General features: G+C 59.0%; 62 protein-coding genes and 3 pseudogenes (1 of these 65 running past the window's edge). 40 read left to right on the forward strand and 25 right to left on the reverse strand.

The annotated features are described in order from the left end of the window. The 5 genes in view from JT360_RS19690 to JT360_RS19710 are tightly spaced (at most 50 nt apart) and all read left to right on the forward strand, a layout consistent with a single transcriptional unit that may run on beyond the window. Window positions 1-246: the 3' portion of a hypothetical protein gene (locus JT360_RS19690; protein ID WP_214473397.1), read on the forward strand. 33 nt of this gene lie to the left of the window's left edge; 246 of the gene's 279 nt are visible here — the last part of the coding sequence; the start codon falls outside the window, past its left edge; the stop codon is at window positions 244-246. Window positions 247-296: 50 nt separating this feature from the next. After that, window positions 297-626 (forward strand): hypothetical protein, encoded by a 330-nt coding sequence (locus JT360_RS19695; RefSeq protein ID WP_214473398.1) that lies wholly within the window; start codon window positions 297-299, stop codon window positions 624-626. Window positions 627-636: 10 nt separating this feature from the next. Beyond that, complete coding sequence (locus tag JT360_RS19700; RefSeq protein ID WP_214473399.1) at window positions 637-1329, forward strand: SOS response-associated peptidase; 693 nt, start codon at window positions 637-639, stop codon at window positions 1327-1329. A 29-nt stretch (window positions 1330-1358) separates the two neighbouring features. Beyond that, the gene (locus tag JT360_RS19705; RefSeq protein ID WP_352127875.1) at window positions 1359-1505 is read left to right on the forward strand and encodes a hypothetical protein; all 147 of its coding nucleotides are present in this window, start codon (window positions 1359-1361) and stop codon (window positions 1503-1505) included. Beyond that, a complete protein-coding gene (locus JT360_RS19710; RefSeq protein WP_214473401.1) occupies window positions 1502-1741 on the forward strand; it encodes a hypothetical protein in 240 nt (79 codons plus the stop codon). The genes JT360_RS19705 and JT360_RS19710 overlap by 4 nt, the downstream gene beginning before the upstream one ends. Here the strand turns inward: JT360_RS19710 and JT360_RS19715 are convergent. Beyond that, window positions 1738-2616: an ATP-dependent DNA ligase gene (locus JT360_RS19715; RefSeq protein ID WP_214473402.1), complete on the reverse strand. Its 879-nt coding sequence runs from the start codon at window positions 2614-2616 to the stop codon at window positions 1738-1740. The two genes, JT360_RS19710 and JT360_RS19715, sit on opposite strands and share 4 nt — an antisense overlap. Window positions 2617-2744: 128 nt before the next feature. Between JT360_RS19715 and JT360_RS19720 the strand changes: the two genes are divergently transcribed. Beyond that, window positions 2745-2930 (forward strand): DUF3606 domain-containing protein, encoded by a 186-nt coding sequence (locus JT360_RS19720; protein ID WP_214473403.1) that lies wholly within the window; start codon window positions 2745-2747, stop codon window positions 2928-2930. 5 nt (window positions 2931-2935) lie between these two features. On the opposite strand, the gene JT360_RS19725 is transcribed toward JT360_RS19720, so the two are convergent. Then, window positions 2936-3082 (reverse strand): hypothetical protein, encoded by a 147-nt coding sequence (locus JT360_RS19725; protein ID WP_214473404.1) that lies wholly within the window; start codon window positions 3080-3082, stop codon window positions 2936-2938. 89 nt (window positions 3083-3171) lie between these two features. On the opposite strand from JT360_RS19725, the gene JT360_RS19730 reads away from it, so the two are divergent. Further along, window positions 3172-3468 (forward strand): hypothetical protein, encoded by a 297-nt coding sequence (locus JT360_RS19730; protein ID WP_214473405.1) that lies wholly within the window; start codon window positions 3172-3174, stop codon window positions 3466-3468. A 372-nt stretch (window positions 3469-3840) separates the two neighbouring features. Here the strand turns inward: JT360_RS19730 and JT360_RS19735 are convergent. Then, window positions 3841-4032 (reverse strand): annotated as a pseudogene (locus tag JT360_RS19735) (ATP-binding protein); the annotation flags it as partial. A gap of 71 nt (window positions 4033-4103) precedes the next feature. Next, window positions 4104-4577: a nuclear transport factor 2 family protein gene (locus JT360_RS19740; protein ID WP_214473406.1), complete on the reverse strand. Its 474-nt coding sequence runs from the start codon at window positions 4575-4577 to the stop codon at window positions 4104-4106. 986 nt (window positions 4578-5563) lie between these two features. Here JT360_RS19740 and JT360_RS19745 point away from each other — a divergent pair. The 16 genes from JT360_RS19745 (at window position 5564) to JT360_RS19820 (ending at window position 22887) form a co-directional block, all read left to right on the forward strand. Then, the gene (locus JT360_RS19745; RefSeq protein WP_214473407.1) at window positions 5564-6385 is read left to right on the forward strand and encodes an alpha/beta fold hydrolase; all 822 of its coding nucleotides are present in this window, start codon (window positions 5564-5566) and stop codon (window positions 6383-6385) included. 75 nt (window positions 6386-6460) lie between these two features. After that, a complete protein-coding gene (locus JT360_RS19750; RefSeq protein ID WP_214473408.1) occupies window positions 6461-7450 on the forward strand; it encodes an alpha/beta fold hydrolase in 990 nt (329 codons plus the stop codon). A 175-nt stretch (window positions 7451-7625) separates the two neighbouring features. Beyond that, window positions 7626-8540, forward strand: coding sequence for an alpha/beta fold hydrolase (locus tag JT360_RS19755; RefSeq protein ID WP_250888930.1), 915 nt, complete (start codon window positions 7626-7628; stop codon window positions 8538-8540). 62 nt (window positions 8541-8602) lie between these two features. Continuing rightward, a complete protein-coding gene (locus tag JT360_RS19760; protein WP_250888921.1) occupies window positions 8603-9574 on the forward strand; it encodes an MBL fold metallo-hydrolase in 972 nt (323 codons plus the stop codon). A 27-nt stretch (window positions 9575-9601) separates the two neighbouring features. Further along, entirely contained in the window at window positions 9602-10351 is a 750-nt protein-coding gene (locus tag JT360_RS19765; protein WP_214473411.1) for an SDR family NAD(P)-dependent oxidoreductase, read from the forward strand. Between the two features lie 29 nt (window positions 10352-10380). Beyond that, the gene (locus tag JT360_RS19770; protein WP_352127880.1) at window positions 10381-10830 is read left to right on the forward strand and encodes a DUF6130 family protein; all 450 of its coding nucleotides are present in this window, start codon (window positions 10381-10383) and stop codon (window positions 10828-10830) included. Window positions 10831-10873: 43 nt separating this feature from the next. Beyond that, complete coding sequence (locus JT360_RS19775) at window positions 10874-11800, forward strand: MBL fold metallo-hydrolase (RefSeq protein WP_214473412.1); 927 nt, start codon at window positions 10874-10876, stop codon at window positions 11798-11800. A gap of 28 nt (window positions 11801-11828) precedes the next feature. Beyond that, complete coding sequence (locus JT360_RS19780; RefSeq protein WP_250888922.1) at window positions 11829-12170, forward strand: SH3-like domain-containing protein; 342 nt, start codon at window positions 11829-11831, stop codon at window positions 12168-12170. Between the two features lie 2 nt (window positions 12171-12172). Continuing rightward, window positions 12173-12829 (forward strand): nitrile hydratase subunit alpha, encoded by a 657-nt coding sequence (locus tag JT360_RS19785; protein WP_214473413.1) that lies wholly within the window; start codon window positions 12173-12175, stop codon window positions 12827-12829. Between the two features lie 2 nt (window positions 12830-12831). Beyond that, the gene (locus JT360_RS19790; RefSeq protein WP_214473414.1) at window positions 12832-13173 is read left to right on the forward strand and encodes an SH3-like domain-containing protein; all 342 of its coding nucleotides are present in this window, start codon (window positions 12832-12834) and stop codon (window positions 13171-13173) included. Between the two features lie 10 nt (window positions 13174-13183). Then, entirely contained in the window at window positions 13184-13597 is a 414-nt protein-coding gene (locus tag JT360_RS19795) for a DUF302 domain-containing protein (protein WP_214473415.1), read from the forward strand. A gap of 420 nt (window positions 13598-14017) precedes the next feature. After that, window positions 14018-19528, forward strand: coding sequence for an ATP-binding sensor histidine kinase (locus JT360_RS19800; RefSeq protein WP_352127883.1), 5511 nt, complete (start codon window positions 14018-14020; stop codon window positions 19526-19528). Beyond that, the gene (locus JT360_RS19805; RefSeq protein ID WP_214473416.1) at window positions 19512-20153 is read left to right on the forward strand and encodes a response regulator transcription factor; all 642 of its coding nucleotides are present in this window, start codon (window positions 19512-19514) and stop codon (window positions 20151-20153) included. Before JT360_RS19800 ends, JT360_RS19805 begins: the two co-directional genes overlap by 17 nt. A 120-nt stretch (window positions 20154-20273) precedes the next feature. After that, the gene (locus JT360_RS19810; RefSeq protein WP_214473417.1) at window positions 20274-20666 is read left to right on the forward strand and encodes a response regulator transcription factor; all 393 of its coding nucleotides are present in this window, start codon (window positions 20274-20276) and stop codon (window positions 20664-20666) included. 68 nt (window positions 20667-20734) lie between these two features. Further along, the gene (locus tag JT360_RS19815; protein ID WP_214473418.1) at window positions 20735-21607 is read left to right on the forward strand and encodes a response regulator; all 873 of its coding nucleotides are present in this window, start codon (window positions 20735-20737) and stop codon (window positions 21605-21607) included. Window positions 21608-21876: 269 nt separating this feature from the next. Further along, entirely contained in the window at window positions 21877-22887 is a 1011-nt protein-coding gene (locus JT360_RS19820; protein ID WP_214473419.1) for an alpha/beta fold hydrolase, read from the forward strand. A 316-nt stretch (window positions 22888-23203) separates the two neighbouring features. On the opposite strand, the pseudogene istB reads toward JT360_RS19820, so the two are convergent. After that, window positions 23204-23789, reverse strand: a pseudogene (gene istB, locus JT360_RS19825) (IS21-like element helper ATPase IstB). After that, window positions 23746-24568: pseudogene (gene istA / locus JT360_RS19830) on the reverse strand (IS21 family transposase); the annotation flags it as partial. The pseudogenes istB and istA, both read right to left, overlap by 44 nt. A gap of 287 nt (window positions 24569-24855) precedes the next feature. Between istA and JT360_RS19835 the strand changes: the two are divergent. Then, window positions 24856-25359: a hypothetical protein gene (locus JT360_RS19835; protein ID WP_214473420.1), complete on the forward strand. Its 504-nt coding sequence runs from the start codon at window positions 24856-24858 to the stop codon at window positions 25357-25359. A 20-nt stretch (window positions 25360-25379) separates the two neighbouring features. Here JT360_RS19835 and JT360_RS19840 read toward each other — a convergent pair whose 3' ends face one another. Both JT360_RS19840 and JT360_RS19845 read right to left on the reverse strand, forming a co-directional pair. Beyond that, window positions 25380-26282 (reverse strand): nucleotidyltransferase domain-containing protein, encoded by a 903-nt coding sequence (locus JT360_RS19840; protein WP_214473421.1) that lies wholly within the window; start codon window positions 26280-26282, stop codon window positions 25380-25382. Next, window positions 26275-27498, reverse strand: a complete 1224-nt coding sequence (locus JT360_RS19845) for an HNH endonuclease (protein WP_214473422.1) — start codon at window positions 27496-27498, stop codon at window positions 26275-26277. The genes JT360_RS19840 and JT360_RS19845 overlap by 8 nt, the downstream gene beginning before the upstream one ends. A gap of 152 nt (window positions 27499-27650) precedes the next feature. Here JT360_RS19845 and JT360_RS19850 point away from each other — a divergent pair, with 152 nt between their 5' ends. Both JT360_RS19850 and JT360_RS19855 read left to right on the forward strand, forming a co-directional pair. Beyond that, the gene (locus JT360_RS19850) at window positions 27651-27989 is read left to right on the forward strand and encodes a helix-turn-helix domain-containing protein (protein ID WP_214473423.1); all 339 of its coding nucleotides are present in this window, start codon (window positions 27651-27653) and stop codon (window positions 27987-27989) included. Further along, a complete protein-coding gene (locus JT360_RS19855; protein ID WP_214473424.1) occupies window positions 27982-28866 on the forward strand; it encodes an ImmA/IrrE family metallo-endopeptidase in 885 nt (294 codons plus the stop codon). Before JT360_RS19850 ends, JT360_RS19855 begins: the two co-directional genes overlap by 8 nt. Before the next feature lie 259 nt (window positions 28867-29125). Here the strand turns inward: JT360_RS19855 and JT360_RS19860 are convergent, their stop codons facing one another. The 13 genes from JT360_RS19860 to JT360_RS19920 are packed head-to-tail and all read right to left on the reverse strand — an operon-like array spanning window position 29126 to window position 42092. Beyond that, window positions 29126-31252, reverse strand: a complete 2127-nt coding sequence (locus JT360_RS19860; protein WP_214473425.1) for a type IV secretory system conjugative DNA transfer family protein — start codon at window positions 31250-31252, stop codon at window positions 29126-29128. Beyond that, window positions 31249-32265, reverse strand: a complete 1017-nt coding sequence (gene virB11, locus JT360_RS19865) for a P-type DNA transfer ATPase VirB11 (protein ID WP_214473426.1) — start codon at window positions 32263-32265, stop codon at window positions 31249-31251. Before virB11 ends, JT360_RS19860 begins: the two co-directional genes overlap by 4 nt. Beyond that, window positions 32246-33472: a type IV secretion system protein VirB10 gene (gene virB10, locus JT360_RS19870; RefSeq protein ID WP_214473427.1), complete on the reverse strand. Its 1227-nt coding sequence runs from the start codon at window positions 33470-33472 to the stop codon at window positions 32246-32248. Before virB10 ends, virB11 begins: the two co-directional genes overlap by 20 nt. Further along, complete coding sequence (virB9, locus tag JT360_RS19875; RefSeq protein ID WP_214473428.1) at window positions 33472-34281, reverse strand: P-type conjugative transfer protein VirB9; 810 nt, start codon at window positions 34279-34281, stop codon at window positions 33472-33474. Before virB9 ends, virB10 begins: the two co-directional genes overlap by 1 nt. Continuing rightward, window positions 34278-34970 (reverse strand): VirB8 family type IV secretion system protein, encoded by a 693-nt coding sequence (locus tag JT360_RS19880; protein WP_214473429.1) that lies wholly within the window; start codon window positions 34968-34970, stop codon window positions 34278-34280. Before JT360_RS19880 ends, virB9 begins: the two co-directional genes overlap by 4 nt. A 38-nt stretch (window positions 34971-35008) precedes the next feature. Next, entirely contained in the window at window positions 35009-36040 is a 1032-nt protein-coding gene (locus tag JT360_RS19885; RefSeq protein WP_214473430.1) for a TrbL/VirB6 family protein, read from the reverse strand. Window positions 36041-36055: 15 nt separating this feature from the next. Continuing rightward, entirely contained in the window at window positions 36056-36247 is a 192-nt protein-coding gene (locus tag JT360_RS19890) for a hypothetical protein (protein ID WP_250888923.1), read from the reverse strand. 22 nt (window positions 36248-36269) lie between these two features. Further along, entirely contained in the window at window positions 36270-36974 is a 705-nt protein-coding gene (locus tag JT360_RS19895) for a type IV secretion system protein (protein WP_127242229.1), read from the reverse strand. 11 nt (window positions 36975-36985) lie between these two features. Then, window positions 36986-38086: a lytic transglycosylase domain-containing protein gene (locus JT360_RS19900; protein WP_502845478.1), complete on the reverse strand. Its 1101-nt coding sequence runs from the start codon at window positions 38084-38086 to the stop codon at window positions 36986-36988. Then, window positions 38068-40479, reverse strand: coding sequence for a VirB4 family type IV secretion/conjugal transfer ATPase (locus tag JT360_RS19905; RefSeq protein WP_214473431.1), 2412 nt, complete (start codon window positions 40477-40479; stop codon window positions 38068-38070). The genes JT360_RS19900 and JT360_RS19905 overlap by 19 nt, the downstream gene beginning before the upstream one ends. Window positions 40480-40482: 3 nt before the next feature. Continuing rightward, window positions 40483-40782 carry a VirB3 family type IV secretion system protein gene (locus JT360_RS19910; protein ID WP_214473432.1) on the reverse strand — a complete coding sequence of 100 codons (300 nt, stop codon included), beginning with the start codon at window positions 40780-40782 and terminating at the stop codon, window positions 40483-40485. Window positions 40783-40784: 2 nt separating this feature from the next. After that, complete coding sequence (locus tag JT360_RS19915; RefSeq protein ID WP_214473433.1) at window positions 40785-41132, reverse strand: TrbC/VirB2 family type IV secretion system protein; 348 nt, start codon at window positions 41130-41132, stop codon at window positions 40785-40787. 12 nt (window positions 41133-41144) lie between these two features. After that, window positions 41145-42092: a lytic transglycosylase domain-containing protein gene (locus tag JT360_RS19920; protein WP_214473434.1), complete on the reverse strand. Its 948-nt coding sequence runs from the start codon at window positions 42090-42092 to the stop codon at window positions 41145-41147. 155 nt (window positions 42093-42247) lie between these two features. Between JT360_RS19920 and JT360_RS19925 the strand changes: the two genes are divergently transcribed. The 6 genes from JT360_RS19925 to JT360_RS19950 all read left to right on the forward strand — a co-directional run bounded on the left by JT360_RS19925 (window position 42248) and on the right by JT360_RS19950 (window position 45383). Continuing rightward, window positions 42248-42856, forward strand: a complete 609-nt coding sequence (locus tag JT360_RS19925) for a hypothetical protein (RefSeq protein ID WP_214473466.1) — start codon at window positions 42248-42250, stop codon at window positions 42854-42856. Further along, complete coding sequence (locus tag JT360_RS19930) at window positions 42853-43395, forward strand: thermonuclease family protein (RefSeq protein ID WP_182574569.1); 543 nt, start codon at window positions 42853-42855, stop codon at window positions 43393-43395. Before JT360_RS19925 ends, JT360_RS19930 begins: the two co-directional genes overlap by 4 nt. Then, window positions 43392-44105: a thermonuclease family protein gene (locus tag JT360_RS19935; protein WP_214473435.1), complete on the forward strand. Its 714-nt coding sequence runs from the start codon at window positions 43392-43394 to the stop codon at window positions 44103-44105. The genes JT360_RS19930 and JT360_RS19935 overlap by 4 nt, the downstream gene beginning before the upstream one ends. Window positions 44106-44217: 112 nt before the next feature. Then, on the forward strand, window positions 44218-44757 hold the full coding sequence (locus tag JT360_RS19940) for a hypothetical protein (RefSeq protein WP_214473436.1): 540 nt from the start codon (window positions 44218-44220) through the stop codon (window positions 44755-44757). A 12-nt stretch (window positions 44758-44769) separates the two neighbouring features. Then, on the forward strand, window positions 44770-45186 hold the full coding sequence (locus tag JT360_RS19945; protein WP_214473437.1) for a hypothetical protein: 417 nt from the start codon (window positions 44770-44772) through the stop codon (window positions 45184-45186). A 23-nt stretch (window positions 45187-45209) separates the two neighbouring features. Beyond that, window positions 45210-45383 (forward strand): hypothetical protein, encoded by a 174-nt coding sequence (locus JT360_RS19950; RefSeq protein WP_214473438.1) that lies wholly within the window; start codon window positions 45210-45212, stop codon window positions 45381-45383. Between the two features lie 259 nt (window positions 45384-45642). Here the strand turns inward: JT360_RS19950 and JT360_RS19955 are convergent, their stop codons facing one another. Continuing rightward, window positions 45643-46290, reverse strand: coding sequence for a hypothetical protein (locus JT360_RS19955; protein ID WP_214473439.1), 648 nt, complete (start codon window positions 46288-46290; stop codon window positions 45643-45645). Between the two features lie 13 nt (window positions 46291-46303). Then, window positions 46304-47482, reverse strand: a complete 1179-nt coding sequence (locus JT360_RS19960; RefSeq protein ID WP_214473440.1) for a transcriptional regulator — start codon at window positions 47480-47482, stop codon at window positions 46304-46306. Window positions 47483-47728: 246 nt separating this feature from the next. Here JT360_RS19960 and JT360_RS19965 point away from each other — a divergent pair, with 246 nt between their 5' ends. Beyond that, a complete protein-coding gene (locus tag JT360_RS19965; protein ID WP_214473441.1) occupies window positions 47729-48637 on the forward strand; it encodes a hypothetical protein in 909 nt (302 codons plus the stop codon). Between the two features lie 207 nt (window positions 48638-48844). Here the strand turns inward: JT360_RS19965 and JT360_RS19970 are convergent, their stop codons facing one another. Together JT360_RS19970 and JT360_RS19975 are read right to left on the reverse strand one after the other, a co-directional pair. After that, window positions 48845-49006 (reverse strand): hypothetical protein, encoded by a 162-nt coding sequence (locus JT360_RS19970; protein WP_250888924.1) that lies wholly within the window; start codon window positions 49004-49006, stop codon window positions 48845-48847. A gap of 143 nt (window positions 49007-49149) precedes the next feature. Further along, on the reverse strand, window positions 49150-50037 hold the full coding sequence (locus JT360_RS19975; RefSeq protein ID WP_214473442.1) for a LysR family transcriptional regulator: 888 nt from the start codon (window positions 50035-50037) through the stop codon (window positions 49150-49152). Window positions 50038-50134: 97 nt separating this feature from the next. Here JT360_RS19975 and JT360_RS19980 point away from each other — a divergent pair, with 97 nt between their 5' ends. The 7 genes from JT360_RS19980 (at window position 50135) to JT360_RS20010 (ending at window position 55476) form a co-directional block, all read left to right on the forward strand. After that, window positions 50135-50884, forward strand: coding sequence for a sulfite exporter TauE/SafE family protein (locus JT360_RS19980; protein ID WP_214473443.1), 750 nt, complete (start codon window positions 50135-50137; stop codon window positions 50882-50884). A gap of 214 nt (window positions 50885-51098) precedes the next feature. After that, window positions 51099-51641, forward strand: a complete 543-nt coding sequence (locus tag JT360_RS19985) for a carboxymuconolactone decarboxylase family protein (RefSeq protein ID WP_214473444.1) — start codon at window positions 51099-51101, stop codon at window positions 51639-51641. 76 nt (window positions 51642-51717) lie between these two features. Further along, a complete protein-coding gene (locus JT360_RS19990) occupies window positions 51718-52635 on the forward strand; it encodes an NADP-dependent oxidoreductase (RefSeq protein WP_214473445.1) in 918 nt (305 codons plus the stop codon). A gap of 128 nt (window positions 52636-52763) precedes the next feature. Further along, on the forward strand, window positions 52764-53165 hold the full coding sequence (locus JT360_RS19995) for an SPW repeat domain-containing protein (protein WP_214473446.1): 402 nt from the start codon (window positions 52764-52766) through the stop codon (window positions 53163-53165). A gap of 353 nt (window positions 53166-53518) precedes the next feature. Beyond that, window positions 53519-54007, forward strand: a complete 489-nt coding sequence (locus tag JT360_RS20000; protein WP_214473447.1) for a pyridoxamine 5'-phosphate oxidase family protein — start codon at window positions 53519-53521, stop codon at window positions 54005-54007. Window positions 54008-54071: 64 nt separating this feature from the next. Continuing rightward, window positions 54072-54452, forward strand: coding sequence for a GNAT family N-acetyltransferase (locus JT360_RS20005; protein ID WP_250888925.1), 381 nt, complete (start codon window positions 54072-54074; stop codon window positions 54450-54452). Window positions 54453-54519: 67 nt separating this feature from the next. Then, the gene (locus tag JT360_RS20010; protein WP_214473448.1) at window positions 54520-55476 is read left to right on the forward strand and encodes an AraC family transcriptional regulator; all 957 of its coding nucleotides are present in this window, start codon (window positions 54520-54522) and stop codon (window positions 55474-55476) included. The last annotated feature ends 13 nt before the right edge of the window (window positions 55477-55489 follow it).

Below are 55489 nucleotides of genomic sequence, written 5' to 3' on the forward strand. Positions count from 1 at the left end.
CCCGAGATATATGCAACGGTACAGCGCGAGCGGCCCGCAATTCACCGGGCCGTCAACAAAATGGCGAAGCAAATGCGCGGTCTTTCTGACGTTAGTCAGAAGCAGGCCATTGCTGAATTGACGGCCACATGGATATTGGCAATCTACCCGGAAAACCTGGAGTTGGCGCTGTCGCTTTCGGACGCGATGCGCGAACAGACCGACATCTATCTGCGTGAAAGCAAAACGGCCAGCGCCCGACACTGATGGTCAGGCGCAGCCGGGGAATACCCACGCCCACAGTCATCGATCGCGAATTGCCGCACCAAGTCGCGCTGCCCGACGACCTTTGCACCGATCGCAACTACACGCTGATCAGGCTCTTTCTGCAAGAGCGCGGCCTCACATGCAGGACCAGAGCGGTGCTGGCGGTTTGGGAAGACGGCAAGCAGGAGCAATGGCGGTTGCATTGCTTCGCCGATCCTGATGCGGCGGCGGCGTTCCTTGACCACTTCAGCGGCATGATGTTCGATCCGAAGCGAGACAGGGAGAATGGGCGCGCTCGCGGCGTCTGGCGCCGGCAGGGCGCCTATGAGCAAATTCTGGAGCTTGGGCCGCTGAGCGTGCCGGAAGCCCTGCGGAACTGAGGTGGAAGCCATGTGCGGACGCTACACCAGATATCTGCCATGGTCGGAAATCCATCGTCTCTACCGGCTGACCGCGCCGACCGATGTCGGCCGCAACGACCCGCCGCGCTACAACATCGCGCCAACCGACGAGGTGCCGTTCGTCACCATCGCTGACGACGCCAGCCACAAGGTTCGAACCGGTCGGTGGTGGCTGGTCCCCTTCTGGGCAAAGGAGATGCCCAAAGCAGCAATGTTCAACGCTCGGATCGAGAGCGTTGATACTGCCCCGGCATTCCGCGACGCTTTTAAGGCGAAGCGCTGTCTTGTCCCTGCCGATGGTTATTACGAATGGACGATCTCACCCGCAGACGGCAAAAAGGATCCTTGGTTCATCTTCCAGCCCGGCCACGCGCCTTTCTCATTCGCCGGGCTATGGGCCTACAATTCGAACCTCGACGTCACGAGCTGCACGATCATCACGCAGCCGTCGGCGGCGCCAGTCAACCAGATCCATGACCGCCAGCCGCTGATGCTCGATCCGGCCTACTACGATGCTTGGCTGGATTCCAAAACGCCGGCAGCCGACCTCAAGGAAATCCTCAGCCACGTCATTGACGGGAAGCTGCAGTTCTATCGCGTCGGCCGCGAGGTAAACGCAGCAGCCATCAACAAGCAGCCCAACGATTACGCCGGGCTGGTCGAGCCGATCAGGCTGTTATGAGCGACGAACCGACCCGCCCCGGAGAGCCTGTGCAACTGCGCGAGCACGGGCCGCTTGGCCATGTCTGCGAACATGCCGGCTGTGGCAAGGATGCCGGCTGGGGCTTCGCCCGACTAAGGCAGCCGTCGCACTGGTTCTGCTTCGAGCACCGCGGCGAGGGGGAGAAGTTCCTGTGATCAACCCGCCTAGACATGCCATCGCCTACCCAGACCGCGAGATCGACTGCCAGGAAGCAATGGAGCCTGGCTTTCAGGCCATCGTTGACTGCATGCTGGAAGCCGGGTGGACGCGCGGCGAAGTGATGCGCGCCCTGCGGTGCCTGATCGCCGCCGACAACATGACGCAGAAGGAGAACGCCAAAGTCGAAGCTGACCTCGCCATCGCCCGAGCGATGTTGCGCGCCGGCCGCTAATCCCGCTCCCTGAAATCCTTCAGCGAGGCGTGTCGCAGCTTCTCCTCGCCCTTCAGGAACTTCACGCGCCCGACCAGGCCAGGCCTTAGCCATTCGGCTTTCTCCTTCGCAAGCCCCTTCGGCGGCGGCGCGCCAACCTTGCCCTGCACGCCGTCCCAAAGGGCCTGCCGCTTGTCGGCTTTGAAGGTGACGAAGGCGCCGCCCATGTATTGACCCCCATCTGCCATGAGCACCATCGCCGGTTTTCCTGTCTCGCGCTTCACGCCGATGATGTCCATTTCCTTCTCGACGTAGCATTTCACCTTGCGCCAGTTCATCGTCGACCCGCTGCGGTATACGCCGTCGAGCCGCTTCGAAACGATGCCCTCCAGGCCGGCTTCGCAGGCCAGATGGTAGACGGCGTCGCCGGCGCCCGGCAGCGCCTCGCTGAACTGGATGTGACCGCCGGCGGGGATGAGCACCTGCAGGATCTCGCGTCGGTCCTTCAGCGGCATGTCGCGCAGATCGTGGCCGTTGAGGTGCAAGAGATCGAACGCGACCAGGTAGAGGTCCTGCGGGCGTCTGGTGATGGCGGAACGCAGCGCGTGAAAGTCCGACAGCCCGGCTTCGTTCGTCACGATCGTTTCGGCTTCGATGATGAAGCTTTCGGCCTCGAGGTTCTTCGCCTCGGCGGCCAGCAGCCGATATTTGGCCGTCCAGTCAATCCCCGTTTTGGTGTACAGGCGGATGCCGTCGACGTCTTTGATCAATTGGGTCCGATAGCCGTCGAATTTGACCTCGTGGCTCCATCCGCCGCCCTTGGGCGGTTGCTCGACAAGCTCGGGCTCCATCGGGCGGATGAAGGACAGCCGGACGCCGCCGGCAGGTTTACGCATCGAAGCCTCACGCGATACTCGAATTTTATTCAATATCGCACAGTCGCGAGTGTTCCGTTAGCGAGTGCTGAAAAAGCAGATTGGAACGTTCATGCCAGGTGGTGGTTTCTTCCTCGGGAGGAACAGCCATGGCAGACGACAAGAGCAAGCGCGCTGGTCGTGACCGCGACCGGGTTTCGGCGGACGAGGATTACGAGGTCCGTCATTTTGCCAACAAGGTTGGTTTGACGGTTCAACAGGTCCACGATCTCATCAAGCAGCACGGCAATGACCGGAAGACGCTGGAGCGCGAAGCGGAGAAGCTCCGAGGATGAAGCATTCAGAGCTTGGGCCGCCGATCATCGGGATCCGACATGGGGGCGAGCTTCCCCGCGAACAGGATCACTTCTACAACTGCAGGAAATGCGGCCAGCCGGTCGACCGGCGCGATCTCCGGCAAGTCATTTGGCATGAACAGCCGGACCATGAGCCGCTTGAACTCTCAGATCGTTTCAGGGAGGCGGAACAAATTTCGCGCTTCGCAGTTACCAAGCGCTGCTTACGGGGACCCATGCGATGCTCCTTGCTCTGGACGATGCGATCTCGACCGCTGTTTTGGCCGGCAGAGGCGCGGACGCGGAAATCCACGGGGTAATCGATGTCAGCAACAAAACTGAAGCCCGGATAGGCGCCATCAGCTTAGGGCATGCCATCCAGTTCGTCGCCAATGCGTCGGTGCTTGGCTACGACGTTCGCGGTGCCATGGTCCTCTATGGGGAGCCAGGAACGCCAAGCCTAAGGATATGGGACTGCGAACATCTGTGGGCGCAATACGGTGGCGCTTTGCTCCAGCCAGAGCGCGAGGCGCCCTAGCGATGGCCATAGTTCTCCGAAGAGCGACGAAATGCTCTGACCTCGCTTCCATCGCTCCAAAGCTCGGCCTTCTTCGCTGACGTAAACCAGATCCGTGACGTCACCATGCAACACCTCTTAATCCTCTCAGATTAAAGCGTGTTGCGATGGCTGGTTGAACCCACCGCCCAATTTCGGCCGTTCGACTATATCGTTCGAACTGCCGAAAGCTGTCGGGCTCCGGACCATCTCAACCCTCCACCGCCGTTGGCGCGCATGTGCCGCATGCCGCCTGCCTGTCAAACGGCTTCCAAAACTGACCCCCGATCGGCGTCCAATTTTGACCCCCTTTATGTAATGCGCGGCGGTCAGCGTTCGCCCGGGCGGAGCTGGTCAGGGTTGCGCAGCCCGGGCGAGCGCGGATGGCGCTTGGGGAGCTTGATGGGGTGATCGGGCGCGGTTCTTGAAGCGCCAGGACTCGTTTCCCGTCTCGATGATCTCGCAATGATGGGTGAGACGGTCGAGGAGCGCTGTCGTCATCTTGGCGTCGCCAAAGACGGCGGGCCATTCTCCGAATGCCAGATTGAAGGCATCCCGCCAGCAACCGTTGGGAACGACTGCGACAGCGTTGTCGGCGTCATGGAATTTCGGTAGCCTCAGAGGCCTAAATCGCTCAACGATGGGTGTTTATCGGGACGAGGGCCAGAGCGGTCCCAGAAGAATTTGCGTTCTGATTCCTGAATTGGCAAATCATTGATGCAGGCAAAGCGTTTTTGCATCAGGCCGTTTTCGTCGAATTCCCAATTTTCATTGCCATAGGCGCGGAACCAGTTGCCGGAATCATCGTGATATTCATAGGCGAAGCGAACGGCGATGCGGTTGTCTGTGAAGGCCCAAAGCTCCTTGATCAGCCGATAATCCAGTTCACGTTCCCACTTGCCGGCCAGGAAGGCGACGATAGCCTCACGTCCCTGCACAAATGTCGAACGATTGCGCCAATAGCTGTCAACCGTATAGGCGAGCGACACGCGTTCGGGATTGCAGCTGTTCCAGCCATCTTCTGCACCGCGAGCCTTCTGGATGGCGGTTTCGCGGGTGAACGGCGGCAGTGGCGGACGTTGTGCAGGCATGATCTTTCTCCTGTTCTTCAAATCAGTGTTTCGATTGGTAAGCACTGGATCGATCGGTACAGAACGGGTCGAGCGATTTAACTGGCCAAAAATATTGAATCTGCATGAGGCAAAGCTCCCATGTTACCACTGCGGGCGGGAGTACCTAGTACCGGACCGCCGTCCCGTTTCGCTGTACGGTTTGACCGATCAATTTCCGGCCGTCACCTGCCTGGCGCAACACGCTGGCATCGGAGGAAAGCGGCCAGCCGTGGCTGAAGACTATAGGCTGTCCTGAGCCCCAATCCTTGTAGTAGATCTGCGTGCCGTCCTTAGTCCGGATCATGCTCATGGTCTGTCCTTTTCGACCTGAACCAACAGCGGTGACAGTCGGCTTTGTGGCGGCTGCGAAGGCCGGAAGCGCTAATGTTGTCGATGTGAGCAGGCTTGCGGCGCCGATCAGGACGTTCCCGCGAGAGGCCTGGAAACTCGGACCGGATCTGCTTCGACCCTTCGGTCGCTCATCGCCGTTTCCTTCCGTCCTGCTATCCTTCCAACTTACGTGAGGACCCCGCATTGATCGAAGGAGATCGCGAGAGATTGCGTGAGGAGTTGTTAGACCGCACGGCGGGAGCTCGCTGCGGCAAATACCGTCTAGGCAAGGTCGGTTGGTTTTTCGCCTTGCGGAGGGACTAAGGTCGCAAGGCCTAAACGCTAAATGAGCGCTGGCGTCTTTAGTTGGGCTTACCGTTTGGGTTCGCCACCGACGCCTCCCTCACGTCACGGGGAGGCGGCCCCATTCCAGCCCGATGCCGCGAGAGCCAACGGAACAATCGGTATGCCGACCCAGAGCGCCGAGACCCGATTGCGACGAAGGTAATCGACGCGAACTTGGTCCAGATCGGGTGATTCCCCTTCGTTTCACAACTTCTAACGCGCTCTCTCGGCAACTCATTCGATCAACGAGTTTCCGCCGCGTAAGTTTTGTGAAACGAAAGGAGCCGACAATGAGCGCGATTAAGACCAAGGACGGCACAGAAATTTATTATAAGGACTGGGGTTCCGGGCAGCCAATCGTCTTCAGCCATGGTTGGCCGCTGACTGCCGATGCTTTCGAGGACCAGATGTTCTTCCTGGCCTCTAGCGGATACCGCTGCATTGCGCATGACCGCCGGGGGCACGGCCGCTCAAGCCAGCCTTGGCAGGGGAACGACCTCGACACGTATGCGGACGACCTTGCCGAGCTGACTGCGGCTCTCGACCTGAAAGAAGCTATACATGTGGGACACTCGACTGGCGGCGGCGAAGTCACGCGCTACATCGGTCGGCATGGCACCAAGCGCGTTGCCAAGGCTGTTTTGATCGGCGCGATCCCGCCTGTGATGGTCAAGTCCGAGAAGAACCCAGGCGGCACGCCGATGGAGGCATTCGACCAACTGCGCGCTGCCGTCGTCGCCGATCGCTCACAGTTCTGGAAGGATCTTAGCCTTCCCTTCTATGGCTATAATCGGCCCGGCGCTAAAATTTCGGAGGGCGTTCGCCAATCCTTCTGGCTGCAGAGTATCATGGCGGGCTTCCCGGCCTCCTATTTCTGCATCAAGGCGTTTTCCGAAACAGATCTCACGGACGACCTCAAGCGGATCGATGTACCGACACTCGTTCTGCACGGGGACGACGACCAGATCGTCCCGATCGCCGATTCCGCCCTGCTGTCATCCAAGATCATCAAGAACGCGAAGCTCGTGGTCTACGAGGGCGCCCCGCACGGCATGTGCACCACGCTCAAGGATCGGGTGAACGACGAGCTGCTCGCCTTCATCAAATCCTGACGATCCCTCGAGGTTGCCGCCCGAACGGGCCTGCCGCCGACCGGAACAATCCCGCGTACGCGAAAGGACAAAGCTGTGACCAACAGTTCTCACTTAAATCTTGGTACCGCTTCACGCCGCTCGGTTCTGATCGGAACCGCTGGATTGCTCGCCGCCTCGGCTTTTGGCCTGTCCGATCTGGACAGTACGAACCGCGCCGCGGCCGCTACGATCAAGCGCTCCAAAGCAACTGCTTCCGGCAGCGTACTGACTACCAGCGACGGCACGCAGATCTACTACAAGGACTGGGGAACGGGGCAGCCAATCGTCTTCAGTCATGGTTGGCCGCTGTCCTCCGACGCGTTCGAAGATCAAATGTTTTTTCTCGCTTCGAACGGATATCGCGCCATCGCCGCGGACCGACGCGGTCATGGACGCTCCAGTCAGCCGTGGAAGGGAAACGACATCGACACCTATGCCGATGATCTCGCCGAACTCGTCGCTGCGCTCGACCTGAAGCATGCCGTTCATGTCGGCCATTCCACCGGCGGCGGTGAAGTTGCGCGTTATGTCGGCCGGCATGGAACGAAGCGCGTAGCCAAGCTGGTGCTGATCAGCGCGATACCACCGCTTCGACTGAAGACCGAGGCAAATCCCCTCGGCGCGCCGATCGAGGCTTTTGACGGACTCCGGGAGCAGATTCGCGCGGATCGATCAGCCTTCTGGAACGAACTGTCCCTGCCGTTTTACGGTTATAACCGCCCCGGCGCTAAGATATCGGAAGGAGTACGTGACCAGTTCGTCCTGCAATGCATGATGGCCGGCATGCCGGCATGCTACCTCGGCATCAAGGCGCAATCCGAAACGGACTTCACGCCAGACCTCAAGAAGATCGACGTTCCAGCGCTCATCCTCCACGGTGAGGACGACCAGCTCGTGCCGATCGCGGATTCTGCCCTGCTTACAGCAAAGCTGGTCAAGGGATCTGAGCTCAAGGTCCTGAAAGATGCACCGCACGGCCTGTGCACCACCCGCAAGGACGAGATCAACGCCGCCCTGCTTTCGTTCATCCGTGCTTCGGCCTGACTTGCCCCTACCGGGCATTCGCTGAAGCCTGCGCTACGCGGCCCCTCCCCGACCGCGTAGCGCCCCCCTCTCACAACCGCTGGCCGCTAACCCAGCAAGGAGCAAAATGATGACTTTCAATTCGAGGATTGCCGCGCTGGCCGTTGCATCTGTCCTGCTTTCATCGACGGCGCCGATGTACTTCAGCTCGCTTGGCGCATATGCCGCAGAACAGGTTGCTCGGCCAACGGTTCACTACCACACCGCCAAGGTCGAGGGTGTCGACATCTTCTACCGCGAAGCCGGCCCCGCCGACGCGCCAGTGGTCCTTCTGTTGCACGGATTCCCCACATCCTCGCACATGTTCCGTAACCTCATACCCCTGCTTGCCGACCGCTACCACGTGATCGCGCCCGACTATCCGGGGTTCGGCCAGAGCGGCGCGCCCGATCACAAGGAATTCGCCTACACCTTCGGGCACTACGCCGACCTGGTCGACGGCCTGCTCGGTCAGCTCGGAACAAAGAGCTATGCGATGTACGTCATGGACTACGGCGCACCTGTCGGCTACCGACTGGCGCTGAAGCACCCCGAGCGCGTGACCGGCCTCATCATCCAGAACGGCAACGCCTATGAGGAAGGACTCAAGGAGTTCTGGGATCCGATCAAAGCGTATTGGGCGGACGGGTCGGCTGCCCATCGCGAGGCGCTGAGCTTCCTGGTTGCGCCCGAGACCACGAAGTTTCAGTACACGGACGGCGTGTCCGACCTGTCGCGGATCGATCCCGACAATTGGGCGCATGACCAGGCGTTGCTCGATCGACCGGGCAACAAGGACATCCAGCTCGACCTCTTCCACGACTATGGCAGCAATGTCCCGCTTTATCCGGCCTTCCAGGCGTTCTTCCGGGAGCGGAAGCCGCCGACGCTGATCGTCTGGGGCAAGAACGACAAGATCTTTCCGGCCGACGGGGCCGGTCCCTATCTACACGACCTGCCTGACGCGGAACTCCATCTGATCGACACCGGACATTTCGCACTCGAGGACAAGCTCGACGAGATGGTGCCGCTTATCCGGAATTTCCTAGACCGCAAGGTGGCCACCAATTGAGTCTGGGTCGGCTAACGCCCGTGTCGCGCGCGCCCCCGACACAAACAAAGAGGACCATGACAATGCCCGCTCCCGGCCAGCATCTCATTTCGCGCCGTGGCTTCTGCCTCTGCTGCGTGGGCGCCACGGCCGTCGCAGCCAGCGGGGGATGGCTAAGCCCGCGCGATGCTTACGCGGAAGCGCGCGGAATCGTCAGTCTGATCAAGGAAAGCGCCGCGGCATCCCCTATTACGGTACGCAAACTTCGCAACAACATCAGCGTGCTGGAGGGATCAGGCGGGAACGTTGCCGTGTTGACCGGCGCGGATGGCAAGCTGCTTGTCGATGGGGGGATCAGCGTGTCGCGGCCGCAAATGACCAAGACGCTGCAGGACATCTCCGCCGACCCCGTGACCCACCTGATCAACACGCACTGGCATTTCGACCATGCGGACGGCAATTCCTGGCTGGGTCCGGCGGGCGCCAAGATCATCGCTCAGGACAGGACCTTGGAATACCTGTCGCAGGTGCAACGCGTCGAGGAATGGGATTACAATTTCCTGCCACTTGCCGCCGATGGCCTGCCAACGGACGTGTTCGCGAAGAGCCGCGATCTGAAGCTCAACGGCGCGTCCATCGCGCTCAAGCACTATGGCCCGGCTCACACCGACAGCGACATTTCCGTTACGTTCGGCGAAGCGGACATCATCCATGTCGCCGACACGTTCTGGAATGGAGTCTATCCCTTCATCGACTATTCGACCGGCGGCAGCATCGACGGCATGATCGCGGCCTCGGATGCCAATCTCGCGGCAACGACCGACAAGACAATCATCATCCCCGGCCACGGGCAACCGGTCAGCAACCGGGCCGAGTTGCAGGCCTTCCGCGACATGCTCGTCGGCGTCAGGGACAACGTTGCCAAACTCAAGCGCGAAGGACGAACCCGCGACGAAACGGTGGCGGCGAAGCCGACATCCGCGTTCGACGCCAAATGGGGCAACTTCGTCATCGACCCGGCCTTCTTCACCCGGCTGGTCTACGAGGGCGTGTGATCCACGCCGCATAAAAGGAGGTTTGCCATGGGCAAGCTAGAGGGAAAGGTCGCCGTGATTACCGGCGCAACGAGCGGCATAGGCCTGGCGATGGCCAAGAGATTTGCCGTGGAAGGCGCGCAGGTCTTTCTGACCGGTCGCCGAAAGAAAGAACTCGACGCCGCGGTCCTTGAGGTCGGCAATGGTGCGCGCGGCGTCCAGGGCGACGTGGCCAACATGGCTGATCTTGATCATCTCTTTACCGTCGTAAGGGATGAGGCTGGCTCGATCGACGTCCTTGTCGCAAACGCAGGCGGTGGCGAGTTCGCCCCATTGGGCGCGATCACCGAAGAGCATTTCGACAACACCTTCCGCACCAACGTGAAGGGCACGCTTTTCACCGTTCAAAAGGCGCTTCCGCTTTTGCAAGATGATGCCTCGATCATCTTGGTCGGGTCGACGGCCGGAACCACGGGGACGCCCAATTTCAGCGTCTACAGCGCCACCAAGGCCGCAATCCGCAATTTCGCGCGAAGTTGGATCCTCGATCTCGCTGGCCGGGCCATTCGAATAAACGTCCTCTCCCCGGGAGCGACATCGACCCCTGGCTGGCACGATCTGGCAGCATCTCCGTCCGAGCATGACGATATGATCCGCTTTGTTTCGACAACGACACCGTTGGGACGGCTTGCCCATCCCGATGAAACAGCGAGCGCGGCGCTTTTCCTCGCGTCGAGCGAAAGCAGCTTCGTGACCGGAAGCGAACTCTTCGTCGATGGCGGTTCCGCGCAAATCTAAGAGCTACGCATTTGCTGAGGGATTTCGAGATGAACCTCATTCTCAAGGATTTGATCGCCATGTCCGCAGCCGCCGTAATGTCCACTGTCGCATCGGCGCAAACGGCGAAGGACATCGTTGGTCCATCGCCTCTGGTTGCTATCGAGAACGAGCCTGCGCCGAAGCTCGTCGTCGATCCGCCTCTGCCCGAGCCGCTGTCGCGCGGCCTCGTCTTCATCCAGTACCGCAGCGAGAATCTGCGCGTCGTGCCGGTGTTCGGCAAAGGCGCCCTCGATGTGTCTCCACGCATCGGCCATGTCCACATCACCGTGGACGATGCCCCCTGGCATTTCGTCGACGCGAGCGGCGAGACGATCATCGTGGTTGGTCTCAAGCCCGGTCCCCACCGGGTGCTGGTCGAACTGGCGGATCCGACGCATCACGTCATCGATCGCCAAACCGTCAGCTTCGACGTGCCCAGCAAGCCGGATACGCCGTAGCACCTTGGCCGCAGGTGGTTGTCAACAAGACAAGGGAATTGCTATGGACCTCGATTTCGTCAGCCGCCGGCAGGTGCTCGGAGCCGCCGGCACGCTTGCGCTATCGACGCTGCTGCCGAAAACCGCGTGCGCGGCCCCGGCCTACAGCTTCTCGCATGGCGAGTTCGAGATCACAGTACTCAGCGACGGTTTCATATCCGTCCCCGGCGAAATTCTTGTGCCCGACGTCTCAACGGAGAAACGAGCGGCTATCCTAAGTCGCATCGACGCCCCCGGCGGCGTGGTCCGTGCCAAGACGAACATTCCGCTGTTGCGCAAGGGAAACGACCTGATCCTCGTCGATATCGGGGCCGGCCACAAATATCAGCCGAGCGACGGCGGCCTTGCAGACGACCTGCGGAATGCCGGCGTCGATCCCTCAGCCATCACCAAGGTAATCTTCACCCATGCGCATCCCGACCACATCTGGGCGACTTTGACGGAAAGTGGCCTGAGGTACCCGAACGCCACCTACCATGTCGGCGCGTCCGAATGGGACTTCTGGATGGATCCGGACTATCTGACGAATATGCCGGACGCCCTGCACGATTTCGCCAAGGGGGCGCAGCGGGACCTCAATGCCATCAAGGACCGGGTCGTGATGCTCAAGCCCGGCGAAGACGTAGTCACAGGACTGACGGTTCTCGACACGGCGGGCCATACGCCCGGACATCTGTCGTTCGAAGTGGCAGGCTCCGATGGGCTGCTTATCACGGCTGATGTAGCCAACAACCAGATCGTCTCGTTCGAACATCCGGAATGGAAATTCGGCTACGACACGCATCCGGATATTGCTATTCAAAACCGGCTAAAGCTCCTTGATCGGGCTGCGGCCGACAAGGTCAAGCTGGTCGGTTACCATTGGGAGTATCCGGGGGTCGGGTTTGCGGCATGTGACCGCAATGCCTTCCGCTTCGTGAGCGCAACCTGAAAACCATGCAGCGCATTGGGGAGCTTACATGCCTGACAAAGCAATGGGCGATCCAGGCTTCGGTGTCGTGCTGGCCACGGGCGAGGCGCCTGTCTTCCAGCCGGGAGATCGGGTCCGGATCCTCGTCCGCGCTCCGATCGGGCACTACCGCGTGCCGACTTATCTGCGCGGCAAGCAAGGGTCGATCGAGGCTGTGATCGAGCCGCCCGCCGTCGACAACGAGGAAGAAGGGTTTGGCCGAAACGCCGGATCGAAGCGTCACTACTATCGCGTGGCGATACCGATGACGGAGGTCTGGGCCGACTATGTCGGCTCACCCCGGGACGGACTTCGCATCGAGATTTTCGAGACCTGGCTTGAAAGGATGTGAAGATGGTTGAACCCCACCACGACCATGACCACGACCATGAAGGACATGACCACCCGCATGCCGAAATCGCGGAAGCCGGGAGACCAGGCTACTACGACATCATGGAGACGGCCGTTCGAGAGCTTCTGATCGAACGTAAGATGATCCGCGCCGATGAGATTCGGCGCCAGATCGAGGTCATCGACTCGCGAACTCCGGCGCTAGGAGCAAAGGTCGTCGCGCGCGCCTGGGTCGATCCGAGGTTCAAGGCCAGACTTTTGGCGAACGGTCGCACCGCCTGCGAAGAACTCGGCATAAGCTTCTATGACGATACAGAACTCATCGTGCTCGAGAATACGCCAGAAGTTCACAACCTGATCGTCTGCACCCTGTGCTCGTGCTATCCGCGCCCCGTCCTCGGGCTCCCGCCGGACTGGTACAAGCTGAAACCATACAGGGCGCGGGCGGTTTCGGAGCCCCGCGCTGTTCTCGCGGAATTCGGCACCGAAATTTCTCAGGACGTCGAAATCCGTGTCAGCGACTCGACGGCGATGGTTCGCTATCTTGTGCTGCCGATGCGCCCGGACGGCACCGATAGCTATAGCGAGCAGCAGCTGGCCGATCTCGTCACGCGCGACGCAATGATTGGCGTGATCCCCGTCCAGCTGCAGGGAGAATGAGGATGACCGATACGCAACACCTTGTCAGCCGGCTGCCCAACGACATCGGCGGCTTGCCATCGGAAACCGTCCAGCGGATCGACCACGAACTCGAGCCCTGGGAAAAGCGTTGCCATGCCTTGGCCGACGTCCTCGATTTCCACAAAATCATCAACACTGAGGAGAAGCGCTGCGGCGTCGAAGCCCTCGGCTCTGAGATGGTCGGCAAACTTAGCTACTATGAACGCTGGATCGTTGCTTTTGCCAACATCCTCTTCAGGAAGGGCATTCTTACACCAACCGAACTTGCCCTCAAGATGAAGGAGGTTGAAGAACGATGGTCGCATGTGGGCAACGACTCGTGAGGCCGCGGTCATGACCCCCGCTGGCTTGACAGTGCGCGAGAGCAACCTCAGTGCCAAAGCATGCATGGATCGCCTTGCCGCAGCCGCGGCCGATAATGGGATGGCCGTTCTGGCGCGTATCGACCACGCCGCGGCGGCAGCACAAGTGGACATGGTCCTGCGGCCAACTGAAGTCCTGATCTTCGGTAACCCGAAGGTCGGGACGCAGATCATGCAGGATGCTCAGACGTCGGGGATCGACCTGCCGCTGAAGGCACTCGTGTGGGAAGACGCCGCAGGGAAAACCTGGATTGGGTACAATGACCCCATGTCGATCGGGTCCCGTCATGTGGTTCACGAGCGGTTGAAGCCGTTGCCGCGGGGGATGGCGGACAAACTTGCAAAAGCAGTCGCCTCCGCATTGGGCGGAGCGCTGGACAGCTGACATCGTTCAGCGCGACGCTGTCGCGACTGTGCGAGACCCGCGCAAACCGAGGAGCATTGCGTGTTTGGAGAGATTGATCATTCGCGGCGCCTACTGTTTGGGGCTGCCGCAGCGACTGTGGCAAGCGAAGTGTTTCTTCCGACCGGTCCTTCCGCGGCGCATTCAAAACCAAAAAGCGTGACGGTCTTCGGTCCGTAAAAACCAGCTTGCGTTCATCATTTCAGACGATCAAGCAAATCGACTCCGGAGTGCTGAATCTCGGATATGCGGAACTTGGCCCGGCCGGCGGGCCGGTCGCAATTTTGCCGAAAAGGGCCGTCGCCGATCTGACTCGACGTGACGAGAGCGTCACGGCTATCAAGCGCCTCGCGGAAGCGTTACGGTTCGCAAGGGAAACCAGTCCCGCGAGGCGAGCCGCCTGTGTTCGACATTACCGGATATGTCTTGGAGAGGTTGCGCGAAGACAGCGAGGTCACCCTTTATCGCGGCCAAGCACCGGATAAGGCAATTCTTCTGCTGGTGCCGGCCTCCGCCCAGCCGCAGAGGTCGACGCTCGAGCGCCTCGAGCGGGAGCACGCCCTATCGGACCAGCTTGACGCCACATGGGCAGTCCGGCCGCTGGCGCTTGCACGCCACGAAGGCCGCGTCGGGCTTGTGTTCGACGATCCGGGCGGGCAGCCACTCGATGGCCAACTCAGCGGGTCGTTGCAAACTGGACATTTCTTGCATGTCGCCATGGGGCTCGTCGCAGCGCTTCGGCAGGTCCACGCCAGCGGCCTGATTCACAAAGATATCAAGCCGGCAAACGCATTCGTCGACGCCGCCGGAAATGTTCGGCTCACCGGCTTTGGACTTGCGACTCGGCTGCCCCGCGAACGACAAGTTCCCGCGCCGCCGGAACTGATTGCCGGAACGCTCGCTTACATGTCTCCCGAGCAGACGGGCCGCATGAACCGCTCGATCGATACGCGCACCGATCTCTATTCTCTCGGGGTAACTTTTTACGAGATGCTTACAGGCGAACTGCCGTTCGTCGCCTCCGAACCCATGGAATGGATTCATTGCCATATCGCACGACAGCCAATCCCGCCAACCGAACGTGTGCCGACGGTCCCCCAGGTCCTTGAGGCAATCGTGCTCAAACTCTTGGCGAAGGCAGCGGAAGATCGATATCAGACCATCGCAGCGGTCGAATCCGATCTCCGGCAGTGCCTCGATTCATGGACTGCAAATGCGCGCATCGACACGTTCAAACTAGCTGCAAAAGACCGGCCGGACCGGCTTCGAATCCCTGAGAGCCTGTACGGACGTGCCAGCCAAGTCGACAGCCTGCTGAAGGCTTTCGATCGTGTCGCCGTATCGGGCGAGACGGAGGTTGTGCTGGTGTCGGGTCCCGCCGGCGTCGGCAAGTCATCGCTCGTCGAGGAACTGCACAAGGCGATGGTTTCGGCGCCCGGCTTTTTCGCGGCCGGCAAGTTCGACCAGTATAAGCGAGACATTCCATACGCCACCGTGGCCCAGGCTTTCCAAGGCCTTGTCCGCCAAACCCTGAGCCTCGCGGAAGCGGACCTTGATCACAGGCGGCGGGAACTACTTGCGGCGCTCGGGCCGAACGGCCAACTGATGATCAACCTGATCCCGGAGCTTGTACTCGTCATTGGCGAGCAGCCGCCAGCGCTCGATCTTCCACCTCAGGATGCGCAGAATCGCTTCCACCTGGTTTTTCAGAGATTTCTTGGCGTCTTTGCGCGACCGGAACACCCACTGACTTTATTCATTGACGACGTACAATGGCTGGATGCGGCTACCATCGAACTAATCCGGCGTCTCGCTGCGGAACCGGACATCCGAAATCTTCTGTTGATCTGCGCCTATCGAGACAATGAAATTCTACCCTCTCATCCCTTCGCGCGAACTCTGGAAACGATGCGGAGCGCCAATCGCAAGCTCCAAGATGTGCGACTCGAGTCCCTCTCACATGACGACATATCAAATCTGTTCGCGGATGCCCTACAGTCGGATCCACAAGTCGTGCGGCCTTTGGCTGCGCTTGTATATGACAAGACCCAGGGCAACCCGTTTTTTGTCGGTCAATTCCTGACAGCACTCGTCGACGAAGGTCTGCTTGAGTTCGACCGTGACACAGGCACATGGCGGTGGGACGTGCCCCGCATCAGCTCTAAGGGGATCACCGACAACGTCGCCGAGCTTTTGGCCGGAAGGCTGACGCGCCTATCAGGTGCGGCGTTGGATGCAGTGAAACTTCTGGCCTACCTGGGGAATAATGCGCGGCAGGCGACGTTGAGCATTGTGCTCGGGCGATCGGAGCGGGAAACCGGCGACGCACTTTGGGAGGCCATCCTGGCGGGTCTCGTCTTGAGCATGGACGGCGGTTACGCATTTACCCACGACCGTGTGCAGGAAGCAGCCTATCTGCTCAGCCCCGAAGCAGATAGGCCGGCGACGCATCTTCGCATCGGCCGGGCGCTCGTCCTGAAGATGACTCCAGCCGAGCTTCAGGAGCGCTTGTTCGAGGTGGTCGACCAATTCGGACGAGGCACGGTCCTGATAAATTCGTGTGAGGAATGCGAGCAGATCGCCGAGCTGAATCTTCGCGCGGCACGTCGTGCTCGGGAATCTACCGCATATCAAGCCGCGCTTGCATATGCCGAGTCCGCAAGCGCAGCATTGACCAATGCGATAGGCCCGCCACGGTATCGGCTTGCATTTGATGTCGAATTTCTTCGCGCAGAGTGCGAATTCCTCACCGGCAGTACGGAACGCGCCGCAATTCGATTGTTATCGCTGTCAGAACAGGCGGCCAACCTTGCCGACTGCACTGCTGTCACCTGTTTACAAATGGCGCTCCACACGGCCCTTTTGCAGCCGTATCGAGCAATCGAGATCGGCCTGGACTATCTGCGGCAGGCTGCTGGTATTGACTGGTCACCCCATCCGGACGACCGAACTGTTCATCTGGAACTGCAAAAGACCTGGATCCTGCTCGGAAATCGAAAGATTGAGGAGCTCATCGACCTTCCGGTCATGGATACGCCGGTTCACCTTGCTGTCATGCAGGTCTTGGCGGAATTCTTGGGGCCAGCCACTTTCCACGACAACAACTTATTCGACCTTGTTCTTGTTCGAATGATGAATCTCAGTATCGAGCATGGCAATTGCGCCAGCTCCGCTTTTGCCTATGGGTTGGTCAACGTCGTAGTAGGGCTTGGATTCGGCGATTATCGAAATGGCTATCGGTTTGGCCGGCTTGGCTGCGACTTGGCGGACAAGCTCGGCTTCGAGCCCTTGAAAGCCCGCGTTTATATGGCGTTCGGGACGTTCGTGCTGCCATGGACGAGTCCCCTGGCGACGGCACGTGATCTATTGGTGCGCGCGATTGCTATCGCAAACACCGGCGGCGACTTGGCCTTCGAGACCTATAGCCGTCTCGGTTTCATGTCCAACCTGATGTCCTCTGGCGAACCGCTCGCGCGCCTCCAACTGGATGCGGAAACGGCGCTGGATTTCGCGCGCAAGGCGCAATTCGGCCCTGCCGCGGATTGCTTCGCCGAGGAAATATTGCTGATCCGTGAACTTCGCGGATCCACCGACGACAAAGTCGTCTTCGACAGGCCCGGACGAGATCGGGCCTGGTTCGAAGAACACCTTGACGCTGGCGGCCTGGCCCTCGCGGCGGCGGCCGCCAAATACTGGATCCACCGCATCCAGGCCTGCTTTTTCTTTCAGGATATTGCCGGGATGATGTCGGCGATGATGAGGACGAAGGCGCTCCTTTGGTCGACGCGCTCCTTTGTCGAACTCATTGAATATCATTTCTATGGCGCACTGGCGCTTGCGTCGGCCTGCGACGCGGCTACCTCCGAGCAGCGTCAAAGGTATTTGACCGAGATCGAGGAACACCGCCTGCAATTGCAGATCTGGGGCGAGGCATGTCCGGAGAACTGGGCGCATCGTGAAGTGCTCGTTTCAGCCGAACTCGCCCGCCTTGAAGCCAGAGAACTCGACGCCCAGCGATTGTATGAAAGGGCAATACAACTGGCGAGGACGAACGGCTTCTTGCCGCACGAGGGGATAGCCTACGAACTTGCGGCGCGCTTCTACGCTGCCCGCGGTTTCGAGACGATCGCCGACGCTTGTCTGCGCAATGCGCGATCCTGCTACCTACACTGGGGCGCCGACGCGAAGGTAAGCCAACTCGATCGGCTGTATCCCCAACTGGGAGGCGAACCATCGGCGCGGGCGGGGGCAGTTGCAAGCGGGATCGAGCTCAAGCACCTGGACTTGGCGGCCGTGATCGAGATGTCGCAGGCCGTGTCTGGCGAGATCGTTCTCCACCGGCTGGTCGAGCGATTGATGACCACGGTGGTCGAGCACGCCGGTGCGGTCCGCGGACTCCTCCTCCTGCAGCCGGAAGGGGAGATGCGCATCGTCGCGGAGGCCGTCACTAGCGCCGAAGGCGTCGAAGTGCACCAGCGTCCATCCGAGACGGCAGGAGAGTTGCCAGAATCTATTCTAAACTTAGTCACACGCACGCATGACGTCGTCATTTTGCATGACGCCCAAGTCCCCAACCCGCATTCGGCCGATCCTTACATTCGCAATATTCGGACACGATCGATCCTGTGTCTTCCATTGGCCAGGCAGAAACAGCTTATCGGCATTCTGTACCTGGAGAACAACCTATCGTCATACATGTTCACGCCGGATCGGGTGTCGCTCCTGCAAATTCTTGCGTCCCAGGCCGCCATCTCGATCGAAAACGCGCAGCTATTCCTGGATGTCCATTCAGCACAAGAACGAGAACGACAGTTGACGATCGAGGCGCGACAGTCGTTCGACATGATCCCTGCGCTGGCTTGGTACACCTACCCGGACGGCACACTCGCGATATTCAACCAACGATGGCATGATTATACGGGCATTCCAGCAGAGGAAGCGCTCCAGGGTGGCTGGACCCGCTCATTTCATCCCGACGACTTGGAGAAAGTGCTCGCGAAATGGAAAACACTTCTCGAAACAGGCGCGGCGGGCGAAATCGAGGCGCGGATCCAGCGCTTCGACGGAGCGTCACGCACCTTCATCACACGTGCAACGCCCATGCGGGACGAACAGGGCTCCATCATCAAGTGGTACGGAACGAATACGGACATTGATGACTTCAAGCGCGCTGAGGAAGCACAGCAGGCACTTGCACGCGTGGGCCGACTGACCGCCATCGGAGAGCTGACAGTTTCGATCGCCCATGAAGTGAACCAGCCGCTCATGGCAATCGTGACCAATGCTGCGACCTGCGTGCAGTGGCTTACGGACGAACATGTCAATATCCTGATGGCGCGGCAGGCCGCTGAGCGCATCGTCAGGGACGGCCACCGTGCCGGCGACATCATTGCCAGCATCCGCGCCCTCGCCAAGAAGTCCCCGCCGGAAATGGGCGAACTGGATCTCAATGAAGTGATCCTAGAGGTGCTTTTGCTGACGCGTGGCGAACTGCTCCGAAATGGAATAGTGGCGGAGACGGACCTCATGGCGGACGCACGCGTCCTCGGGGACCGCGTCCAGATGCAACAGGTCGTCTTGAATTTGGTCATCAATGGCATTGAGGCGATCGCCGCGAGCCAGCATCAGCCCCGACGCCTGCACATAGACACCAGGCAGGGCGACCCCGGCTATCTCCTCGTAGCGGTCACCGACACTGGAGACGGATTGGATCCGAACAGCAGCGAGCAAGTCTTCGAGGCCTTCTTCACGACAAAGCCTGAAGGGATCGGCATGGGATTGTCGATTTGCCGTTCCATCGTCGACGCGCATAGCGGTCGCTTGTGGGCCGCGCCGAACATGCCATCCGGGAGCACCTTCTGTTTTACCGTGCCGACTTTCATCAACGGGCATGCATATGCGCAGTCGAACTGACGATACGAAGCCGACGGTCTTTATCATTGATGATGATGAGGCCGTCCGCGAGTCGTTGAACGGCCTTTTCCAGTCGATAGGCCTTCGAGTGGAGCTATTCGCATCGGTTCAGGCGTTTCTCTCCAACGGCCAGGCGGACCGTCCTGGATGCATGGTTCTCGATGTGCGCCTTCCCGGGCAGAGTGGGCTCGACTTCCAAGACCTCCTCGTCGGGAAGGGTATCCGTCGCCCAATCATATTCATCAGCGGTCACGCCGACATCCCGATGACAGTTCGCGCCATGAAGGCCGGCGCCATGGAGTTCTTGACGAAGCCTGTCCGCAGTCAGGATCTGTTGGACGCCGTTCAGTTGGCAATCGAGCGAGACCAAGCCCAGCGGGCGCGCGCTCGCAATGTGGCGAAAGTTCGAGCGGACTTTGAAAGCTTGACGCCGCGCGAGCGCGAGATCATGGCACTGGTCGCAACGGGGCGCCCGAACAAGCAGATCGCGGCAGACGTTGGTCTGAGCGAGGCTACGGTCAAACTCCACCGGGGGCATGTGATGCAAAAGATGAACGCGCGATCCGTCGCCGAACTCGTCCGAATGACCGATGCACTCGACACTTTGAAGGTCAATCCTTGGTAACCTCGACCAAAGTCTAGCGGCCCCGACATTTTGTCTGGGTAATCCGACGCAAGGCCAGTTGAGGCGCCGGGCTGAAGGGGGCTACGTCTCAGTCGACCGAAGCCAACTGCGAATACCAATGTGCCTCAACCCCCTCTGATCGCCTGTATCGACGACGACGCGTCAGTTCGCGAGGCGCTGGAGGGGTTGCTGGTCGCCTTTGGTTTTGCAGCCGAGATCTTCGCCTCCGCCGAGGATTTTCTGAGTTCCGCTCGGCTGGATCGCATTTCGTGCCTGATAGCAGACGTAAAGCTGGCTGGGATGTCTGGCCTTCAACTCCAAAGACGTCTTGTTGAATCGGGGTATCAGATCCCCACGATCCTCATCACCGCCTTCGGAGATGATCGGCTACGAAGACAGGCACTCGATGCTGGGGCCGTCAACCTCCTCCTCAAGCCAATTGCCAGGGAGGATCTGTTGTCCTCGATAGAGCTCGCACTGAAGCGAAAGGCGGATGGCGATGACGGTCAGTAGATCGATGGTCTTGTTCGATGCGGCGGGATTGAAACAAGGGGGTTAGCGGCAGGGAAGGGAAGTGCACCATGGATATGCCAGCCAGCCGAATAGCGGAGCCCGACCAGCGCCTGATTGCCGCTCCCGAGCAGCGCAGCATCGATGAATTTGCCACTGGCGGGAGTGGTGCCAAGGGCGCCATCCGCTTCAGGCACTACAACGTCGAGCCAAGCACTCGATTGCTGCTTCGCGATGGACGTCCGGTCTACCTCGGTAGCCGAGCATTCGATCTTCTACTGGTGCTTCTCAGGTCGCGCGGCGTTCTTGTCTCCAAGGAAGCGATCGTCCGCCACGTGTGGCCCGAAACGCTGGTCGACGAGAGCAATCTGCGGTTTCAGATGGCGTCGCTCCGGAACGCGCTGGGCGAAGACAGGGACGTTATCAAGACCATCCCTGGACGCGGCTACCTGTTTGCCGATGAGGGCGATATGACCGAGACCGCGCCTCGGGTGCAGGCGGAGACCTCTCTATCTGTCGCGAGAGACTCGATTACGCGATGGCCGAGAGCCAATATCGCGTCGCACACCGACGATATGGTACGCAAGGCGTCCATCGTGATCATCGATGACGACTGCGAGTCCCGCGAGGCGCTTGAAGGCCTGCTTCAATCGGTTGGTTTACAAGTCGAATCGTTCGGATCAGTTCAGGCGTACTTGGACCGCGTGCGGCTATCCCCGCCACGGTGCCTCGTGCTCGACGTCTGGTTGCCGGGACGGAGCGGGTTGGATTTTCAGGCCGAATTAGTGCGTTCCGGTGTGCATGTGCCAATCATCTTCATCAGCGGCCACGCCGACTTGCACATGGGTGTCCAGGCGATGAAGGCGGGCGCATTTGAGTTCCTGGCGAAGCCTGTCCGCCATCAGGAGTTGCTGGAGGCCATCTGGCTGGCCATCGCGCCTTGATTGGCAAGTTTCGATCTTCAAGGGAGTCATGTTGATCACTTTGGATATGGATATGGGACTTAGTCGATAAACGGGAGTCTGCCCTATCATCAGGACTGGGTCGAGATGCTTGCACAGGCAGCAGAGGCAAAGGCCGCTCGCTGACGACCACCTCAGCCTTCACCCGCCTGCACAAAGGACGCCGTTGCGGGAAGAGCAACTCTCCGAACCGGACGTCTCAGCTGCATCTGGCGGACATTGCGTCAAACCACTTCAACGGAGCTTAAGACATGAGACCATTTAGATTGTTTGTTGCAGGCGCGGTCCTGGCACTGTTGTTGCCGGCGACGGTCTCAGCGCAGGTTACCGATAAGGGCAATCCTTATCAAGGCATCGACGTCTCTGACGCGACGTTAGTGGGCGAGTTGGAAGGATTTGAAAGCAGCTTTGCCGAGGTGAACGGCATCCGAATACACTACGTGCAGGGCGGCCAAGGCACACCTGTCGTCATGCTGCCTGGCTGGCCGCAGACATGGTGGGCGTTCCACAAGATCATGCCCCAGCTCGCCAAGAACCATCGTGTTATCGCTGTCGACATTCGCGGAATGGGCACGACGGACAAGCCCAAGGGCGGCTACGACAAGAAAGACATGGCCAAGGATATCCATGAACTTGTCAAAGCTCTCGGCTATGACAAAGCGCATATCGTTGGCCACGATATCGGATCGCAGGTCGCCTACGCCTACGCGGCCAACTATCCAGATGCAACGACATCGGTGACCTTCCTGGATGTGTCGGCACAGCCGCAGAGCACGCGCGACATGCGGCTCGTTCCTCCGCATCCTCTCACAGGCAATTTCCAGAAGGACTTCTTTCTCTGGTGGTTCGCTTTCAACCAGGTGCGAGACATGCCCGAAGAGCTTATCGAGGGACGCGCATATATCTACCAGAACTGGTTCTGGAATTCGCTTCTCTATAAAAAGGATGCGCTGACGGAACGCGACCGTGCCGTTTACGCCAATGCCTACAATACCAAGGACGGCATCCGGGGCGGCAATGGCTGGTATCAGGCCTACGCCCAGGATCTCGACGATCAATTGACGTATCCGGACAAATTGACCGTACCTTCTCTCGGCATCGGTGGTCTTGGAAACGGACTGCTTGTCGAGTTCATGAAAAGCAAGTTCGCCAATCCACGACTCGAACATTTGCCGGAAAGCGGGCACTACATTGCCGAGGAGGCACCCGAGCAAGTGACCGGCATCTTGGCCGGCTTTCTTCGATCCGTCGACAGACAATAACCCTTGACTGCGGTCGTCTCTGAGCCGGCCGCGGTCGGCGCCCGCCAGATGCAGGAGCTTGTCGAGGCCTCTGCCGATGGTCTCGGCGAGGCCGCTGTTCGGGCCATTCCGCCGGTCCGTTCGCGCAGGATGTCGTTTGCCAGGGCAAATGGGCATTCGTCGCACGAAGTCACAATACTATCGCTGTCAAACGGCTTCCAAAACTGACCCCCGATTTTTGACCCCCTTATGTAATGCGCGGCGGTCAGCGTTCGCCCGGGCGGAGCTGGTCAGGGTTGCGCAGCCCGGGCGAGCGCGGATGGCGCTTGGCAGGTGATCAGGCACGGTTCTTGAAGCGCCAGGATTCGTTTCCGGTCTCGATGATCTCGCAATGATGGGTGAGACGGTCGAGCAGCGCTGTCGTCATCTTGGCGTCGCCGAAGACGGCGGGCCATTCGCCGAACGCCAGGTTGGTGGTGACGATGATCGAGGTCCGTTCATAGAGCCTGCTGATCAGGTGGAAGAGCAATTGCCCGCCGGCCTGCGCGAAGGGCAGATAGCCGAGTTCATCGAGCACGACGAAGTCGAGCCGGGTGAGGTAGTCGGCGATACGGCCCTGCTTGCCGCTGCGGTGCTCGGTCTCGAGTCGGTTGATCGGCGACGTTGAAGAAGCGGCCACGTGAGCCGTTGCGGATCAGGGCGCGGGCAATGGCGATTGCCAGATGCGACTTGCCGGTTCCGGTGCCGCCGATGAGCACGGCGTTGCGCTGATCGGCAACGAAGGTTCCGTTGGCGAGATCACGGATGAGTGGCTCGTTGACCGGCGTGCCGTCGAAGTCGAACTCCTCGATGTCCTTGGCCAGTGGCAGCTTGGCGACGGTGCGCCTTGGCATAGGCGACGCACTTGTCCTGCAGCCAGGCATTCAGCTCCTCATAGGTCTTGAAGCGCAGCCTGGGCGTGAAGAAGCGCTTACGCACCAGCCCGACCTGGTTCGCGACCTGACCCTTCTCCCAGCCCGACGCGGGCGTGCAGGCGACCGGCTGCACCAGATAATGGCTGCACATCTGCAGGAAGCGCCGATTGTCTTGGCGGTCCTTGCCAACAAAGATCGTTTCCACCGCCGTCTTCATGTTGTCGTAGATGCCGCGGGTGCAGGCGCCGCCGAAGAAGGCAAAGGCCCTGTCATGGGCGTCGAACACCATCTCCTGCGTCTCGCGCGGATAGGCCCTGACGAACATCATGCGGCTGTGGCAGAGCCGGACATGGGCGACCTTCACGGTCACCGTCACGCCGTTGATCAGGACGATCTCATGGCTCCAGTCGAACTGGTAGGCCTCGCCCGGCGCGAAGAACAGCGGCACATAAGCGTCCGCCATCGCCAACCCCTGCGCCTTCGCCCAACTCTTCGCGTATCGGCGGACGGCTTCATAGCCTCCCTCGTAACCGAGACTGCAAAGCTCTTCGTAAATCCGGATAAGTGTCAGTTGCTCGCGCGCCGCCTTGCCACGGTTGCCATTCAAAAACCCGTCAAGCTGATCCTGCCACGGACCGATCTTCGGCTTGGGCTGCCGCTCGCGTTCGTAGGAGAACGATGTCTCATTGGATCTGAGAATCTTGCCGAGCTCGCGGCAAATCCGCTTGAGCGACCATCCCTGCACATGGAAGGCGCCGAACCCGGGCAATCGTATCCACCGACTTCATCCCCACACCATCCGCTCGCCACGACGAGCTGATGGTCGCAAATCAAAGCATCAGGGGGGTCAAAATTGGACGCCGATTCCCCGGCTTATGGGGTCAATTTTGCACGCCGATTCACAGCCTGCCGTGCTTTCAGCGATCCGACCTTACCTAAGTGATCCAGCCTTCAGTGCGTACAGCATGTGATCAACCGAACTAAGCAATATGCTCACTGGAACGTCGGCCAAAGCCCGCACCTGTTCGCCGTGACACTTTCGTAGAACGCTTCCGCTCCCGCATGGACATGGCCAATGCCCTCGCACCTTGCCCTTCAGCAAGTTCAGCAGAAATTCGCCAACTACACGGGCATCCTTGGTGCCAAGATAACGCTCGTAAAACTCAAGGACCCCGAAACTCCCATGGGTGCTTTCGCTGAATGGCCATGGTTGGCCTTCCTCAAAGAGGCTGTTCCCAATGAGATACGGCCGCACAGCTTTCTCCAGATAATTCTCGATGGAGAAATCACCTTTCAGGTTCACCCAAAGCTCGACCGGGACGCCGACGCACAGAGCTCCGGTCCCCGGAAAAACGTGACGATCAATGATCCTTTCAATCCGGCCAGCCGTTTCCCAGATATCCGGTATGGACTGGGGATAACCAGTCGGCAGCCGGACATCGATCGTGTAGCGGTCCCGGTGCGCGTCTTCGGCCAGTACGGCGAAGGTTCCAGCGACATGAACAAAACCGCCCTGCACTCGGGCATGCAGGGTGGGGTACCTGTCGCGCAGTGTCTGGCGAAGGCCGTCAAGCTTTGATGGATCGTTCTCGTGCCAGGTCATTCACCCTCGTCTGCCCACGGCGGCGCCGCACCACCAACAGCGGTCGCGGCAGCTGTGAGCGCCGCGACACGCGGAACAGCTGGTGCCCTCGGCGTCGGCAGGGCGCCGAACACATGTTCCCACCCATGATCCGCAGCTGCGATCAGCGTGTCTTCCGCCACGTCCCTCAGCGTATCGCGCAACTCCTCCGTGAGCGCGAAAGACAGATCGTTGCCGGTGGGATTCGCGGGGTCTTCAATCATCAGATCTTCGATCTCGTCCCGGAAAGCGGTCAACACGCGCTCGAACCGATCCTGCAGGGTGCCAGAGTCGTTGGCAGACAGTACCTTGATGATCAGAAGCTCCAGCGGGAACGTGCGGATCAGGATACTATTACGGGTCCGCCACAACTTGCCGAGCTGAATGACGTCGGTGCACCCACTCTCGCGGACATGTGCGATGTGCACCTCCAGGTTCGTCTTCAGACGCTCCTTGTCACCTTCGTTTTGGTGAAGGAACACGTCGGTGCCGTCATCGCTGACGTAACGGCCGGGCACGATGTCAATTTTAAGATCCTTGCCCTTTTTGGTCTTCAAGCGAAGCGCTGACCGTTTCCGCTCGACCTGATAGTCGGCCTCAAGAAGGTCGGCGACATTGTCGTAGATCTCCTCCAGCTTCTCACCGGGTGCGGTATCATCGTTGTCGAAGTAACAGACCTCGTCGAGATCGTAGTCTTCACGGATCATCGTGCCTTTGGCGCTTGATCCGCCGTGCGTGAAATTCGGGTTGCTGTTGGGGAAGGCCTCGGTCAGAAGGACTTCGACATTATCGCGTTCCGCCTCCAGGGCGACCAGTTCATCGCACCCCTCCTCCAGTTGCTGCGACTTCAGCAGGTCCTGCAGATACTCGTTGTCACTCATTGCGGTTCACCCTGATCCTTTCCGTGAAACCTCCAACCCGTTTGTCAAAGTCATGCACGATCAAGGCCGGGTGAACCTTGGGCAATAGGTCAAAGCCGAGCGCGATAGCGGCAGGCGCCGGAACGGCGGGAAACACGTGAACTTCCGATACGCCCGGATTCTCGCGCGTCACCTGCGCGAGAAGGGCGCGGTAGGACGCACGGAAACCGTCCAGATCGGCACGCGTTCGAAGAAAGCCCGGATTGGGCGCCATGCCATCAAGGGTCAAATCGTAGACCGTGACGCCAGCGTAGATCGCTCCGGGCAGTTGCTCCGCATCAATCGCACCACTCAAGGACAGCGTCACCGCCACCTTGCCTGCGTCGGTGCCGCGCCTGGTGGTACGAGTGACGTAGGAGACCGGCAGCCCATCGGCATGCCAGGTCCAACGATCATCGCGGTCACGATGACACTGAAAGAAATCTGTCTGTACAGTGTTGCTGAGCGCGGCACCCAGAACCGCCAGCAGGGGCATGGGTGCCAGGCCTATGACCGACAGGTGTTTCACATCGCCAAACACGTCCTGCGCGGCATACATGGCGCTGACATGCTGCGAAATCAGGCGCTCAGCCATTGGATAATATCCATCGCCCGTTTCATCGCCGAGCTGGCTGAGATCGATAACCTTGAAGGCACTGGACGCCGGATAGCGGGGGCGAAGCGCGTCGACAACTTCCTGCTGCCCGACCTCTACGACGCGCTCCCCGATGCGGCTCTTCAATACAAGGACGTTGGTACGCAGTTCTGGGCCTAGCTCGGTCAATGCACGAATGCGGCGCTCGTGCGCTTCCTTGCCTGCAACGAGAACGTCGCGTGGATAGCGCTCGGCATTGTCATCGATCATCTTGTGGCAAGGCTGGCAAAGCAGCATCAGGTTTTCGATGCTGTTGATGTCCGCTGGTCGCGCACCGTCCTTCCCCCGCGCAGCGCCTTCCTTAAAGGCGACGATATGGGCGTTCTCGCCGTAGTTGCCGCGATCCTTCGTTAATGGATGCTCGAACAGGAACTTGTTGCATCCCGGAAATTCACAGCGTCCGGCCGCTAACGCGACCAACGCCTTCTGGTCATTGGCAGACGCGTTCCGCGCCAGCTTGACCGGCGAGTCATCGTGCACCGGTACAGCGCGCGTGCGCCCTGAACCCGGTTCCTTCCTGCTGGTCGCGTCCGACTTCGCCAATCCATTCGCCCCTTTCCGGGTTGTTGACCAATGTCGCAAATCAGTAGTACGATCACCTACGAACTCGTAGGGGCGCCCGGTATCAAAAAGCCACCCTCAAGGTGGCCACCAGTGCCCTACGCATTCGTAGGATTAACATAACCAGGAACGTCGTGTCAAATAGCTCGGAGAAAGAACTGGAATTCGGGGATCGGCTGGTGGCCGCCCGCGAAGCAAGAGGACTGAACCAAACGGAGTTGGCAAAGGAAGCGGGATTGCAACCTGCTGCCATTGGTCACTTTGAACGCAACAGAAGGAAACCGTCCTTTGCTAATGTCAGGGCGCTTGCCAAGGCGTTGAAAGTTTCAGCCGACTATCTTCTGGGCCGGACCCAGGACATGCAGGGCGCTACCACGGCTTTCCGTGGTGAGGAAAACCTGTCTTCCGCCGACCGTGAACATATTCAGATGATGATCGACCTGATTAACCAGAAAAAGAGAAGCGATGGCTAAGTTCCGTCTCGCCATGGCGCGCCAGCATGGCGAACGCATCGCAGCCGAGAACGGCTTTGAAACCCTTCCCGTCGATCCCTTCAAGATCGCCGAGACCGAAGGCATCATGATAGTCCCGAAGCCGCCTATTGCCAAAGGCGTCAGCGGTGGCATCATCTTTGACGAAGAATACCCTTCGATTTTCTACGCGACCGACATCGACAACGACGGCTATCAGCGCTTCACGGTCGCTCATGAGCTGGGCCATTATTTTCTAGACGGCCATCCAGAAGAAATTCTCAAGTCCAGCAAGATGCATATCTCTCGCGCGGGCTTCAGCCAGGGCGACAGCTCGATCGAACTTGAAGCCGACCACTTCGCCTCGGGTCTTCTCATGCCAACGCGCTTGGCGAAGAAGGAACTCAGGAGCGGCGTGATAGGTCTTTCTGGCATCGAAGCGTTTGCCAGCAAATCGAAATGTTCTCTGACTGCCGCTGCAATCCGCGCCGCAGAGTGCAGTCCGTATCCTATGGCAATCCTCGTAAGCGAAGGACCGAATATCAGCTATTGCTTCATGTCTGACGGTTTCAAAAGCCTGGCCAAGCTCGCCTTCCTCCGTAAGGGCACACCGCTGCCGGACAGTGCGACGAGAGAATTCAACCGCGATCCCGAAAACGTCGCATACGGCCGACATCTCACGCAGGAAACGACTCTCGCTGACTGGTTCGACGGACCTGCGCATATTAAGCTCGACGAGGAAATTGTCGGGCTAGGTTCCTTCGGTCACACACTCACCGTGTTCTCAAGCGACGCGCTCGCGGAAGACCCTTATGAGGAAGAGGACGAAGAGGCGAGCCTGATAGAAAGCTACACTCCGCGTTTTGCCTATGGACGTTGACATAGAAAAAGTCCGGACCGCCCGCGATAGTCGTCACTTATCCAATTCCCATCAGCCTACTAGAAATGCTGTCGTATCGCCGGTCTCGCGTGCAGATAAGAAACGGCAGGTTCCCCAATTCTTTCCGAGAATCTGCCCGTCCGGTATCGGCCCCCTTCTCGTCGAGTAGCAGCCGGACGGCAACGCGGCGCGAAGCCGACGCCACCGCGACGAGCGGCGATTTGACAGCAGCGCATAAAGAGCCGCAATTGGCGGCTCTTTATGCTGGGCCTTCTGCGGCCGCCAGGCCGAGTTCGATGGGATCGGGGACCGTCGTCGCGAAAATATCGAGATAGTTCCGCCGTTTCGAGGGGGATGCTTGGCCGAGCTTTTCGACTTTCTGAGAAACCGTCTCCTTGAGACGTTCGGCACTAGGTTTCAGGCTTTCTTCGGCGACCTTAATCCGCGCGTCGATAGTCGCTACGTCCACTGTCACCTCTGCTTCGGTTCCAGATCCCCCACTCGACGCCTTAGTGCGTTTCTGTTGCGGCAGGCTGGCGTTGCGATTCATGGTGCGGGTTGCGGGCTCCTTTGTTGCCGGCGCTCTCGCAGTCGCAGCGCCAGTCGGCATCGCCTCAGCTGGTGATGACATTCTCTTTTCGAAATCAGCCATCCTGGTAGTCGGAGCACCGACATCTTCGGCGGGCTGGCTCGCCCGGTTGTAATCGTCGGTCAAAGCCGGAACCGGCTGAACCGGGAGGTATTCGATCGGCGGGACATCCGGAATGTGCGTCTGCGAAAAGGCTTCCGCGGACTTGAATGGCTGCGTCTCGAAAAATCGCAGCTTGTCGCCGAAGATCGGGCGCTGGCCTTCAACAAGCAGGACCATCTTGCTCTCCGGCATCTGCCGGATTTCCTGCGGCATCATCAGATCACGTTCGCGAATCTGTTCGACCTTCGTGCGCCTTGGCAGGCCGAAGATCTCGATCGTGCGGGATTCCGACTGGTAGCGGATGGTCCGCTTGCCGAGCGCACGGGATGCATAGTCGGCGGTCGCCTGATCATTCGCGCCTAGAATGAGCTGATAACCACAATTGCCGAGCAGCGAATGCCGGGAGGTTTCGCCGTAAATCTCGTCGAGATTCTTCAAGTCCTGGATGATGATGGCGAGCTTGATGTTATACCCTGCCACATAGGGCAGCTTGGTCATGATCTCGTCCATCTTCTTGAGCTGGCGAAACTCGTCGAGCAGGAAGTAGACCGGCAGCGAGTTCGGATCGTGCTCAAGGGTAAGAATGTCCATTGTCTGTTGCACGAACAGCGTCAGGAGCGGCTTGAGCAGCGTGATATCGGTGATGTTGGGCGCGAGGTAGACGGAGATCGGCCGACGCTTCATCGCGCGGAGATCCATGTCGGTGACGTTCGTTGCAGCGACGATGCGTTCGTTCTTGAAAGGGCGCATTGCCTTCTGGATATCGAGCAAGGCCGAAGCGGCGGCGCGCTCGGAAAGCGCCAGATAAGCGTTGAAGCTTTCCAATGTGAATTTGGACAGGTACGGCTCTTTTGCCTTGATGAATTTCATCAAGGACTGCAGGTCGACGCCGCTGTTGAAGAACGAGTTGACCTCCCCGAGATTGCGCCGGCCGTTATAAAACGGGCTTTCCAGCACATAGCTGATAGCGCCTGCCATGACCTGTTGAGCGGTCGCCTGCCACACCGAGTTTTCGGATTCGGTGTTTTCGGGAACGAGAATGCTCGCCGTGTTCTGGATATCGGTCGTGCGATTTCCACGTTCCTGGCGAATGAAGTCGAGAGGGTTGTAGCGATTGGTCCTCTCTGCGCCTGGCGCGAAAAGGAAGACCTGGCTGCCGTTGCGCCGGCGATAGCCGGCCGTCGCCTTGAAAATCTCTCCCTTGAGGTCGGTGACGATCATCGACCCTTGATGCATCAGAGCATTGGGGATGACATAGCCGGCGCCTTTGCCCGATCTTGTCGGCCCGATCACCAGATGGTGACGATCATCCTTGGTGCGCAGGATTTTGCGGCCGACGCGACCGAAAACATGGCCGGCTTTGCGGAACCACTTACCGCGGCGCAGAGAGGCGATGTCCTGAAAGGCCGCGTCACCGAGTGGGCTGCCTTGCGGCCGCAGGCCGATGTAAGCGACGAGGCCGCCGGCGAGGAGGGCAGGGACGAGCGCCCCGATCGCGACCATCTGCAATGTGGTGTTGCTCTTGTAGAGCCAGAATTGTTGCAATGGGGCGAATGGATTGGTGGTGATCGTCGCTCCGAGAATGCGGCCGTCACGGAAAAAAACCTGGAGGCCGAGGCCATAGCCGAGAATCCAGACTGCAAAGACGATTCCGGTGCAGAAGAGCAGGTAAAAGGCCTTATAGCCCTGGCTCATGATTCATCCCGGGCAAAGAAGATTTCCGACACGCCGCGCTTGCCGCCGTCGCGGCGAAGCTGGATGACGATCGGGATGACCATCTGAATGTAGGACATCAGATCGGCCTTGGAATAACCTGACGACATGCCAGCCTGTTGCATCATCATTGCCAGTTGCTCGTAGGCACCCATCGGCGTGTCGGCATGGACAGTGGACATGCTGCCGGGGTGGCCGGTGTTGATCGCGCGGAGGAACGCGAAGGCTTCGGCGCCGCGGATTTCGCCGACAAACAGGCGGTCGGGGCGCATGCGAAGCGATGCTTCGAGCAGGCTTTGAATCGTCACGTCAGCAGTGCCCTGATCGCCCTTTGAGGCGACGAGGTGCACCTTGTTGGCCTGGGGCGGGAAAAGTTCGCGTGTGTCTTCAAGCGTCAGAATGCGCTCATTGGCATCGATGCTTTTCAAGCACGCGTTGAGAAACGTCGTTTTGCCGGAGGAAGTGCCGCCGCTGATCAGGATCGATACCCGTTTCGTGATGGCCGTATGGATGAAGTCATAGATACGGCCGGCGCGCAGATGGGCAATCAAGTCGCGATCGATGTCGCTTAGGCCGCCGACAGCGACCGATACTCTGTCTAGCGAGCCGCTGTCGCGATACTCCTCGAGCGTGAAGTTGTTGACCACCTGCTTGCGGATCGAGATTGAGCCGCCTTCGGGAGCGGCCGGCGGCAGGACGATCTGAATGCGTTCGCCTGTCGGCAGCGCGGCGCTGAGAATGGGCTTGGAGCGGCTGATAAACTGACTTGTCGCGCCGGCGACGCGCTCACCGATGTTCTGGATTTCGGCGGCAGTCAGCTCATGAATCTCGTGGTACTCCATATGATCGGAGCCGAGACGTTCGACATAGACGTGGCCCGGCTTGTTGATCGAAATTTCGACGACGCGCGGGTCTTCTAGGAATGGTTTCAGCGGAGCCAGCGCGCGATCAAGAAAGTGATAAGGGTTCGGGACTCTACCTATGGCGACGTTCACGTTGAATTTCCTTCATCGCTTCGATGACGGGATCGTCGTACATGGCGCTGAAATCGAGATCCTGTCGGACATAAACAAAGATGCGCTCGCCTTGGGCGACGCTGATCGTCGGGGGGATGCGGAGATTTTCGCTTAAAGCCTGGTTGGCCATGTCGCTGAAGGTTTGAGCGATCGTGTCGCGCGCCAGCTCCTCGCCGCGTTTGGCATCGTCGTTGTTTTTGCCGGACGCTTGGTCGCTTCCGAAGCCGATCAGGTAGCTGGCGCCGGCGCCGACGATGGAAAGGACGATGGCCGACCCGAAACGTTCGCGCCATTTGTTGTCGACATGACCGGTGAGACCGGAACGGCCAAGACTGTCGCTTCCGATCGAGTTCAGCCGGACACTCACGCCATCATCACGGATAAGCCGCGTCCAGATGACGAAGATACGTTTTTGTCCCCTGGTCACATCGGACTGATACTCACCGATCAGTCGCGTTCCCGTCGGGATGAGGATACGCCGGCCATCGAACGAATAAACATCCTGAGACGTGATCGCCCGAATCTGCCCCGGTAAGTCGCTGTTGATCGCCGTTTCGAGGATGCCGGGAATGAGAGTGCCTTCCGGGATCAAGGCATCAATGCGCTTGAGTTGGGTGGCTTTCGCACCACGGTCGGCCAGGCTCGATGCAGCAGCAAGGTACTTGCTGTTGCGGTCTTCGCCAGCGACTGTAGGGCCGCTGCCATTGGCGCCGCCGAGCCCGCCCGCGCCGTCCTCAGCCTTGGCCTGGTCAAGCGAGATCAGCCCTGATTTGTAGCGTTGCGGAAATTCTTCCGGTGGCGGTTCGTCCGCCGGGGGTGGCGCGACGGCCGGCTCAGCAACCGGGGGAGGCGGCGGTGGTACGTTGAATCCCGTCGTATCGACCTTTGGTTCAACCGGTTCGGGCGGTGGCGGAATATTGATGATCGCCGGGTCGGGTTGCGGCTTCGGCTTATCCTGCTCACGCACGAATGACGGGGGACGGAACGTCGTGGTCCGAAACTCCTCGTCGCCTTGGGTGATGTCATGAGAGGTTTCCTTGGCGGGCGAGAGGACGAAATAGGCGGCGACGACGCCACCGATTAGCAGCGCAGCACCGCCGAGCAGCTGATTGCGTTTGGCATTCTTGTTGGCGATGGCCGTATCGTCGCCGGCAAGCATTGCCTCTAGTTCTGGAGATTGCTTCATCAGTTGCCGCTCCTCCAGCGCTTCTTAGCCTGGCGATCGGGAGCCGGGCCGAGGATGTCGGGATCTGGGGTTCCGAAGTCGGGCTTTCGAAGGTTGAAAATGCACGTCCACTGATCGCCGTCGCGCAGCGTGTATTGAGTGGCGACGCCATCGACGACGAGATAGTCGCCCTCCTTGCGGAAATTGCGCAGCGTCTCGGAAAAATCCGATTGAACGGCAAAGATCGCCGGCACGCGGCCGTTGAATTTGAAGAAGGTCTTCTTGCCATCATCGAAGACCATCGACGGTTTCAGGGTCGCGTCGCCCGAGAACGAGTAGTCAATGTTGACGTTGGCCTTGTCGATGTTCGAGACGTTGGGGTTTGCCGCCCTATATTCCGCCTCCTTGCGCAGGGCGGCGTTCAGATCCTTCTCCGGATAGACGAAGCGCACGCCGAAGACCTTGTGGCCTGCCTCTGGCGCATAGTCGTGCAGTTCGATGAAATAAATTCGTTTCGTCGTCACCACGTTCATATTGGTGGTGACGTTCTTGGCGACCGGTTTGACGAACAGGATGTTGCCCTTCTCGGAAGGCGCAACCTGCCAGCTTTCCGTGTCGCCGAGCGAGATCGTTTCGAATTTCTCGTCTTCGTCGAAAATGATCATGGTCGAAATGCCATAGGTAGCATTGACCGTGACCACGTTATTCGGCTGATACACGACACTGGTAACGCGCCCGTCGAGGTTGCCCGGACGAGGCGTTTGCGCACCATGGGCGTGAGTCAGGATGGCGACGGAGAGCGCCGCCGAAAACAGCAGGCGTTTCATCATCCCTCGTCCCCCGGCGTGACCGTTTCCTGGTCGCGGCGGTAGTTGTAGACCTGGAATCCGAGGGGGTTTTCAAACCGCCATTCATTCGTTTCCGGCGTCTCCGTATACCGGTAGCGGACAACCGAAATGTAGTGCCGGACGATCGACTCCGTGTCGGACTTTTCAGTTGTCGAGAACCTGACCAGCGCCGTGCTGGCATTCGAGAACGTCACGGACTTGACGTCGACCAGCACGCGCTTGTTTTTGCCGTAGACTTTGGTCGGATTGTTCGGATTGGCCGCGCTGTACTGCTCCGCCAACTCGCGTGCCGCATCCCCGGTTGACAGAAGAGCGGCAACGCCGAAAGTTTCTTCGATGGCGAACGGGTCATAGCCCTCGCGATGGCGGATATAGCGCACCACATTGGCCTGCGTGATGGCTTGCGTCTCTGTCAGGGTCAATGGCTTGGTCAGGCCCGTCTTGACTTCGATATAGCCGGTGTTCTTGTCGACCTCGACGATATACGGCTCGAAGCTTTTCAGCGGGACCAAGAGAACAAGCGCTGCGAGCGCCAGCAGCGTGATCGCGCCGAAAAGCAGCGCCACGAACCACGCAAGCGACCGGGAGCGCTTCGCCTTCTTGACGATCTCGTTTTCCCATCGATCGCCGTCCTGAAAATAGCTCCTCAGCGCACCTTCATTATCCGCCATATTGATCCAGCCCTTACTTTACCTGCCAGCGAGCAGCCTCAGCGAGGCATGCTGTTGTTGGAGATTCTGTTCTGCATGGCAGCGCGCTCATTGGCCGTGCGAATGTTGGCGACCATGCCGGATTGGATACGATCGCGTGCACGCATACCGGCATTGCCGACCACGCCTGCCGTGCCGCGCGCAACGTCGAGCGCCTTTGTTGGAGCCGTCATGCCGGAGTATTGCGCAACGGCTCTCGCGACGTTGCCGATGCCCGCCGAGACGCCGCCGACGATGCTTTGCGCCAACACCTGGATATGGAAAAGAACGAACGCCCCTGCGCAACACAGGAGCAGGAACGCCGACACGTCGCTGAGCTGCAGCCGGCGTTGGTTCGCTGCATTCGTCACCTTGGTTAGTTCGGGGTCCATGGCGGCGATGAGGAAGGCGGCAACCACATAGATGAACAGCGGGATCAGCGCGTAGAGAAGAACCTGTCGGAACCACGACACGCCGAGGCTTCGCGTCTGCTCGAATAGCATGCAGGCTATGAAGATCGGGGCCGTTCCGATGAGCACCCACATCATCACCTTCGCCAGCAACAGGATCGCCAGCGCGACGGCGATAAACACCGCCACGCAAAGCATGATGAGAAAGCCGATCATCGACGGCAGAATGGCGAAGTAGCCCGACTGTTCCGCAAACGCCGCCGCTGCTTCATTGGCGGTCTTCCAGATCATCGACAGGCCGTTTGTCGGTTCGGTGATGCCGGTTCCCGTGGCAGTCAGGATCGCCCGCCCGACATCCTCTGGCGTGTCGTTCAGCCAACTGTAAAACAGCGTCTCGAAATTGTTCCATTCTCTGACGATCAGCAAAATGAGCACCATCCGGGCGACACGGCCGATGACTTCGGCAACGCTGACCCTGGACGTTCCCATGAAAAGCTGCAGTCCGTAATAGGCGACATAGGCCAGGAACAGGACATTGAGCAGCGGCGTGATTTCGCTGCTGACAATTCCGTATGCCCTTTCCGAGAAGGTTCGGCCTGTGTCCTCAATTCGGTCGAGGAGGTCGCCTAAGAAATCTTCCATTGCCGCCGATCGTCCTTACTGAGTTGCCATCGCCTTTATCGAGGCCATGGCTGTGGCCGGGTCGCCATTGACGTACGACATCGGGCCGCATTGCTGGCGAGGATCGGCAGCGTAGGACGTCAGATTTGCGGGTCGCTTGCAGGGGGCCGTTTTCTCTTTGACCGTGCCGCAGCCGGCAACGGCGGCCGCGATCACGATCACGAACAAGGCCCTGACTATGTGAGCAGGCTTAGTTGCCACCGTAGGTCAATGCCTTCTTCGAGTTGGAAATGTCGGTGAGCCGGCGCTGGTTGTCGGCCTGAAGAGAACCGACAGCACCGTTCATCACACCGATGAGCTCGTTGATGGTGAGGCCGGCCTGAACCTGCAACTGGGTGTTCTGATCGATCGACCCCTTGATGTCCTGAGCCTGGCCGATGCTCTGTCCGGCTTGCTCCAAGGCGCTCCGGCGCGTCGTCACGGCCTTCTGCGATCCGGTCACAAGGGCCGAGACGCCAAGGACCGTGTTCATCAGCTCTTCATAGGACTTGTCGCTGGAAAAGCCGCTGTTTGACTTGCCGGAAAGGCTTTTCACAAGCTGCAGGCCATTGATGAAGGTGGTCGCGATCTTGCTGATGTCGCCGCCCATGCCGCCGAAATTTGGCACACCGCCTGACATGATGCTGTCGAACGACGGCATGGAGGACACGCTGAACCCGTTGCCGACAGCCAGATTCTGCATCTGGTTGGCATCACCGCCGCGATCGCCGGTGACGGCCTTCAACGTGTCTTCGACAGTCGACAGGATGTCCTTGTTCGTGTTCAGGATCTTGTCGGTAGTCATGGCCGTTTCCTTGGCCACCTTGAGATTGGCGCCGTCAATGACCGGCACGCCTGATGCCCATGCCGCGGAAGCAAAGAGAACCGAGCACGCAGTGAGAATAGAGCGCTTCATAGAAGGTCTCCTTATTGAAGCTTGAGTTGCAGGTTGAGGGTGGATTCACGCTCGCGCTTCTGGACACAGGCCTTGTCCGCCGGGCTCCATTCGAGCCCTTCGCGCGGGTCGCACAGACCAGTGGATTCGCGCGGCATTTCGCCTTTGTTTTTGTATCCGGACGACTGCGATGAGCCGGACGTCTCGGTCAGCTGCATCGTGTTTCTTGAATTGAACAGGTCTGCCATTGTCGTGCCGAGCAGGATGACCTGGTTCATCATTTCAAGATTGGCGTTTCGCGCACCGGAATTGTGGTCCCAACTGTCCTGAATGGTTCCAGTGGTCAGGCCGCCGAGCTGCTGCAGCCATGACGCGACGTTGGCGCCGCTCTCCTGCGTGGCTTGCGACGTCGCCATGGCGTTGATAGTCGAATCCCGCATGCCAGTGTACGATGTGCTGCCGCCGCCATAGTTGATCGGAATGCCCGCCCCGTTCGCCCCACCGAGTGCTGGCAGCCACTGTTGCGTGATCTTTTTGACGTAACCCTGTGTTTCCTTGAACGGCGGGATGCCACCGTATTTCTGGACGTTGCCGTGACCAGAATTGTAGGCGGCAAGTGCCAGATTCACGTTGCCGCCGAACCGCTTGAGCTGCTGTTTCAGATAGCGGGCGCCGCCACGCAAATTGGACTCGATATTGTAGCGATTGACGCCGAGATCGCTTGCGGTCCCCGGCATCAGCTGTGTGAGGCCGTATGCGCCGGCGCCGGATTGGGCGCATGGATTGAAACGGCTTTCCTGGTAGACGAGAGCCATAAACAGGTTCTCGTCGACGCCTTCTTCCCTCGCGACCCTTTTGACCAGGCCGACGATTTCGGGGTTGGCTTGTGCGGCCGCGGCCGGATCGTCCTTGCGACCTTCCCTGTAGACGGAGCAGGTCACGCCTTTGTTGATCGAAAACCGGTCCTTATCGGTCTTTTCGATTTCGCCGGTCTTGTCCTTCCGATCCGTCTTTGTACCGAGGTTCGCTCCGTCGATGACGGGAACACCGGACGCCGTCGCCGGAACGGGGGTGGCGAGTGTTGTCACCAGCAAGCCAAGGGCAAGACGATTTCTCATTGAGCCTTCTCCCATCCGCAAAATTCAGCCAGCCACTTTTCCGGCTCGTCGCCGTATTGTTCCCGAAGTGCTGCGCACTCCTCGATCGTCTTCTTTCGGCCCGACAGGACCTTGACCACGTCGGGCATCGACGACAGATCGAGCCGGGCAATGACCGAGTCATTCCCGTGCTTGACGAGAAAAGTGCGCTTCTCAGGCGGGGTGTTTTTGATGAAGTTGAATTCTTTGACCGTCAGGCCAAAGCGGGTGATGTAGCTTTCCTCGTCCGCGCGCGGATTAGGGAAGTGGATGTTCGTTGCCGATTGCTCGATCAGCGTGTGTGATGCGCGGGCCTTGGCGATGTCGGCCGCCGACTGCGTTCCGAAACCGACAATGCCGTTGAGCTTGCGGATGGTCTTCATCTTGTCGACGATGAACGCCGAAAAGGTCTCATCCTGGAGCAGCTGCCAGCCTTCATCCATGAAGAACATCACGGGATCGCCGTTCAGCAGCTCATCCAGCCGATGGTAGAGGTACATCAGCGCTGGTGTGCGCAACTCCTCATTTGCGAGGATGTTGGTCATGTCGAAGCCAAAGACACGATGTCCTGAGAACGACAAAACGTCGTGCTGAGCGTTGAACAGCCATGCCTTTTCGCCGTCGATCCAGGGCCGCAGCCGTGCATGAAGGTCGTTGGCGTCTGCGCGAGAGCGACCGACGAGTAGGGTCGACAGGTTCACCAAGTTACGCTCAGCCGCAGGCTCTTGCATGAGCCGAGCCAAGGCCTTTTCGAGCGTATCTTCGTCTTCCTGGCTAAAGTCGCGGCGATCGTTGGCGCGAAGCATTGCCTTTAGCAGCCGCAGGAGAAATTCCCGGTCCGGTGCGGTGTTCTCGAGCTGGAGAGGGTTGAAGCCGGTGGGTGTTTCCGGGGACAATACCTCGTAGGTGCCGCCAACCGCCCGAATGAAGATCTCCGCACCGCGGTCTTTGTCAAAGAAAACTGCCTTGGGTGCGGGATTGACACGCATGGCCTGGGCAAGCAAGAACGTCAGGCCGACCGTTTTGCCCGAGCCGGTTGGACCGGTGACGAGGAAATGGCCAATGTCGCGTTGGTGAAAGTTGAACCAGTACGGCGTTTGCGAGGTCGTTTCGAGAATCGTGATCGGCAGGCCCCAATGCGCGCCGTCGGACTGCCCCGTCGCGAAATTGTGCATCGACGACAAACCGGCGAAATTGCCGCTCGACAGCAACGCCTTGCGGGCGATGTAACTGTGATTTCCCGGCAATTGCGCCCAAAAGGCTGCTTCGAGGTTCATATCCTCGCGCAGCCAGTTGATGTTCATGTCGGTGAGGCATGCCCCAAGCTCGGAGACCGCCTTGCTCACGCCCTCCAGATCGCGCGACAGGCACAACAGTGTCAGATGGTGGAAGCCGAAAACGGCTTCCTGGTTCATCAGACTGTTAACTGCGAAATCGATGTCGTGTTCGACCGAGCTACCCGCTTCATCCGAGGCCTGGATTTGACGCTGCAGGCGCGTAATTCGCTCTTGAGCAATGGGCTTGTCCGCGATCGTGAACGATTGCGTCAGAATGAACTCGTGATTGACTTGCAAAAGGCCGTCGAGCATTCCCGGCCCCGTGAAGGGGGGATATTCCTTTACCGACAGAAGCGCGCCGAAACGGCTGTCCTCGTCGACAGCGGCTTGTGCCTGCATGGTCCGCTTGCTGAAATGTAGGCGAGACGTGCCGACATAGTTGCTGATGCCCATGCGCGGGAGCCGCATCTTACGTGGCACGCCGCAGGTCAGGATTATGTTGAAGAACTCGCAGGGTTCGGAATATGGCTCGCCGTCGCGGCGAACGATGCCGAGCGCCCGCGCGCCGTATTTCTCGAGCTCGCGCGTGATGTTGGTGACCAGCTCCTCCAGTTCCGTCACATCCTCGCGTGACTGCTGAGAGCGGCCGTCGCGGCTGGCGTTGTTGAGTATCCGCTTAAGGGTGTCACCGATACCGAGCGCACCCCTCATGCCCGACCTTACGATGGTGAGGTAGATCTCGTTCGTGAACATGCGCTTGTGGCGCAACTGTTCCATGTAACGCTTGTTGAGCAGGTCGCAGAACGGATCATCAAAAGCGCCTCCGATCTCGGCTTCAACCGCGCGGCGGATGACCGTCGACCACAGCGAAAATCGGCTGGAACCGAGCGCACGGATCATTGTGTTCTGCACGACGGAGCGCATGTTCAGCGTGGCCTGGTCCTCAGTCTGGAAGAACAGGCCATCGAGCTTGATGACGCTGATCAAGGCGCCATTTTCCAAGCCGATCACCGTATCGGAGACATGACGCAAATAGGGAATATGAGTCGACATGGGCCGCTCGTTTTGAGCGGCCTTCCCAAACCCAAGCTCGTCTGTGACGACTTTCAGCATCGGCTATGGTCCGTATGAATTGGTGCCCCAAAAGCTCTTGTTGCGCGTGCGGGGCGTCTTGCGCGACGCAACCTGGATTACGTCGAGGATCTTGCTGTCCCAGGTGCACAGCGTGAAAAGGACGAGGTAGGCGACTGGTGCGGTCAGCAGTGCCCACAGGGAGTTGGAGCCCAACCACCCGATGATCGTACAACCGACGACGATAACGACGGCCATGTACGGCACGCCCCAGAGCGTCGGTGAACGGGTCAAGCCAATCACCAACGGCGTGAGAGCAGGCTTTTCGTCCTCGAACTCAGCCATCGCTATTTGCCGACAGCCGCAATCATTTCATCGACGATGGTCGGTGCGCCGAAGACCAGGCCGATGCCGACAATGACCGCGCCTGCCGTGAACCACGACAGCCGACCGGCGAAGGCGAGGAAACCGAGGCCGATCACTGCGATGATCGCTAACAGCCGGCCGAAAGGACCGGTGATGAAATCCACGATCATTTGAACGGCCGTCTGCAGTGGCGCGAAGGCGCCGCCGCCACCACCACTTTGCGCCAAGGCTAGATCGACGCCGGCCATGTGCACGGCCACAGCCAATCCCAGAACGGCCGCCAGCTTCCATGCGCCGACCCTCGGTCCCTCAATTGTATTGCACTTCATGCGTTCTCTCCTTCAAAAGTGCATCACTCCACCGACAAACTTGCCGGTCTTCTTCACTGCGATGACACCGACGTCGCCGTCCTCACCACCGCCTGCGATTGTTGTGGTCCCGGATTTGGGCTTTCCCTTCGCCGCCGGCATGGGCAAACCGAGCTGGTAATTGACCACCTTGGCGACGTAGCCGACTGTTTCCCGGAACGGCGGGATGCCGCCGTACGCGTAGATGCGTTGCTCGCCGCTATTGTAGGCAGCGGCGACAAGCAGAGGATTTTGGAACTCGTCGAGCAGGACCCGCAGGTACTTCATGCCGCCTTCTATGTTCTGCTGCGGATCGCAGATGTCCTCGACCTCGAACCGTTCGGCGATGGCAGGCATGAGCTGCATGGGGCCGCGTGCGCCCTTGTCCGAATTGCGAGTTTGGTCGAAGCCGCTTTCCGCCCAAACAATCGCCGTGGCGAAAACCTCGTCGACCTTGTGACGCCGCGCCGTATCGACAACTAATTTCTTGATTTCCGAGGGGCTTAGCGGTGACGGACCGCATGCCTGCACGTTTGCCGTGCTTTCTTGAGTCGCATTCGCCACACCATTGTGGGTAATCTGTCCTGTCGGCAGCTTACCCACAATGGTATTTTCGGCAGTATCGTCCTCCGTCGTGTAAGCCTGCTTCAGTGTGCCAATATGGGTAGATGCCTGCCGGTCCTTCTTGGCTGTCTCCTCTGGTGCGACGACGCCGTCTGCGTTGAGCACGTAATGACCGCCGCTTTTGCCCCATCTAGAATCGAAAATTTCACTGATTGCAGTGCCATTGACGCTTTCAGCTTGCGCGGAATTATTCACAAGATTGGCTGATTTCTGCGCTTCCTGGGCCATTGCGGCGCCAGCGACGAGCACATTCAGCAGGGTCGAACAAATCAGAGCTCCATTGCCTCCAATGCTGCTCGTTCTGGCCCTTTTCGTCATCGCGACCCGCCCCATTTGCGGTGTTGAGATTATGGCGAAAACCGATTAAGTTCGCCATTGCATTGAACCGATTTGGTGTAGCGATACAAGTTTTTGCGCCACACTTAAACCCCAAAAATGGGTTCGGTTTGAACCAAAATGGTAAAGGACTGGAAATGAAACGGACCATCCTTGCTGCATTCGCAGGTTGCGCTATCGCAACGCCGGCCTGGTCGGTGGACAACGTCAACAAGGACTACATCAAGTCGCTGGCGGCACCGGGCAAGACGGTGCTGGTCGTCGAATACTATGACGGCAGCGGCAAAGCCGTGGACCGAAAGGGCTACGCGTCAGCATCCGGATATGTGGCGGTATCGCCCACGGATTTCCGGGTCGATGGCAAGACCAATCTTCACCTTTACGGTCTCCAGCCGTGTCAGGGTGAAATGGTCAACCGGAAGGAAGGCTTTGCCGGCACTTGCGCCGACTTCGCGCAACAGCAGCTGCAAATCATGCTGAAAAGCCCGAAAGTCATCTTCTGCCGGGCCTTTGTCAGCGAGCAGTCGTCACCGACGCAGAATGCCACCTGCTACGGCTACTACAATTATCCCGGCAGCCTCGATTCCGTTGATATGTTCGAGGAACAGCTTTTGTCCCTTGGCGCGTTGCGCCTGACAAAAAAGCCCGATGGCTCCTATGACCGGCCGGACCTCGCGCAGGCCGAAGATGTCGGCAAAGAAGGGTCCTACGGCATGTGGGCCGATCCGCGAGTGAAGGCCCAATGAGGTGTTCACTCGCCCTTACGCTCACCGTGGCCAGTGTTGCAACGGCGCTTAGTGCGCCTGACGGCTATTTTGACCTGGAGCCGGGCATAACACTGGAAACCGGCGACACCTGGGTTGCAGAGGGGCAACGCTATCGCCTGTTTGGGGTTCAATCCTGCCTTCGCGGCACCAACTACACCGACTTGAAGGGGCAAAAGCGCGATTGTGGCGATGCGTCCCTGGCAATGTTTGCTGCCTATATCAAGGACACCAAGCCGGTTTGCGCGCCGGTCGCCAAGACCGCGGACCTAACCTACGTCATCTGCTATGCCACCGTTGGCAAGGATCGCCTCGACCTCGCCACCATGATGATTTCGAGCGGCTACGCCTTCGCTTCGCTCGATGATCAGGGCATGCCACTTCATCCGCCGTACTCCGTGGCCGAGCTGGACGCCCGCGAACGCAAGGCCGGTCTCTGGCAGTTCCCCGATGTTGTGCACCCGGCAGTCCTGTTGGCCAAGACAGCCAACGAGCGCGCCAAGAAGGAGGCGAAGCAATGAAAGCCCAACTCCTCTTGTCGGCAGCAATGCTTGCCCTCACCGCTGAGGCCGTCGAAGCGGCGGATGTCATCAGGAATGAGCCTGTCCGCAAGGTCTACCGGCCAGCCGTAGAACCATCCGCCGCCCAGGTGACCCGGGTGCATCCTGTTCTAAGGGGGCGGGTCGCGGTCATGGATGGGCGGACGCTCTGGTACCCCCAGTATGCACAGAGCGTCCAATTGGCCGACATCGACGCTTGCGAGCTGCCGCAATGGGCACTCGATCCCAAGTGGGAACACCGTGAGCGCGTGAAGGCTCCTCCACCCGTTCCGTGCGGACCATTTGCCAAGGCATGGCTTAAACGGACTGTCGGCAACAAGTCGGTGACCTGCAACGTCGTCTCCTACAGAGTCGACGGTACGGCGATCGCGCGTTGCACCAATGGCGCTCGAGATCTTGCCCTGGAAATGCTTCGTGTTGGCTGGGCGCGAGTTGCCTCGCCCTATCTCGTCAATGGCCAATATGCCGCCTATCAGCGTTACGCCATGGCCGCGCGCTACGGCATGTGGGCAACCTACGTGCTCGACATGAATGAATGGCGCCGCAAGGCGGTCGACAAGACGCCAGATCGCCGGCCGATCGCTGATTTCAATCTGCTGGCCGAACGCGAGAGTGAAATATCCCCGCCTTTTGCCGATGCCCGCAAGCGACCGTTGAGGACAGACCGATAGCTGCCGGACTTCGTCTACGTGGCAGACGCTTCGATGCGAACCGCTCCACCCAGCGACACACCGTCTGTCGTCTGAGCGACGCCCGCAATCATCATCGAGAGGACCGCCTGACATGAAACACCTGATTTATGCCGCCGGAATCGCCGGCGCCGCGCTCCTTCCCGCCACAGCGGCCAAGCCACAAGACGCATCCTGGGGCTGCCAAGTCCTGCTCTGCGCAGCCTCGCAGAACCCGTCCTGGCATGGCGTGGAATACTGCATCCCGCCGATGATCAAACTTATTGCTGCCATGTCGAAGCCTGGCTTCTCGTGGCCCGTCTGCAACGAAGCAAATGCTGGTGCACCGGGTCATGAGGACTATGCCGATTGCCCCGACGGGGCCAAGATCGGCTACAGCCAATATGGCCGGGACGGAAATCGCAGCGCACCGGATCGTTGCGTCAAGACCGTCAACACCTGTCAAACGCACCCCGGTCTAAAAGGTCCCGCCCATCAAGCCGGCGTGATCTTGAACCGCCGTGCCCGTGACGGAGAAGACTCTTGTATTAAGGAAATTTCCTCGCAGCGGCCGAGGCGCGCTGATCCCTGGTACTTCGACATTCCGAATGATCATGGCGTCAAGCAACGCCACTGGTTCAATCTGAATCTCTAGTGGGTCAGAGCGATGAACAATGCCGTCCTACTCGCCATAACAGCCGGCGTCGGCCTTGCGGTCGGCGCCGGCGGAACCTGGCTGGTAATTCTACACCCGACTGTCGAGGCAAGGACCATTACCAAGGCCGAGCTCACGGCGGCGATAACCGCTGATCCCTCACTGTGTCCTCTACCAGTCGTGGAAAAACCGTCAGAGGGTGAGGCCCTGGCCGCCTATCAGAACGCGCAATCCACCTCACCCTTGGTCTGGGATCGCAACGACATGCCGAAGATCTTTTTTGCCCTTGGCCAGTGCGACAAAAACCACAACGGCCCCGGCGTTTCCTGCATGACCACGGTCAAGATGTCGCCCGAGGCACAGCCCCTCAATCGTGTTGTTGGCTTCGCAAAGGCGGCCAACGGCGAATGGGTCGCCACAATCTTCTAGGCCGATACGGAAAGGTGTTCGTTATGGAAGATCAATTTCTCGACTACGTGACGGTCTTTGCAACAGCGGTGGTTTGCTTCGTCATCTCACTGTGCTTCGGCTGGAACTGCCTGGCTGCGTTGCTTTTTGGAATCGTCACCGGCGCGGTACAGGCCGGACTTATCCGCCTGGTGCATGGAAGGCCTGACCTACTGTGACAGGCCATCACGGAAACGTCTGCGCTACAAAAGAGCCCGCGCGGGCGAGGCCCCGCCGGTTAGTGCCATTGCCATTTCAAATTCCGACGTAACATTCAACCCAGTGCCTAACACCATCGGAGCCTCCCTCGGCAAGTGCGTAGACACATGCCGATGGCGATGACCGGCCTGATACCAAACCTCGAAAGGCCTGAAGCGCCCAAGTGCTCACGGCGTCGCTGGTGGTGAGTTGTCCGGTGAGACGCGGCAACCGCAGCGGTCAGACAACGCCGCTGTAAGCAACCATCTTGCCGTCTGGCGCGAGATCGATAAACGCCCGCTTTCCTCGTCTGCCGACTGCCATGAATACCAATCGGTTGCCATGGCCTTCCAGAAAACGCAGCGCCTGACCTGATGCGTCATAGTGTGTGACGTCGTCACCGCCAGTCTCCCTGAAGCCGATAGATGCCAGGAATTGCTCGTTGGCCTTTGCCGTCGAAATTGTTTTAACGCGGCTTGGCCGTTGAATTACACCCCATAGGAAACCTATCAGGCTGAAAACCGCCGTCGAGCATGACGCCAGAAAAATCGCGGCCCCAAATCCGGCATCGGGATCATTATCGTTTCTCGTAATCAAGCTAAGGCACATCACTGCCAGCACGAAACCGATGCCTGTCAGCACTATGCTGCCGATGATAGTCTTGAAAACGGTTCCCGCCACACCTCGGTCATGGCCCTTGACAAGTTCTCGCGCCCCAAGGGTAGGCAACGTTATCGCCCCTATCAGAGCGAGAATGGCAAACAATTGCATTTGGTTTTTTTTGGTCGATTTCCAGAGATCTCGACCAATGGATAGGCCATAGCCAGCAACGGCGGCCCCACCAATTCCTGCGGCGATAAGTGCGAGAGATGATTTCCGTTTTGCCATTATGCCCCTCGCTTCAGCGAAAAAGTGCGCGCAAATTGAAAAGGAAGGTCGAGGTCGTCCAGATCGCGCCAAGAAACCAGGTGATTGCGTAAATCACGGACGCGCCGATCAGATAGGCCAGCCTTCCAAGGTCGATTGCGCCCCTTCCCAGAATCCTGATTATCGACGAGGTGCGGTCTCTCGCCTTTTCTGCCAGCTTTCCGAATTTCGCGAGCTCCTTTGGAGAGTCGGCTTTCTCCAGTGAACGGAAGGCAGCCTCCGTTCCTCCGTTCAAAACGACGGTTGATGTCCCGGCCGTGAATGCAGCGAGATCGTCGGCCGCGTCGGGCCTCACAACACCCTTAAAGCGCCGTTTAGCTGCTGCGACGTCGATGGGCAGAAGATCGCCCACGGAGGCCCTCAGCCCGGCAAAATCCAGTTCTTTCACGTCCTTGTACGAGATGCTGGACAGCACGCGTTTAACTGCTGTGAAGCTCGGAGCTTTGAGTAGCGGGTCGGCGGAATTCGAAAGCGCCCTTTTCAGCATGGGAACGTCGATCATGTTTTGTGAAATACGAACCAGAGAAGCCCTGATACCCGCAGATAATTTTCTGGTCTTGTTTGCTGTTTTTAGGACTGATAGCGGCACATCAATCTCAGCCTGTGCGGCAACACTTGTCACGATACCGAAAACCGAGAGTCCGAGCGTAACTCCATCATAGTCCTGTCCGGAAAGAACCTCCGATCCCTCATTGTAGGCATCTCTGATATCTCCGTAGGAGACAGCATCCGCAACCATAGAGCCGGCAAGGCTTCCTGGGCTGTGAACGCTGCCCGACATGAAACCGTCGACGAGATCCACGCTGTAACGCCACGACATGTCGATCGCATTCTCTCGCGTTTTAGCGATCAACTCAGGATCGAAATTGTGTCCGTTCTCTTGCCCGATTTCGACGATTTTGGCAGCGTCCGCATAATTTCGTTCGGTGACCGCCTCCTCGATCTTCTTGACATATTCCTGTGTCGTGAGGTGCCTGAGCCGGAATTCAGCAATCGAGAACGGGTCGTAGTACGCAAATCCCAGCTTGACCGCGCCGAACATCGGCGACGAGAAGAAGGCAACGGCCGTCATCACTAGCGCGGTCGCCGCAATTGCCTTGCGAACTCTCAAAATCAAGATGAATGTTGCCCCTGCCCCGACCGGAATATGCACGAATCAGGCTTGATTTCCATCCGCCAAATTGCGCGATCTTGATTTCACAAGACTTGCCAGAGGCCAGGAATTCGGCTCCTGTTAAGATCTGCTTCCGCTCCCTTTGGCAGCCGTGCCGAACCTGATTTCCAAAAAAGCGCTTCAGTTCAGCATTGCCGAATGCTCAAGAGCGTTGAATTTGGTGCAAATTCTTTGACTATGATCGCCAACTATTTCGAATCGGGCACATAGGTTGAGGGCGGACGCATGGCACTGAGAAAGCGCAGCTACAGAAGTGGCAAACTACTGGCCACCGCGTTTCATAATGTGAGGGTAGAGCACCAAAACGGGAGAAAGGCAGGGCAGAGGGATCGGTCGCGAAAGGAGAGTGTCAGAGTCCGGCTTAAGGGAGAAGGTATTCACGAGTCATGGACCGATGAAGCAGTGAAAATAATGGACGAAAACGGATTTGGTGTGAACCAGATCGGTTCCAGAGTTATACCAATCTTAAGCCGAAGGATGCGTGAGCATCACACGGAACTCCAAGACGCCTCTGCGGAGGTGGCCAAAAAAGCAGCCGAGAAGGAGGCTAGCGCAGCAAGGAAGGCCGCAGTTCCCGTTGCGGCGCGCCATGCATTGGATATAGTCCACGACGAAATGAGCAGAGAATTGGCTGAGCTAAAGAACCGGGTAGATGTTCTATTGGCTGAAAGGTCCAATAGCTGCGAACAAAAGCCTGATTTGCCAAAGATAGAAGGAGGGTATTTCTTTGTCCATCAACTAGGAACCGCTCGCATCATCCTTCGGTTGGCGTTAGAGGCGGTCTGCATTGAAGCGATCTGTTTCGTAGTAGTAGCCATGTGGAGCGCCGGTGCAGAAATGGGGCTTAACTCTGGTTGGATCGCGATAGTCTCGCTTCTTGTCGCTGCTGCTTACGCCAAGCTGCGCGTAAAACACCTCCAAATGCCTAAGTTGCGAATGAGTCGCGCGGCGGTTCGCTCACGGTTTCGATCGCTCCTAGACGCCGAAACATTTAAGGCCTGCAGATCGGCAACGACAGAAGCATGCAGACGTGTACATCAATACGCAGAATGGGAGCTTCCAAAGGCAATTCGGTCCAAGAGAGATGATGTAAACGCGGTCGTTGAGCTACTTGGGCAGGGAAGTCTCAGATAAGGAGCCAGCTAGAACGCCCACCTGACTCGGATCATGAAGCAGATGACAAGCGCGCCATCCGCAACTAAGCGGTGAGCTTTCCGGCATTCGGCAGCAGGCGCGTCCTAACCCGGATTGATGACGGCGCGGAAGCTGGATGGGGCCGCCAGGGTGCCGGTCAGCTACTCCGGCTAGATGTGGACAAAACACCCTTTCTTCGGGCCTTGGTCACGCTTGCCAATTCGCTACTTCCATAGACGCCGTCGCCAGGCGTCCGATGTCGCGGAGGTAGTTGCGTTGCGTCTCCCGGGAGAAACGCCGCATGTTCATATCGTCGATCAGCCGCTGACGAAGTGGACTGATAGGTGCATCGAGAACAGGATAGGGCATGGTCAGGCTCCTTGTTGAAGAAGCCCGTAATGCTCTGCCGCTGCCGAACCGCCCTCAATGCGAGCGCGACGTCCGGTTCGTGATCTCTACCTCACCCCACGCGCTATCCCGCGCAGCGGGTTCGTTCTCCCGCCCCGTAGACGTCAGGTCATGCGCTTTGTCAGGTGGTTGAAAAGGTCTTGGGCGATCGGGGATAAATCAAGGTTAGCGGCGACGCACACTGAGAGATGTCGGCGAGCCCAGTCGTCCAGTAGCGGCGTAATCGAAATTGAAAACGTTCGCTTGCGCCTTCTGGCTACCGTCTCTGGAACAATCGCGACGCCAACACCAGCACTAGCCGCCAAACATATCGATTCGAACGTACGCAGCCTGATCCGGTACCGGAGTTTTACGCCGAGCCTGTCAGCTTGAGCGTCGATATGGTCCTGTAATGCGCCACCTTCCAATCCCACGAAATATTCTTCGGCGAGGCCGGAAAACCGGACTTCTCTTTGAGCCGCGAGTGCGTGCGTCTGAGCCGACACTACTACGAGCTTGCTCACCGCGAAGGGTTTAAGAAGCAGTTCCTCGTTGGCGGCTGCGTCCGACAATATGCCGATGTCGGCAAACCCGGCAGCTATGCTTCGGGCGATCTCATGACTTTGGCGCTCCCGAAGATCAACATCGACTTGCGGATGGGCGGCAAGCCACGGCGACAGTCGTATTGGAAGAACTTCCACAATGGCCGCTGTGTTGGCAACAACACGGATGCTCGCCCGTATCCCCTTCGCGTGGCGCCCTAGTTCTCCTCGCATGAGAGCGACTTGATGAAGAATTTCGCGGGCATGGTGGGAAAGTGCCTCACCCGCCTCCGTCAGAGCCACACCCCGGCGCCCCCTTTCCAGTAGTCGAACTTGGCCGGTTGCCTCCATCTCCCTTAGTCGATCACTGGCCGCAGCAAGAGAGAGTCCGACGTTAGCCGCGCCGTGGGTGATACTGCCAGCGTCAGCGACGGCGAGGAAAAGACGTAGGTCGGTGAAATCGAAGCGCATCTTCGGAAGTTACAACTCATTCAGCCTTCGGTCTAGGCGAAGGCTGGATACGGGAGTGCCGCATTGTCGATGATGTCGTAAAGCGTATGAGAGGGTCATGAACGACCTCTCAATTTTTCTGCTAGTCACTGTCGCAGCTACATTCTTTGCCGCCGGCACCGTTAAAGGTGTGACCGGCATGGGCCTCCCGACCGTCGCGATGGGTATTCTCGGCGGACTGCTGTCACCGCTTGCGGCAACATCGTTGCTCATCATTCCGTCGTTCGTAACGAACGTCTGGCAACTGGTTGCTGGCCCGAGCTTCAGGAGCATCCTGCGGCGGCTTTGGACCATGATGGTAGGAATCTTCGCCGGAACACTGGCCAGTACGTCTATGTTGACAGGCGATGATACTAACTTGAGCACCTTCATGCTCGGCCTCGCGCTGACCGCGTACGCGGTCTACACCTTGCTCGCAAAGCCCTCCCACATCAACCCACGGCATGAATGCTGGCTCTCGCCCGCGATCGGCTTGATCACCGGCCTCATTGCCGGTGCAACAGGCGTGTTCACCATTCCGGCCGTGCCCTATGTCCAGGCGCTCAGTTTCGAAAGGGATGATCTCGTCCAGGCACTCGGCCTTGCCTTTACGATTTCTACCATAGCACTTGCCGTTGGGCTCGCAGCACGAGGGGCATTCCAGATTGATAGACTATCGCTTTCGGCTCTCGCCATCTTTCCTGCGTTGGTCGGGATGTGGGCAGGGCAGTACATCCGACGGGCGGTCAGTCCCGCTACATTCAAACGCTGCTTTCTGATTGCTCTTGGCCTACTCGGCGCAGAGATGATGCTGCGCAGTATTTGGTAGTCCTGTCCCTCTGGCATGGACGCTTTTGGCGCAAAGCGCTGCATGGGGCCGTGTCTGTCTTAATCTGATGTGTTGGGTCTGCCCTGCTGCGGGAAGAGGATGAATCATCCGCATTTTGATCCTTTTGAGCATCATCTTGAGCTTATCTAGGCTCGAAATTAATACCATCTCAGTCGATGATGGAGACCACAATCGCTTTGCAGGAGAGACTACTATGCCGAGAATTGCAGCTCTGAAGCCCGCCGAAGTGCCGGCCGATTCGAAACTGACACTCGATGCCTTCACCAAGAATCTCGGGTTCACTCCAAATATGATGGCGACCTTTGCGGCCAGCCCGATCGCGTTCAACGCGTGGGCTACCCTGCGCACCTCCTTGAGCAAGGCGCTCGACCTGAAGACACGTGAAAGCATCAGCCTCGCTGTCTCCGAAGTGAATGGCTGCAACTACTGCCTGGCAGTTCATACCTTTGGTGCCGGGCACGCAAAGATGTCGGCCGATGAAATCATTTTCGCCCGAAAGGGTCATGCCAACGACCCAAAGCGGGATGCCGCCGTCCAATTTGCACGCAAAGTCATCGAGACGCGAGGGCAGGTCAGTGACGTTGATGTAAAAGCCGTCCGCGACGCCGGCTACACCGATGCGAACATCATCGAGATCGTTACGCTGGTGGCCATGTACTCGCTGACGAACTTCTTCAACAACGTGTTCGATCCCGAGAAAGACTTTCCCGCCGTTCCGCAGGCCGGCTCGATCTGAGCTCTGTCCGGTCGGAAGTCTTTTGCAGACCGGAATTCCGCAAGATGACGAAATATCACACACAGGGAGTTGGATGATGAAAGCAATCGTTGTGACGGAGCAGGCGGCGGGAACCGCGGGGATGAAGCTGGTGGAGCGGCCCGAACCACAGGCAGCAATAAACGATGTCGTCGTTGAGGTTCATGCGGCGGGATTCGTCAACACCGAACTGGAGTGGCCTTCGACCTGGGCCGATCGAGCCTTCCGTGACCGGAAGCCGTCGATCCTCGGCCATGAGGTGGCTGGAGTGGTCACTGCCCTAGGCTACGGCACCACCGGGCTTTCAATCGGTCAGCGCGTGTTCGGCCTCGCCGACTGGCATCGCGACGGCACGCTCGCGGAATATATTGCCATGGAGGCGCGCAATCTCGCGCCATTGCCCGGCGACGTCGACTTCACGGTGGGCGCGAGCCTGCCGATCTCTGGCCTGACCGCATGGCAGGGACTGTTCCAGCACGGCCGCCTTCAGGCGGGGCAGAGCGTCCTCGCTCACGGCGCGGCCGGCGCGGTCGGGTCGATCGTTACGCAACTCGCAAAGGAGGCCGGCGCCTATGTCATTGGCACCGGACGTGCTGCCGATCGCCAGAAGGCGTTGGACTTCGGCGCAAATGAATTCGTCGACCTCGAGAACGACGCTCTGAAAGACGTCGGTGGCGTCGATCTGGTGTTCGATGTCATCGGCGGCGACATTCAGAAGCAGTCAGCAGCCCTCATTCGAGCCGGAGGTACTCTAGTGACCGTCGTTGGACCGGCCGAGGCTCGACCCGCCGATGGTCTGGCCGTGGACTTCGTCGTTGAGGCGGATCGCGCCCAACTAGGCGAGATCGTCCAGCGGGTGCGGGACGGACGACTGCGGACGAATATCGGCAAGGTCTCGTCGCTCGACGATGCCGTTGGCACCTTCAACTCGACCGAGCGACGCGCGGGGAAGACGGTCATCCGCGTTCGGCCGTGAGAGCTTGGGGAGGGGCGAGCGGTTCTGCCCCCCGTCGATCATCATTGCCCTTTTGGACCGTGGCGATTGTCTTGGCACGCATCCAGGCGAAAGATTCGACCAAGCAAACAAGCACATAGGAGTCACCAATGTCGTTTCGATTCATCACCAAGTCTATGCATGCCTACCTCATCGATTATCCCGTCGCTGTCGTCTTGATCGCAGCACCGTTCGTGCTGAAGCTAGGCCAGAGCGGACCGATCGCACTGTGGCTTTCGGTTGTTGTCGGTGCCACGGCGCTACTCTTGGCCGCCCTGACTGACCATCCCACCGGGCTCTTTCGTATCATTCCCTACTGGCTGCATCTTTGGGTCGACCGGGCCGTTGGCGTGGTGTTTGTCATCGCACCGGTTGCCTTCAAGTTCGCTGGGCTCGATGCCTGGTACTACTGGGTCCTCGCTGCCGCTGTCCTACTCACGACCTCGGTCTTTAACGCGCCGGAGGAACCAGCCGCGGCGCATTTGGCATCGGACAGGCATACGGCGGCTTGAGGGCGACGATTGTCGCAGCGCTATTCTTCGCCGCTATAAAAACTATACGCACCGGCTATTGGAAGATTTCGTTCCTCGCTGCGATCGATGGTTATCGCTGCCGCAGATCTTATCGAGTGACGCTCAGCGTAACCTGGAACGGATGTTGCTCAATTGCGTGAACCAGAAATGCACGGCTCGCCGCGAAACGTGCCACCAGTAATCAACGAGGCTCGCCGGGGCGAAATGCGCCAGCTGGCTTTCATGCCCGCCATGGTATCCCTGGTGGCCTCGTTTGCCGCGGCGACCGCTCCGATCCCATGTACTAGCGGCCGACGTACGGCCCGGCTCAAATCATATTCAAGCGAGTTATCATGACTGAAATCACCACCGATATGGAGGCAATCATCAAGCAGGCGATGCTGTCCTTCGTCGCCACGATCAATGAGGACGGAACGCCAAGTCTTTCGCCGAAGGCATCGCTAACGGTGAGCGATGGCGCACTTTACTTCGCCGATATCGCTTCGCCTCGGACGATCCTGAACCTGAAGCGCAATCCGGCCGTCGAAATCAATGTGGTCGACGTATTCCAGCGGCGCGGATACCGGTTCACGGGTCGTGCCGTGGTTTTGCCGCCGGGAAATGACGAGTTTTCCATGATCGCCGACTGGGTCCGCGCGACGAACGGCTCGGAATATCCTGTCGATCATGTCGTCAGAATTGAGCCCACTTCGATTTCACCGCTTCTTTCGCCCGCTCATGTCTTTGCCGACCCGCCTCGGAGCCAGGACGAAATCAGGGACACATATCGTCAGAAATACACAGTGACCTCGGGGCTCTGCAAACCACAGGGAACCGCATAAGGTTCGGGAGCATCGTATGGGCATCAGTCGAGATCGGCACCACCGATCACAGCGATTTCGATGGATGGCTGCCGCTTTGGAACGGCTGCCAGTGGTTCTAGGAGGCGCGACAGCGATGACTTGCGCGCTTACCCGACTCGAGCGGGTCCATGGGGCGATCGCGACGGTGGACGGGCATGCGTTCGGCCTGGCGCATTGGATCTATCATCGATCCACCTGGACGACTAACGACAATTGCTATCTCCAGGACTTGTTCGTGGCCGACGATGCGCGTGGAAGCGGGCTCGGTCGCACACTCATCGAGCATGTAAAAGCGGACGCCATGCGTCAGGGTGCCCCCCGAGTTTATTGGCCGGCGCACGAATCCAACCAGAACGCCATCTACCTCTATGACCGCGTCGCTGAGCGCTCGCGTTTCGTCCAATATCGAAAGCTTCTATCTTGACTTGCTTCCACCGGGCGCGCGGTGCAGTGCGATATGGTGGGTCAGCGATTTAGTATCTCGAGGTGTCATGCCCCAAGTCGACTGGTTAAGCCATCTCTTGCAAATAATCACCGTGACCGGCCAGCTCGAGGTCCGCTGCGCCTACGGTGCGCCGTGGCGCGTTGCCTGGAGCAAGGCTGCCGCGAACGAAATTCCCTACCACGTCATTGTTAAGGGCCGGGCCATTCTCGAGGATCCGGAGACGAGAGCGGTGAGGGAGCTGGTGAGCGGAGATATTGTGCTGCTGCCTCACGGCGCGGCGCATGTACTGCACGACGGCAGCGGGCAAACACCAATCCCTACCCAGCAACGCCAGGGGTCAGCCGGATGGATGCTGAGTGAGAATGATGGCCGGGGCGAGCAACTGGATCTGCTGTGTGGGCGATTTTTTATTGCGCCACCCCATGATCGACTGATCCGCAACTACCTGCCCGCTAATCTGGTGACACGCGCTGTGGACAGCCATGGAGAAGAGGGCATGGGGTCCGCATCCAACCAACTTGCCGGTCTTGTCGGGCTGATGCGGATGGAGTCCGCCGGTGACAGGGCGGGAGGGCGCGCCATTCTCAACGCGCTTTCTTCGGCTCTGTTCACACTGGTACTGCGCGCGGCGAGCCAATCCGGGAAAGCCCCCGAAGGCTTGTTGGCCCTGGCCGGCCATCCGCGGCTGGCACCAGCGATTGCGGCAATGTTCGCCGATGCGGCACGGCCTTGGAAACTGCCCGATCTGGCCGATTTGTGCGGGATGTCGCGCGCTACGTTCATGCGCCAGTTTCAGGACAAGCTGGGTCGCTCCGCCCTCGATTTGTTGACCGATCTCCGCATGAGTCTGGCCGCCAACGAGTTGAAGAAGCCAGCGATCAGCACCGAGGCCGTGGCCGAGACCGTTGGGTATCAATCCGTTTCGGCATTCCGGCATGTCTTCGCCGAAAGGATGGGGATGACGCCGGGGGAGTGGCGGCGACTGGCGCACAAGGGCGAGTAAGAAGCGCGGTCTG

Origin of the sequence: Mesorhizobium sp. dw_380 (assembly GCF_018588885.1) — a bacterium.
In the GTDB taxonomy this organism is placed as follows: Bacteria; Pseudomonadota; Alphaproteobacteria; order Rhizobiales; family Rhizobiaceae; genus Mesorhizobium.

Coding starts and splice junctions, on each gene's coding strand:
- JT360_RS19700 (WP_214473399.1), top strand. CDS start 637: ATGTGCGGACGCTACACCAGATATCTGCCATGGTCGGAAATCCATCGT.
- JT360_RS19715 (WP_214473402.1), bottom strand. CDS start 2,616: ATGCGTAAACCTGCCGGCGGCGTCCGGCTGTCCTTCATCCGCCCGATG.
- JT360_RS19720 (WP_214473403.1), top strand. CDS start 2,745: ATGGCAGACGACAAGAGCAAGCGCGCTGGTCGTGACCGCGACCGGGTT.
- JT360_RS19725 (WP_214473404.1), bottom strand. CDS start 3,082: ATGGTCCGGCTGTTCATGCCAAATGACTTGCCGGAGATCGCGCCGGTC.
- JT360_RS19730 (WP_214473405.1), top strand. CDS start 3,172: ATGCTCCTTGCTCTGGACGATGCGATCTCGACCGCTGTTTTGGCCGGC.
- JT360_RS19740 (WP_214473406.1), bottom strand. CDS start 4,577: ATGCCTGCACAACGTCCGCCACTGCCGCCGTTCACCCGCGAAACCGCC.
- JT360_RS19745 (WP_214473407.1), top strand. CDS start 5,564: ATGAGCGCGATTAAGACCAAGGACGGCACAGAAATTTATTATAAGGAC.
- JT360_RS19755 (WP_250888930.1), top strand. CDS start 7,626: ATGTACTTCAGCTCGCTTGGCGCATATGCCGCAGAACAGGTTGCTCGG.
- JT360_RS19760 (WP_250888921.1), top strand. CDS start 8,603: ATGCCCGCTCCCGGCCAGCATCTCATTTCGCGCCGTGGCTTCTGCCTC.
- JT360_RS19765 (WP_214473411.1), top strand. CDS start 9,602: ATGGGCAAGCTAGAGGGAAAGGTCGCCGTGATTACCGGCGCAACGAGC.
- JT360_RS19770 (WP_352127880.1), top strand. CDS start 10,381: ATGAACCTCATTCTCAAGGATTTGATCGCCATGTCCGCAGCCGCCGTA.
- JT360_RS19775 (WP_214473412.1), top strand. CDS start 10,874: ATGGACCTCGATTTCGTCAGCCGCCGGCAGGTGCTCGGAGCCGCCGGC.
- JT360_RS19780 (WP_250888922.1), top strand. CDS start 11,829: ATGCCTGACAAAGCAATGGGCGATCCAGGCTTCGGTGTCGTGCTGGCC.
- JT360_RS19785 (WP_214473413.1), top strand. CDS start 12,173: ATGGTTGAACCCCACCACGACCATGACCACGACCATGAAGGACATGAC.
- JT360_RS19790 (WP_214473414.1), top strand. CDS start 12,832: ATGACCGATACGCAACACCTTGTCAGCCGGCTGCCCAACGACATCGGC.
- JT360_RS19795 (WP_214473415.1), top strand. CDS start 13,184: ATGACCCCCGCTGGCTTGACAGTGCGCGAGAGCAACCTCAGTGCCAAA.
- JT360_RS19805 (WP_214473416.1), top strand. CDS start 19,512: ATGCGCAGTCGAACTGACGATACGAAGCCGACGGTCTTTATCATTGAT.
- JT360_RS19815 (WP_214473418.1), top strand. CDS start 20,735: ATGGATATGCCAGCCAGCCGAATAGCGGAGCCCGACCAGCGCCTGATT.
- JT360_RS19820 (WP_214473419.1), top strand. CDS start 21,877: ATGAGACCATTTAGATTGTTTGTTGCAGGCGCGGTCCTGGCACTGTTG.
- JT360_RS19835 (WP_214473420.1), top strand. CDS start 24,856: ATGCCCTCGCACCTTGCCCTTCAGCAAGTTCAGCAGAAATTCGCCAAC.
- JT360_RS19840 (WP_214473421.1), bottom strand. CDS start 26,282: ATGAGTGACAACGAGTATCTGCAGGACCTGCTGAAGTCGCAGCAACTG.
- JT360_RS19855 (WP_214473424.1), top strand. CDS start 27,982: ATGGCTAAGTTCCGTCTCGCCATGGCGCGCCAGCATGGCGAACGCATC.
- JT360_RS19860 (WP_214473425.1), bottom strand. CDS start 31,252: ATGAGCCAGGGCTATAAGGCCTTTTACCTGCTCTTCTGCACCGGAATC.
- virB10 (WP_214473427.1), bottom strand. CDS start 33,472: ATGAAGCAATCTCCAGAACTAGAGGCAATGCTTGCCGGCGACGATACG.
- virB9 (WP_214473428.1), bottom strand. CDS start 34,281: ATGATGAAACGCCTGCTGTTTTCGGCGGCGCTCTCCGTCGCCATCCTG.
- JT360_RS19880 (WP_214473429.1), bottom strand. CDS start 34,970: ATGGCGGATAATGAAGGTGCGCTGAGGAGCTATTTTCAGGACGGCGAT.
- JT360_RS19885 (WP_214473430.1), bottom strand. CDS start 36,040: ATGGAAGATTTCTTAGGCGACCTCCTCGACCGAATTGAGGACACAGGC.
- JT360_RS19895 (WP_127242229.1), bottom strand. CDS start 36,974: ATGAAGCGCTCTATTCTCACTGCGTGCTCGGTTCTCTTTGCTTCCGCG.
- JT360_RS19900 (WP_502845478.1), bottom strand. CDS start 38,086: ATGGGAGAAGGCTCAATGAGAAATCGTCTTGCCCTTGGCTTGCTGGTG.
- JT360_RS19905 (WP_214473431.1), bottom strand. CDS start 40,479: ATGCTGAAAGTCGTCACAGACGAGCTTGGGTTTGGGAAGGCCGCTCAA.
- JT360_RS19910 (WP_214473432.1), bottom strand. CDS start 40,782: ATGGCTGAGTTCGAGGACGAAAAGCCTGCTCTCACGCCGTTGGTGATT.
- JT360_RS19915 (WP_214473433.1), bottom strand. CDS start 41,132: ATGAAGTGCAATACAATTGAGGGACCGAGGGTCGGCGCATGGAAGCTG.
- JT360_RS19920 (WP_214473434.1), bottom strand. CDS start 42,092: ATGACGAAAAGGGCCAGAACGAGCAGCATTGGAGGCAATGGAGCTCTG.
- JT360_RS19925 (WP_214473466.1), top strand. CDS start 42,248: ATGAAACGGACCATCCTTGCTGCATTCGCAGGTTGCGCTATCGCAACG.
- JT360_RS19930 (WP_182574569.1), top strand. CDS start 42,853: ATGAGGTGTTCACTCGCCCTTACGCTCACCGTGGCCAGTGTTGCAACG.
- JT360_RS19935 (WP_214473435.1), top strand. CDS start 43,392: ATGAAAGCCCAACTCCTCTTGTCGGCAGCAATGCTTGCCCTCACCGCT.
- JT360_RS19940 (WP_214473436.1), top strand. CDS start 44,218: ATGAAACACCTGATTTATGCCGCCGGAATCGCCGGCGCCGCGCTCCTT.
- JT360_RS19945 (WP_214473437.1), top strand. CDS start 44,770: ATGAACAATGCCGTCCTACTCGCCATAACAGCCGGCGTCGGCCTTGCG.
- JT360_RS19950 (WP_214473438.1), top strand. CDS start 45,210: ATGGAAGATCAATTTCTCGACTACGTGACGGTCTTTGCAACAGCGGTG.
- JT360_RS19955 (WP_214473439.1), bottom strand. CDS start 46,290: ATGGCAAAACGGAAATCATCTCTCGCACTTATCGCCGCAGGAATTGGT.
- JT360_RS19965 (WP_214473441.1), top strand. CDS start 47,729: ATGGCACTGAGAAAGCGCAGCTACAGAAGTGGCAAACTACTGGCCACC.
- JT360_RS19970 (WP_250888924.1), bottom strand. CDS start 49,006: ATGCCCTATCCTGTTCTCGATGCACCTATCAGTCCACTTCGTCAGCGG.
- JT360_RS19975 (WP_214473442.1), bottom strand. CDS start 50,037: ATGCGCTTCGATTTCACCGACCTACGTCTTTTCCTCGCCGTCGCTGAC.
- JT360_RS19980 (WP_214473443.1), top strand. CDS start 50,135: ATGAACGACCTCTCAATTTTTCTGCTAGTCACTGTCGCAGCTACATTC.
- JT360_RS19985 (WP_214473444.1), top strand. CDS start 51,099: ATGCCGAGAATTGCAGCTCTGAAGCCCGCCGAAGTGCCGGCCGATTCG.
- JT360_RS19990 (WP_214473445.1), top strand. CDS start 51,718: ATGAAAGCAATCGTTGTGACGGAGCAGGCGGCGGGAACCGCGGGGATG.
- JT360_RS19995 (WP_214473446.1), top strand. CDS start 52,764: ATGTCGTTTCGATTCATCACCAAGTCTATGCATGCCTACCTCATCGAT.
- JT360_RS20000 (WP_214473447.1), top strand. CDS start 53,519: ATGACTGAAATCACCACCGATATGGAGGCAATCATCAAGCAGGCGATG.
- JT360_RS20005 (WP_250888925.1), top strand. CDS start 54,072: ATGGCTGCCGCTTTGGAACGGCTGCCAGTGGTTCTAGGAGGCGCGACA.
- JT360_RS20010 (WP_214473448.1), top strand. CDS start 54,520: ATGCCCCAAGTCGACTGGTTAAGCCATCTCTTGCAAATAATCACCGTG.